44 protein-coding genes, 4 tRNA genes and 1 pseudogene are annotated in these 49,232 nt (G+C 41.9%); 24 read left to right on the top strand and 25 right to left on the bottom strand.

The window, feature by feature from the left end:
• From FTV25_RS12310 to FTV25_RS12320, 3 genes are all read right to left on the bottom strand, one after another.
• Positions 1 to 119: DUF4372 domain-containing protein (locus tag FTV25_RS12310; protein ID WP_180003964.1), on the bottom strand; the 119-nt coding region annotated here is incomplete at its 3' end.
• 117 nt (positions 120 to 236) lie between these two features.
• Complete coding sequence (locus FTV25_RS12315; RefSeq protein ID WP_159123120.1) at positions 237 to 1,619, bottom strand: amino acid permease; 1,383 nt, start codon at positions 1,617 to 1,619, stop codon at positions 237 to 239.
• A 43-nt stretch (positions 1,620 to 1,662) separates the two neighbouring features.
• Positions 1,663 to 3,378 (bottom strand): alpha-keto acid decarboxylase family protein, encoded by a 1,716-nt coding sequence (locus FTV25_RS12320; RefSeq protein ID WP_180003966.1) that lies wholly within the window; start codon positions 3,376 to 3,378, stop codon positions 1,663 to 1,665.
• Between the two features lie 139 nt (positions 3,379 to 3,517).
• Here FTV25_RS12320 and FTV25_RS12325 point away from each other — a divergent pair, with 139 nt between their 5' ends.
• Entirely contained in the window at positions 3,518 to 3,991 is a 474-nt protein-coding gene (locus FTV25_RS12325; protein WP_034703664.1) for an Lrp/AsnC family transcriptional regulator, read from the top strand.
• Between the two features lie 54 nt (positions 3,992 to 4,045).
• Here FTV25_RS12325 and FTV25_RS12330 read toward each other — a convergent pair whose 3' ends face one another.
• Positions 4,046 to 5,476, bottom strand: coding sequence for an aldehyde dehydrogenase family protein (locus FTV25_RS12330; RefSeq protein WP_180003968.1), 1,431 nt, complete (start codon positions 5,474 to 5,476; stop codon positions 4,046 to 4,048).
• A gap of 303 nt (positions 5,477 to 5,779) precedes the next feature.
• Here FTV25_RS12330 and FTV25_RS12335 point away from each other — a divergent pair, with 303 nt between their 5' ends.
• A complete protein-coding gene (locus FTV25_RS12335) occupies positions 5,780 to 6,832 on the top strand; it encodes an aromatic ring-hydroxylating dioxygenase subunit alpha (protein ID WP_180003970.1) in 1,053 nt (350 codons plus the stop codon).
• A gap of 86 nt (positions 6,833 to 6,918) precedes the next feature.
• Here the strand turns inward: FTV25_RS12335 and FTV25_RS12340 are convergent, their stop codons facing one another.
• Positions 6,919 to 8,451, bottom strand: a complete 1,533-nt coding sequence (locus tag FTV25_RS12340) for an aspartate aminotransferase family protein (RefSeq protein WP_034703653.1) — start codon at positions 8,449 to 8,451, stop codon at positions 6,919 to 6,921.
• Positions 8,452 to 8,454: 3 nt separating this feature from the next.
• On the bottom strand, positions 8,455 to 9,828 hold the full coding sequence (locus FTV25_RS12345) for a diaminobutyrate--2-oxoglutarate transaminase (protein WP_159123116.1): 1,374 nt from the start codon (positions 9,826 to 9,828) through the stop codon (positions 8,455 to 8,457).
• Positions 9,829 to 10,304: 476 nt separating this feature from the next.
• On the opposite strand from FTV25_RS12345, the gene FTV25_RS12350 reads away from it, so the two are divergent.
• Both FTV25_RS12350 and FTV25_RS12355 read left to right on the top strand, forming a co-directional pair.
• Entirely contained in the window at positions 10,305 to 11,006 is a 702-nt protein-coding gene (locus FTV25_RS12350) for an SIMPL domain-containing protein (RefSeq protein WP_180003973.1), read from the top strand.
• 167 nt (positions 11,007 to 11,173) lie between these two features.
• Complete coding sequence (locus tag FTV25_RS12355) at positions 11,174 to 11,770, top strand: phosphatase PAP2 family protein (RefSeq protein ID WP_180003975.1); 597 nt, start codon at positions 11,174 to 11,176, stop codon at positions 11,768 to 11,770.
• A gap of 63 nt (positions 11,771 to 11,833) precedes the next feature.
• Here the strand turns inward: FTV25_RS12355 and proB are convergent, their stop codons facing one another.
• Both proB and cgtA read right to left on the bottom strand, forming a co-directional pair.
• Positions 11,834 to 12,967, bottom strand: coding sequence for a glutamate 5-kinase (proB, locus tag FTV25_RS12360; RefSeq protein WP_180003977.1), 1,134 nt, complete (start codon positions 12,965 to 12,967; stop codon positions 11,834 to 11,836).
• 27 nt (positions 12,968 to 12,994) lie between these two features.
• The gene (gene cgtA, locus FTV25_RS12365; protein WP_004782712.1) at positions 12,995 to 14,200 is read right to left on the bottom strand and encodes an Obg family GTPase CgtA; all 1,206 of its coding nucleotides are present in this window, start codon (positions 14,198 to 14,200) and stop codon (positions 12,995 to 12,997) included.
• 267 nt (positions 14,201 to 14,467) lie between these two features.
• Here cgtA and FTV25_RS12370 point away from each other — a divergent pair, with 267 nt between their 5' ends.
• The gene (locus tag FTV25_RS12370) at positions 14,468 to 15,664 is read left to right on the top strand and encodes an MFS transporter (protein WP_180009800.1); all 1,197 of its coding nucleotides are present in this window, start codon (positions 14,468 to 14,470) and stop codon (positions 15,662 to 15,664) included.
• A 50-nt stretch (positions 15,665 to 15,714) separates the two neighbouring features.
• Here FTV25_RS12370 and FTV25_RS16120 read toward each other — a convergent pair whose 3' ends face one another.
• The 6 genes from FTV25_RS16120 to uvrB form a co-directional block, all read right to left on the bottom strand.
• A complete protein-coding gene (locus FTV25_RS16120) occupies positions 15,715 to 16,347 on the bottom strand; it encodes a hypothetical protein (protein ID WP_257218977.1) in 633 nt (210 codons plus the stop codon).
• A gap of 29 nt (positions 16,348 to 16,376) precedes the next feature.
• Positions 16,377 to 16,751, bottom strand: coding sequence for a helix-turn-helix domain-containing protein (locus FTV25_RS12380; protein WP_159123113.1), 375 nt, complete (start codon positions 16,749 to 16,751; stop codon positions 16,377 to 16,379).
• A gap of 211 nt (positions 16,752 to 16,962) precedes the next feature.
• Entirely contained in the window at positions 16,963 to 18,420 is a 1,458-nt protein-coding gene (locus tag FTV25_RS12385; RefSeq protein WP_004782721.1) for a glyceraldehyde-3-phosphate dehydrogenase, read from the bottom strand.
• A gap of 246 nt (positions 18,421 to 18,666) precedes the next feature.
• Positions 18,667 to 19,599 (bottom strand): EamA family transporter RarD, encoded by a 933-nt coding sequence (gene rarD, locus FTV25_RS12390; RefSeq protein WP_180003981.1) that lies wholly within the window; start codon positions 19,597 to 19,599, stop codon positions 18,667 to 18,669.
• Positions 19,600 to 19,774: 175 nt separating this feature from the next.
• Positions 19,775 to 20,374: a lipocalin family protein gene (locus FTV25_RS12395; RefSeq protein ID WP_180003982.1), complete on the bottom strand. Its 600-nt coding sequence runs from the start codon at positions 20,372 to 20,374 to the stop codon at positions 19,775 to 19,777.
• A 142-nt stretch (positions 20,375 to 20,516) separates the two neighbouring features.
• Entirely contained in the window at positions 20,517 to 22,538 is a 2,022-nt protein-coding gene (uvrB, locus tag FTV25_RS12400) for an excinuclease ABC subunit UvrB (protein WP_034170047.1), read from the bottom strand.
• Between the two features lie 577 nt (positions 22,539 to 23,115).
• On the opposite strand from uvrB, the gene FTV25_RS12405 reads away from it, so the two are divergent.
• The gene (locus FTV25_RS12405) at positions 23,116 to 23,904 is read left to right on the top strand and encodes a hypothetical protein (RefSeq protein WP_034580895.1); all 789 of its coding nucleotides are present in this window, start codon (positions 23,116 to 23,118) and stop codon (positions 23,902 to 23,904) included.
• Positions 23,905 to 23,961: 57 nt separating this feature from the next.
• On the opposite strand, the gene FTV25_RS12410 is transcribed toward FTV25_RS12405, so the two are convergent.
• Positions 23,962 to 24,141, bottom strand: coding sequence for a hypothetical protein (locus tag FTV25_RS12410; protein WP_004782731.1), 180 nt, complete (start codon positions 24,139 to 24,141; stop codon positions 23,962 to 23,964).
• A gap of 445 nt (positions 24,142 to 24,586) precedes the next feature.
• Here FTV25_RS12410 and FTV25_RS12415 point away from each other — a divergent pair, with 445 nt between their 5' ends.
• From FTV25_RS12415 to FTV25_RS12430, 5 genes are all read left to right on the top strand, one after another.
• A complete protein-coding gene (locus FTV25_RS12415; RefSeq protein WP_180003984.1) occupies positions 24,587 to 25,681 on the top strand; it encodes an OmpW family protein in 1,095 nt (364 codons plus the stop codon).
• Positions 25,682 to 25,862: 181 nt separating this feature from the next.
• Complete coding sequence (locus tag FTV25_RS12420; RefSeq protein ID WP_180003986.1) at positions 25,863 to 27,077, top strand: MFS transporter; 1,215 nt, start codon at positions 25,863 to 25,865, stop codon at positions 27,075 to 27,077.
• Complete coding sequence (locus FTV25_RS16125) at positions 27,070 to 27,204, top strand: hypothetical protein (protein ID WP_257218399.1); 135 nt, start codon at positions 27,070 to 27,072, stop codon at positions 27,202 to 27,204. Before FTV25_RS12420 ends, FTV25_RS16125 begins: the two co-directional genes overlap by 8 nt.
• 185 nt (positions 27,205 to 27,389) lie before the next feature.
• Positions 27,390 to 28,349, top strand: coding sequence for a TauD/TfdA family dioxygenase (locus FTV25_RS12425; RefSeq protein WP_180003988.1), 960 nt, complete (start codon positions 27,390 to 27,392; stop codon positions 28,347 to 28,349).
• Between the two features lie 300 nt (positions 28,350 to 28,649).
• Complete coding sequence (locus FTV25_RS12430; RefSeq protein ID WP_004782738.1) at positions 28,650 to 28,979, top strand: four-helix bundle copper-binding protein; 330 nt, start codon at positions 28,650 to 28,652, stop codon at positions 28,977 to 28,979.
• Positions 28,980 to 29,078: 99 nt separating this feature from the next.
• Here FTV25_RS12430 and sthA read toward each other — a convergent pair whose 3' ends face one another.
• Positions 29,079 to 30,494, bottom strand: a complete 1,416-nt coding sequence (gene sthA, locus FTV25_RS12435; protein ID WP_004782740.1) for a Si-specific NAD(P)(+) transhydrogenase — start codon at positions 30,492 to 30,494, stop codon at positions 29,079 to 29,081.
• Positions 30,495 to 30,711: 217 nt separating this feature from the next.
• On the opposite strand from sthA, the gene lipA reads away from it, so the two are divergent.
• From lipA to FTV25_RS12450, 3 genes are all read left to right on the top strand, one after another.
• Entirely contained in the window at positions 30,712 to 31,725 is a 1,014-nt protein-coding gene (gene lipA, locus FTV25_RS12440) for a lipoyl synthase (RefSeq protein WP_004782741.1), read from the top strand.
• 351 nt (positions 31,726 to 32,076) lie between these two features.
• The gene (locus tag FTV25_RS12445) at positions 32,077 to 34,581 is read left to right on the top strand and encodes an acyl-CoA dehydrogenase (protein ID WP_180003990.1); all 2,505 of its coding nucleotides are present in this window, start codon (positions 32,077 to 32,079) and stop codon (positions 34,579 to 34,581) included.
• 166 nt (positions 34,582 to 34,747) lie between these two features.
• The gene (locus FTV25_RS12450) at positions 34,748 to 35,140 is read left to right on the top strand and encodes a carboxymuconolactone decarboxylase family protein (protein ID WP_004782744.1); all 393 of its coding nucleotides are present in this window, start codon (positions 34,748 to 34,750) and stop codon (positions 35,138 to 35,140) included.
• Between the two features lie 134 nt (positions 35,141 to 35,274).
• On the opposite strand, the gene FTV25_RS12455 is transcribed toward FTV25_RS12450, so the two are convergent.
• The 9 genes from FTV25_RS12455 to FTV25_RS12495 form a co-directional block, all read right to left on the bottom strand.
• The gene (locus FTV25_RS12455; RefSeq protein WP_373683633.1) at positions 35,275 to 36,114 is read right to left on the bottom strand and encodes an NAD(P)-dependent oxidoreductase; all 840 of its coding nucleotides are present in this window, start codon (positions 36,112 to 36,114) and stop codon (positions 35,275 to 35,277) included.
• A 51-nt stretch (positions 36,115 to 36,165) separates the two neighbouring features.
• Entirely contained in the window at positions 36,166 to 37,527 is a 1,362-nt protein-coding gene (gene rutG / locus FTV25_RS12460) for a pyrimidine utilization transport protein G (RefSeq protein ID WP_180003994.1), read from the bottom strand.
• 33 nt (positions 37,528 to 37,560) lie between these two features.
• Positions 37,561 to 38,076 (bottom strand): NADH-dependent FMN reductase RutF, encoded by a 516-nt coding sequence (gene rutF, locus FTV25_RS12465; RefSeq protein ID WP_373683632.1) that lies wholly within the window; start codon positions 38,074 to 38,076, stop codon positions 37,561 to 37,563.
• A gap of 145 nt (positions 38,077 to 38,221) precedes the next feature.
• A complete protein-coding gene (gene rutC / locus FTV25_RS12470; RefSeq protein WP_004646493.1) occupies positions 38,222 to 38,602 on the bottom strand; it encodes a pyrimidine utilization protein C in 381 nt (126 codons plus the stop codon).
• A 33-nt stretch (positions 38,603 to 38,635) separates the two neighbouring features.
• A complete protein-coding gene (gene rutB / locus FTV25_RS12475) occupies positions 38,636 to 39,397 on the bottom strand; it encodes a pyrimidine utilization protein B (protein WP_004646492.1) in 762 nt (253 codons plus the stop codon).
• Positions 39,394 to 40,500, bottom strand: a complete 1,107-nt coding sequence (rutA, locus tag FTV25_RS12480; RefSeq protein WP_180003996.1) for a pyrimidine utilization protein A — start codon at positions 40,498 to 40,500, stop codon at positions 39,394 to 39,396. The genes rutB and rutA overlap by 4 nt, the downstream gene beginning before the upstream one ends.
• 336 nt (positions 40,501 to 40,836) lie before the next feature.
• On the bottom strand, positions 40,837 to 41,628 hold the full coding sequence (rutD, locus tag FTV25_RS12485; RefSeq protein WP_180003999.1) for a pyrimidine utilization protein D: 792 nt from the start codon (positions 41,626 to 41,628) through the stop codon (positions 40,837 to 40,839).
• An 80-nt stretch (positions 41,629 to 41,708) separates the two neighbouring features.
• Positions 41,709 to 41,966, bottom strand: a complete 258-nt coding sequence (locus FTV25_RS12490; protein ID WP_004782755.1) for a hypothetical protein — start codon at positions 41,964 to 41,966, stop codon at positions 41,709 to 41,711.
• A gap of 136 nt (positions 41,967 to 42,102) precedes the next feature.
• Positions 42,103 to 43,284, bottom strand: a complete 1,182-nt coding sequence (locus FTV25_RS12495; protein ID WP_004782756.1) for a S1C family serine protease — start codon at positions 43,282 to 43,284, stop codon at positions 42,103 to 42,105.
• A 170-nt stretch (positions 43,285 to 43,454) separates the two neighbouring features.
• On the opposite strand from FTV25_RS12495, the gene FTV25_RS12500 reads away from it, so the two are divergent.
• The 10 genes and pseudogenes from FTV25_RS12500 (at position 43,455) to FTV25_RS12540 (ending at position 49,108) form a co-directional block, all read left to right on the top strand.
• A complete protein-coding gene (locus FTV25_RS12500; protein ID WP_180004010.1) occupies positions 43,455 to 44,213 on the top strand; it encodes a Nif3-like dinuclear metal center hexameric protein in 759 nt (252 codons plus the stop codon).
• 153 nt (positions 44,214 to 44,366) lie between these two features.
• Positions 44,367 to 44,993, top strand: a complete 627-nt coding sequence (locus FTV25_RS12505) for a superoxide dismutase (RefSeq protein WP_004782758.1) — start codon at positions 44,367 to 44,369, stop codon at positions 44,991 to 44,993.
• A 147-nt stretch (positions 44,994 to 45,140) separates the two neighbouring features.
• Positions 45,141 to 45,216, top strand: a tRNA-Asn gene (locus FTV25_RS12510).
• Between the two features lie 6 nt (positions 45,217 to 45,222).
• A tRNA-Asn gene (locus tag FTV25_RS12515) sits at positions 45,223 to 45,298 on the top strand.
• A gap of 278 nt (positions 45,299 to 45,576) precedes the next feature.
• Positions 45,577 to 45,652 (top strand) — tRNA-Asn (locus FTV25_RS12520).
• A 6-nt stretch (positions 45,653 to 45,658) separates the two neighbouring features.
• Positions 45,659 to 45,734, top strand: a tRNA-Asn gene (locus tag FTV25_RS12525).
• Between the two features lie 63 nt (positions 45,735 to 45,797).
• A pseudogene (locus FTV25_RS12530) lies at positions 45,798 to 46,121 on the top strand (DUF2726 domain-containing protein); the annotation flags it as partial.
• A 111-nt stretch (positions 46,122 to 46,232) separates the two neighbouring features.
• Positions 46,233 to 48,302, top strand: a complete 2,070-nt coding sequence (locus FTV25_RS12535; RefSeq protein WP_257225171.1) for a hypothetical protein — start codon at positions 46,233 to 46,235, stop codon at positions 48,300 to 48,302.
• A complete protein-coding gene (locus FTV25_RS16130) occupies positions 48,289 to 48,600 on the top strand; it encodes a hypothetical protein (protein WP_180004516.1) in 312 nt (103 codons plus the stop codon). The genes FTV25_RS12535 and FTV25_RS16130 overlap by 14 nt, the downstream gene beginning before the upstream one ends.
• A complete protein-coding gene (locus FTV25_RS12540; RefSeq protein ID WP_257219036.1) occupies positions 48,587 to 49,108 on the top strand; it encodes a hypothetical protein in 522 nt (173 codons plus the stop codon). The genes FTV25_RS16130 and FTV25_RS12540 overlap by 14 nt, the downstream gene beginning before the upstream one ends.
• Positions 49,109 to 49,232: the final 124 nt, after the last annotated feature.

A 49,232-nucleotide genomic window follows, 5' to 3' on the forward strand; every position in this document is an offset into this window, starting at 1 on the left:
TCCCACCGGGAAGCCGCTCTAAATTTCTGTCCAACATGGTGTACTTTAGCAAGTTGTTCAAAATCCTGTCGCACAACAGGTTTAATTAGCTCATGAAATACGGTATTCTGATGTGACAAAACCTGAACCCTGGTCGTTAAAGTGTTTGTTTGCACTCATATTTTAACTGTTAGGACTCAGGTTTTTTTATTTAAAGCAAACTATGGGACAGCAGTGCCTGTTCAGGGCCTTTTTATTTAAGTGGTGGGTTCAGTAGATTCAGGCAAGAGCACAGGTTTCCTGCGATATTTCATCACATACATCACCGTCAAAAACAGCAACCAGACCGGCACCAATGCAACAGCAATCTGCATTTCTTTGGTAAAGCTCATGATCATTAAAATCATGATGATAAATGAAATCGTCAGGTAATTACTCCAGCGGCCAAACAGACTTGGGAATGCGGTCGTCTGCTGCTGTTCCTGCATGGCTTTTCTGAATTTCAGATGGGTCAGTGAAATCATCAGCCAGTTAATCACCAGAGCTGAAACCACCAGTAGCATCAGAATACCAAAAGCTTCACCCGGCATGAGGTAATTCATTAATACACAGATACCGGAGACTGCTGCCGAGAATAGAACAGCATTCACCGGGATACCACGGCGGTTAATTTTCTTTAAGAATGCCGGTGCATTACCCTGCTGAGCCAGACCCAATAACATACGGGTATTACAGTAAATACAACTGTTATAGACTGAAAGTGCAGCGACCAAGACTACAAAATTAAGAACATTGGCCACGCCGTGACTATTCAATGACTGGAAAATCATTACGAACGGACTACCGCCTTGCGCCACCAGATTCCATGGATAGAGACATAGCAACACACCTATGGCGCCAATATAAAAAATGAGTACACGGTAGACAATTTGATTGACTGCTTTTGGAATGGTCTTTTCTGGATTTTTGGTTTCACTAGCAGCAATACCAATCAGCTCCAGCCCACCAAATGCAAACATAATCACGGCAAGTGCCATCATAAAACCCGACCAGCCCTCAGGGAAAAATCCGCCATGCTGCCACAAGTTGGTCACACTGGCCTGACTTCCTGCAGAACCGCTAAACAGCAGATAGATCCCGAATCCGATCATGCTTAAAATGGCAATGATCTTGACCATGGAAAATATAAATTCGCTCTCACCGAAGAATTTGACATTGACCAGATTGATCCCATTCATAAGCAGGAAGAATGCCAGTGCCGTGAGCCAGGTCGGAATCTCCGGCCACCAGAACTGAATAAAAGTACCAATTGCACTCAACTCAGCCATACTCACTAAGACATAGAGCACCCAATAGTTCCAGCCTGAAATAAAGCCTGCTTTTTTGCCCCAGTATTTATTGGCAAAATAACTGAATGAACCACTGACCGGTTCATGCACCACCATTTCACCCAATTGGCGCATGATCAGAAATGCAATGATGCCAGCGATGGCATAGCCCAGAAGCACTGATGGGCCTGCCAGCTGAATTGTATGTGATAAACCTAAAAATAATCCTGTACCGATCGCTCCACCTAAGGCGATTAGCTGGATATGCCGGTTGGAAAGCTGTTTTTTTAATTGATGATCTTCAACATCCATATTGTCACTCCTTGTGAACAATTTTTTTAATTTCTACATTTTGCTAGATTGCCTTTTTGTAGGGAGGTGTATTCTGCTCAACCAGCTGCTTATAACCATATTCACCATAGTCATAGCGTGCCACGACTTCAGCAAACTGTTTTAAACGTTGTGGTGCATCCATACGTGGGAGTTGCAGTTCAATCAGACATAATTCCTCAGCCTGATGAACTTGTGCGAGTGTACGCTTTAATTCTGCCGGGGTTTTCACTATATGAGCCTGATGCGGAGTATCAGCAGAAAAGACTTGAGCAAACTGGCTGTATTGCCAGTTCTGAATATCGTTGTACTTGGCATTTTCACCCATGATCAAACGTTCAATGGTATAGCCGCCATTATTTAAAATAAAAATTACGGGTTTTAAGCCTTCTCTTAATAAGGTAGAAAGCTCCTGAATGGTCAGCTGAATCGAACCATCACCAATAAACAGCAGATGACGGCGCTGTGGTGCAGCAAGCATACTGCCAAGCAAGGCAGGCAAGGTATAGCCGATTGAACCCCAGATCGGTTGTACCAGATACTTGGCGGTCACTGGCAAGGTTAGTCCAGACAACCCCGCATTGGCGGTGCCCACTTCTGCCACAATCACATCATCTTCCTGCAAGAACTCAGAAATCTGCTGCCAGAGTGCAGTTTGGCTCAGCGCAGTATTTTCTTCAATCTGCTGAGTTTGTAAATGTGGTTTCGGTGCAGGATTAAAAGTATGTGGTTGATCATCTAAAGTCTGTTTTGATATGGCTTGAATCAACTGAGCTAAATCCAGTCCACTGATCATCTGTCCATCTAAACAAAGACAGGAATCCGCCAGATACAGCATATTTTGTGCGGATACACGATGTGAGAAAAATGCTGTGGCAACATCGGTAAAACGTGGCCCAATAGCGATCAGGCAATCTGACTGTTCCACCAGCTGACAAGTCGATGCTGCGCTTGCTGCACCTGCATAAACGCCCGCATATAAGGGGTGACTTTCATTCATGATATTTTTGGCAGTAGACAGACAGGTATAGGGAATCTGCATGCGCTCAGCCCAATTTTGCAGCATATCGGTAAGCTGGAAAATTTCTGCTTCATTGTCAATGAGCAGGACTGGCTGACGTGCCTGTTTGATGCGTTTGGCTATCCGTGCCGCAGTTTCTTGCAGAAGTTTTGGATCACTCTGTGGACGGCTCAGATCCAGAGGCTGCTTAGGTACTTTAATCTGAAGATGGGTAATATCTGAAGGGAGCTGGATATGAACCGGTCGACGCATCAATATACATTGCTTTAATACCCGGTCAATTTCACTCACTGCATTGGCTGGAGTCAAACGCGTTTGTGCCACAGTAAATTCGCGCATACAATTCATGATATTGTCATAATCGCCATCAATCAGGGTATGGTGTAACAAAGCACCCTGCTCTACGGCATGCAAAGGCGGGATACCGGAAATATGCACCATGGCAACCTGCTCGGCATATGCACCTGCAATGCCGTTAATCGCGCTCAAATCACCAACCCCATAAGTGGTCAGTAAAGCGCCGACACCATGCAGACGGGCATAACCATCCGCTGCATAAGCTGCATTTAGCTCATTACAGTTACCAATAAATTCCAGTTTCGGATCAATTTCGATCTGTTCTAAATAGGAGAGATTAAAGTCGCCTGGCACACCAAAAATATGCTGAATTCCTAGCTCTTGCAGGCGCTGATTAAGGTACTGACCAATTTCCATAAACATTATTATTTTCCCTATCACTTATTATGCTTCAATTACAGAATATTGCATTTCATTTTCTGATTTCGTGCATAATGCAAGTCACAATGATTCAAAAACACATAAAACGTGTATCGGATAAGGATTCAATGCAATGGATGCAATGGATAAATTTGACTGGAAAATCATCCAGGCTTTGCAAAAAAATGGGCGCCTGACGAATCAGGAAATCGGAGATTTAATCGGTTTGTCAGCCTCTCAATGTTCTAGACGGCGTCAGCTGCTGGAGCAAAAAGGAATTATTTTAGGTTATAGCGCCTGCATTCATCCTGAAGCTTTAGGGATTGCAGTTTTGGCTATGGTACAGGTCAATCTCAAAACACATGACGCAGCAGCGAAGATCGCTTTTCAACAATTGATTGAAGAAGAAGAAGCTATTCAGGAAGCTTTTTCTTTAAGTGGTGATGCAGATTTCATGTTAAAAGTAGGTGCCAAAAATCTGGAAATGCTGGCAAATTTTGTGACTGAAAAATTGCTGAGCTGTAATTTTATTGGTCATATCAAATCTTATATTGTCTTAAATAAATTCAAGCAATTACATTTTGATTTTCAGGCTGCCCGCCCTTTATTACGTTGATATATCTTAAAGTAAAAGAAAAAAGCTCAAGTTTAACTTGAGCTTTTTTTTGATTTAAGTTTTATTAATATGAACAACCTGCTGAATCGTATTTTCGAGCAGCCCACTCAGTCCGAACTGGGCACCGATGCCCGAATGCTTCCATCCACCAAAAGGTACATGCGGGAAAATCTCACCATGCGTATTGATCCATGCCGTACCACAACTCAGTCGTTGAGCAAACTGTTGTGCCTGTTCCAGATCGGAGGACCAGATCGAACCACCTAAACCAAAATCCGTATTGTTGGCTTCAGTCAGTACTTCTTCAATATCGTAATAACGGATCAAAGGTAATACCGGACCAAACTGCTCTTCCTGCACCAGACGGCTATCTGGGCTCACATTGGTCACGATTGTGGGTGCAATAAAATAGCCTGTATCGAGTAGATTCTGACCAGATGTCATGACTATTGCACCTTCATCCTGAGCTTCCTGAATCATGGTCTGAACTTTTTGGTATTGCTTGATGTTTTGCACTGGGCCAAAAGTAGTCGTCTCGGCTAAACCATCTCCCAGAGATTGTTGCTGTGCGACTTTTACTAATTCCTGTGCCAGTGAATCATATTGGCTGTCATGCACATACAGCCGTTTCAACGCTGCACAGGTCTGGCCCATGTTGATAAAAGCTCCATTAAAGATTCGGGTTGCCATTGCCTGGATATCGGTATCTGGCAAAACAATGCCTGCATCATTGCCACCAAGTTCCAGTGTCAGATGTTTGAAAGTCGCGGCTGCATTTTGCATGATTCTTTGCCCAGTCGCAGTTGAACCGGTAAATACCACTTTGGCAATTGCAGGGTGACTGGTCAGATTGGCACCGACCTCACCGCCTCCTGTAAGTATAGAGACCACTCCAGGTGCAACCTCTTGCTGAATCAGCTCACCGAGTCGAAGGGTAGACAATGGGGTAAATTCTGAAGGCTTATTGATCACTACATTGCCAGCGCGGATTGCCGGCATGATATGCCAGACAGCAATCATTAAAGGCCAGTTCCATGGAGTAACCGATGCTACAACTCCTAAAGGCCGATGATAAAGTTCGATCCGCTTATTAGCATCATCCTGTAAGATTTCAGTTTCAATCTTGAGTTCTGCCTGATAGCGGGTCCAGGCAATGGCCCCACCGACTTCAAATTCAGCCAGTGCATAAGGTTTGCCCTGCTCCTGCACCACTAAACGCGCTAACTCTTCCCGATGTTCTTCAATACGATCTGCAATACGATGCAGGATTGACTGTCGCGTTGCATCATCCGTATTTTTCCAGTGTTGAAATGCCTGCTCGGCACTACGGATGGTATCTTCAATTTGTGCTTCCGAGGGAGAGGAACATAGGGCCAATACCTGCTCATCAGCAGGATTGATCACTACAAAACTTTCGGCAGCGCCTTGTACCATTTTTCCTTGAATAATACAGCCAACGGGTTGGGATACATGCAAATTAGTCATCTCTTCATCCTGAATCAGATATTTTTGTTGTTCCCTGACATTAGCTGATTTTGTCTGAATGGAGCTTGCATATCACATTAGGCATAAAGTCCTGAATGCACATTTTGTGCATGGAAAATAGAAGAATCATCTTTCGGGATGCTTTTTTGGAACTTTAAATATTGCTTCCTTTAATTTTTTGCCTATAGCTCATTCTTCCTTACATCCTGTTCGAATTTATGCAACAGGATGTCCTGATCTTTGGAATTTCGTAGAACATCACATTGGCCTATATTGGAAATAAAGAATCACAGTGATAGCGTCATGAATAGCACAACCATTCCAGTTTTCAATCCCGATTTACCGATTCACATGACATTTGAAGAACATGACTGGCATCTCCTGGCTCAATATTGGTATCCAGTAGCCTTAGCCCGTGATATTTCCGAACAGCCGTTAGGGACAATGCTGCTAGATATGCCACTGGTCATTTATAAGATGCAGGATGAACTGATCGTGGCCAAAGATGCCTGTCCGCATCGTGGCGTGCCCTTAAGTCTGGGAAAAAATGATGGTCAAGGCGTCGTTTGTCCTTATCATGGCTTGCGTTTTGGTACACAAGGTAAATGCAACCGTATCCCTGCCCATCCACAGCATAAAATTTCAGATCGGTTTCATTTACGGACCTATGCCGCGGTTGAACGTTATGGTCTGATCTGGTGTTCACTGACAGCTGACAAAGATGCTGAACCGAATATTCCAGTGATGCCTTATTGGAATGATGCAGATTATCAGCAACTGGTTTGCCCACAAGTTGACATCAAATGTTTTGCGGGTAGACAGCTAGAAGGCTTTATTGATGTCGCCCATTTTGCCTGGGTACATCCGGATACCTTCGGTGATCCGAATGATGTTGAAGTCCCGGATTACACCACAACAGAAACAGAATATGGTTTCAGTGCCGACTATATCAGCAGTGTCGGCCGTTATCCGATTGGGTTAGATCAGCGTGGTCAGGAAGATTTTAAATGGCTACGGCATTTTGAAATTAGTCTGCCCTTTACTGCAACCCTGACCATCCATTTCCCTAATGATGCCAAACAGGTGATTATGAATGCTGCTTCACCGATGACCGCCCGTCAGACCCGACTGTTTGCTCCTATCTGTCGTAATTATGATAAAGACTTACCCGTTGAAGAAGCCTACGATTTTAATCTGAAGATTTTTGAAGAAGATCGCCTGATTGTCGAAAACCAGAAGCCTGAGTTTTTACCGCTAGACTTATCTCTGGAAGCACATTTCCCGGCAGATCGCAGCTCCAGTATGTACCGTAAACTGTTAAGGAAAAAAGGCTTTAATCCTTTATTTGCAGCTTAATCACCTTGAAGCTGATGATCTATATATGGATCAAAACCCAATAAAAAAGGAGATCATCTAGATCTCCTTTTTTCACCTGCAACCGCTTATGCGATTGGCGGTGTATAAGTACCATCAGCAATTGAATCTTTGATACGGTCCGCTTCTGCAAGCACAAGTGCCAACAGGTTCTTCACGTTTTCAAGCGTTGCAACCGGGCTTAAAGTCGTCATTTTCAGTGATTGAACTTGACCCACTTTAGTCACACCAATATTTGCTTCACCACGTGCAAACAGTTCATCCGCGACGTTCTGATTCAAGGCATCGACAAACTCAGCTGGATAGCCTGCTGGAACCACACGGAACAATACCGATGCAAATTGTGGCTCAACCAGAAGTTCCAGACCATCAGTTGCCTTGATGTAATCTGCGACTTCACGAGTCAATTTCACGCCATGGTCGATCATCGAACCATAAAGCTCTTCACCCAACGCTTCTACAGTCATCCACAATTTCAACGCGTCGAAACGACGAGTGGTTTGTAGCGACTTCGACACCAGGTTAGGTACACCGTGCTCTTCGTCATAAGCAGAGTTCAGATATTCTGCTTCGTAGTGCATGAAACGATAGTTCGCTTCATCTTTCAGCAAGAATGCACCGCATGAAATGGTCTGGAAGTAATGCTTATGGAAATCCAGTGTCACAGAATCAGACAGCTCGATGCCATCCAGCATAGAACGATAGTCATTAGACAGAATCAGTGCACCACCCCATGCTGCGTCGATGTGCATCCACGCACCATATTTATTGGTGATTTCACGAATCTGTTTGAGGGGATCAATTGCACCAGCATCAGTTGTACCAGCAGTTGCCACCACACATGCCACGATTTTGCCTTCAGACTGAAGATGCGCCATGGTTTTTTCCAGCGCATCAACGTCCATCTGAGCATTTTCATTCACAGGAACAGTCACGACAGACTGGAAGCCCATGCCCATCATCGCCATATTCTTTTGCACAGAGAAGTGTGCATTTTCAGAACAGATGACTTTAACGTTACGCATTGCATCCGCTGGGATACCATCACGCTGAACCGACCACGGATTACCGTTTTCGTCTTTCCAGTTTTTCGCTATGCAGGCATCACGTGCAAGTAACACGCCCATCAGGTTGGATTGCGTACCACCAGAAGTGAAAACACCTGCCTGACCTGAGCCATAGCCGACTTTTTGGCGTAACCAGTCAATCAGTTGCACTTCCATCAAAGAACCTGCTGGGCTTTGATCCCAAGAGTCCATGGACTGGTTAGTGGCGTTAATTAACACTTCCGCGATCTGGCTAGTGACCATTGTCGGGCAATGCAAATGCGCAAGCGAATGCGGGTGATGTACTTTCAAGCTCTTGTTGAGGAATAGCTCAACCATACGCTCTAAAGATTTCTCTACGCCCAGACCCTCTTTAGAAGGATTGAAAGCAATTGCGCTACGCAATTCCTTGATGCTACCGCCAGTATACATCTTGTCATTTTGCAACCATGCTGCAACCGCTTTGGTCGCCTGATCCATCGCCGACTCATAGTCAGCGATAGATGCAGCATCATTGCAGAGTAACGCTTTACGGTGTTCTGCAAAATCTACCATGAATTATGCGCCTCGAACTGCGACTAGAGCTTCAGCAACCGCTTTCTTGAAGCGAACCAGAACTTCTTCACACTCAGCCTGAGTGATGATCAATGGGCAAAGTAAACGGATTACTGTACCGTTACGACCACCTTTTTCCAGCAACAGTTTGTTGTTGAAACAAGCGGTTTGAATTGCTGCAGCCAATTGGCCATCAGCAGGGAAAGAACCCATATGGTCTGCCGGTTTACGCTCGTCGACGATTTCAACACCGATCATCAGACCGCGACCACGTACGTTACCGATACATGGGAATTCAGCAGCCAGTTTTTTCAGTTCAGCTTGCAGGAAATCACCACGTTCTTGTGCATTTTGCGCAAGATTTTGTTCTTTAATGGTTTGTAGCGTCGCAAGACCTGTACCCATTGCCAGCTGGTTACCACGGAAAGTACCGGTATGGCCAGCAGGTTGCCATGCATCGAACTTACGTTTAATACCCAGTACTGCAAGTGGCAAGCTACCGCCAACGGCTTTAGACATTACAACCACATCAGGTTCGATACCAGCATGTTCGAATGCGAACATTTTGCCTGAACGCGCAAAGCCTGCTTGAACTTCGTCAAGAATCAACACAATGTTGTGTTTTTCAGTCACTTCACGGATTTTCTGCAACCATTTTACAGGTGCTGTTACCACCCCACCTTCACCTTGAATCGCTTCAAGAATCACAGCTGCTGGCTTGGTTACACCGCTTTCGACATCTTCAATGAAGTTTTCGAAATAATAAGTCAAAGCATCAACGCCCGCTTCACCGCCTAGACCCAATGGGCAACGGTATTCATGCGGATATGGCATGAATTGAACGCCTGGCATTAAACCATTCACCGAGTTCTTCGCAGACAGGTTACCTGTCATTGCCAAAGAACCGTGAGTCATACCGTGATAGCCACCAGAGAAGCTGATCACTGAACTACGGCCAGTAAAGGTTTTGGCAAGTTTAATCGCTGCTTCAGTCGCATCTGCACCAGATGGACCACAGAACTGTAAGCAATATTCTTCTTTGCCACCTGGCAGGTAAGCCAGAAGTGCTTCAGTAAAAGCATCTTTTAAAGGAGTGGTGAGATCCAGCGTATGCAATGGAAGACCGCTTGCAAGTGTGTCCTGGATACTTTGAATGACCGCAGGGTGATTATGGCCTAATGCCAATGTCCCTGCCCCAGCTAAACAATCAAGGTACTCCGTACCTTCAACATCGGTAACCCAGCAACCTTGTGCTTTCGCTATCGCTAACGGTAATTTACGTGGATAACTACGCACATTCGATTCCATCTGACTTTGGCGAGTCAAGTAGTATTCGTTTGTGGAATTGGTGGCAGGATTTACAGAAGAAACGCTCATATCGAATTACCATCTCTGATATGGGTTGAAAGAAATAAGTCTGGTGACTTGCGGTCGTTTGACTCGGTGCTTTATATAATCTAGTTAGACAATTTTCTATTCAGTAACTAGGAGAGGCGGATGATACAGTTTTTTTCAGGAAAATAAACAACTTTTAGTATCAATTTGCCTCGGCTGTTATTGAAAAAATATATCAAAAAATGTTGCTGTCTAAATTATCAACTTTATGCATGGCAATGACAAGGAACCCTAAACATTTTATGCAATTTTGTTGTCATGAATACAACAGTGTAATTATCAAACAATTATCTCAATAAGTATATAATTTTTATCACATTTAGTTTCTATATACCTATAATAAATAAAATATATTTTTAACAATCCAACGACAATAATTTCGGAATATCAACACATTTCCACCTTAGTATTTTATGATCAGCACAAGGCCAACAATTCCACTAAAACAGGACAACAAAATGCGTCTTTCTTCTTTTTCAGCGCTTGCTTTGCTCGGCGCATTATCTTCTGCCGCTTTCGCAGCTCCTGAAGAAACCTTGAATTATAATGTGGTGAATATCTCGGCAGAAGCCAGCCGCGATATTTCCAATGACCTGATGAATGCCAATTTATTTGTTGAAAAATCCAATAAACAGCCGGCTGAGCTGGCAGCACAAATCAATCAGTTGATGACGCAGGCCATTAATACTGCTAAAAAATACCCTACTGTAAAAATTGAAACCGGTTCACAGCATACCTATCCAGTCTATGACAACGACAACCGCAAGTTAAGAGAATGGCGTGCTCGTGCGCAGGTACGGATTGAATCAACTGACTTTAAAGCCGCCTCACAACTGATTGCTGAGCTACAACAGAACTTCCAGACTGAATCAATTAACTTCACAGTATCTGAAGCAAAACGTAAGAAAGTCGAAAACGAGCTGATGCTTGAAGCTTCGAAAAACTTCCAGCAACGTGCGCAAAGTCTGGCTCAAGCCTGGAACAAACCAGGCTATCAACTGGTGAATCTGAATATCAACACCCATAATTCGGGTTATCCACCTGTGCCACGCATGGCGATGGCCAAATCTGCTTATGCCGAAGCAGTTCCAGAACAGGAAATGGCAGCGGGTGAATCCAAAATGACCGTGAGCGCCAATGGTTCTATTCAGTTTAAATAAGTCTTAATAAAATTATTTAGATGTTTAAAAACCACCCTTTTGGGTGGTTTTTTATCACTTGAATATTCTGCGAAAAATCAATGCTACAAATTCATACAAACTCAGATATGAATTGAGCTTTGATCGGTTTAGAGTAACGGACATTTGTGTCAGCCCTCTCTCTCCTCATGTCACTCGATCAACTGAACCTGTATCTGTTTCATCTTCTCAATGTACCTGACCAAGCCTCGATCTGGATGATCAACTATGCCAGTCTGATAGCACATGATCTGGTGTATGTATTCCTGCTGATTTTTGCTATTGCCTGGCTGCGCGGTGGTCATGAAGTAAAAACTGGGATTATTAAAGCTGCGGTCTTTACAGCGATTACTTTGACTATTAGCGAAGTATTATCTGCCGTTCTAAACACACCCCGCCCTTTTGTCATGGAGGTTGGTCAAACCCTGATTGAGCACGCACCTACAGGTTCATTCCCAAGCAATCACATGAGTATTTTTAGCGGGATTGCCTTTGCCTATTATTTCTCAGCACAACGTGATTTGGGTCGAATCCTGCTCTGGACTGCCTGGCTAGTCGCTTGGTCACGGGTCTATGTAGGTGTGCATTTTCCGATTGATATGGTGGGAGCATTCCTGATTGCTCTGGCAGTCAATCTTGCCGGCTTACCGCTCTGGTGGAAATATGAGAATAAAATCATGAGCTTTATTTTCAGTATTCATCAATTCCTGTTTAAGCCTTTTATTCGAATGGGATGGATTAAATAAACTTAATCCAAATGTCATAAAAAAATCCCGCTCGAAAGCGGGATTTTTTTATAGACCGAAGATTTAGTAAATCGCCATATGATTGCGATGAATCATCTCTAAAGAACGTGCTTCACCCAAGACCTGATGCACTTTATCTGATGCCAGACCTTTGACAATTTCCGCTGAACGCGAACTGAAGTTGACACGTCCTACAGCAATACGGTGACCTTGTCGATCGACACATTCCACTACATCACCACGGTCAAAATGCCCTTCAACCGCTTTGACACCAACAGGCAACAAACTACGATGGTTTTCTTTGATGGCTTTAACAGCACCATCATCAATGACCAAACGCCCTGCCGTTTGTAAGTGTGCAGCCAACCATTGCTGATGTGCAGTCATGCGATCATCATCAGTGATAAATAACGTACCCAGCATTTCACCCGCCATCAGACGCGATAAAACACAGTCACTGTCACCACTAGCGATCAACGTTGGACAACCAGACTTGGCAGCCAGACGTGCAGCACGGACTTTGGTCAGCATACCGCCACGACCAAATTTTCCGCCGCCGCCTGCCATATCAAATAGGCTTTCATCCATGGCACGCACGGTATGGAACAGTTTGGCATCCGGATTAGAACGTGGATCCGAGTCAAACATGCCTTCCTGATCAGTCAGGATAATCAGCAGATCTGCGTGAACTTGTCCCGCCACCATCGCAGCTAAGGTATCGTTATCACCAAAGCGAATTTCGTCAGTAGAAACCGTGTCATTTTCATTAATGACCGGAATCACATGCCAATCAATCAGGTGCTGCAAAGCATCACAAGAGTTGAGATAGCGACGACGGTCTGCCAGGTCATCATGAGTCAATAACACCTGAGCAGTTTGAATGCTGTGTTTTTCCAGCACACTTGACCAGGTCTGGATTAAACCCATCTGACCAATGGCAGCACAAGCCTGAAGACTGGGTAGATCGGTGGGTCGATTCTCAAGTTTCATTCGAACCATACCTTCAGCCACAGCTCCGGAAGAAACGAGAATAATCTCGTGTCCGGCATTGTGTAGATCCGCGATTTGTCCCGCCCAATGCGAGATCGCATCTAAATCTAAACCTTGCCCGTTTGCTGTGAGTAAAGATGATCCGATTTTAACAACGATTCGTTTACAACCCTTGAGCTGACGTTGCCCATCTACCACTTCTATCATCTTGTCCTCAGACTTATCTTTAAAAGATTAACGTACGTAATATACTTCTACGTCGCTGTCGTCATCATCTTCATCATCAAAGTCATCGCCGCCCAGACGTTGAGCGCGACGCATTTCACGATAAGCTTCTTTCGCAGCAATCGTTTGTTCACGTGTTTCAGCTTCAAGCTGATCACGGAATTCTTTCATCTCTGCTGCGTATTCAGGATCTTCAACTTCGCGTTCGCGTTGCTGCTCGATTTGATCCATCAGGTAATACACCACATCCTTAGTTCCTTCAGCCGTTAAGCCTGAAGTTTTAAAGACAGGACCTTCCCACTGCAATTCTTCAAGAATGTGATTACACCATTCATCGCGAGTATCTACAGCAAGCTGATCGACCTTATTCAGAACCAATACCACCGGTAATTTTGAAAGTGTTGGGGAGAATTTTTGCAACTCATTCAAAATCGCTTTGGCATTGTAAGCTGGATCTGAACCGTCAATTGGTTGAACATCTACAATATGAAGCAGAATACGGGTACGTGCCAAATGTTTCAGGAAGCGAATCCCGAGACCTGCACCTTCTGCCGCACCTTCAATCAGACCTGGAATATCCGCCATTACAAATGAACGGTGACGATCCGCATCCACTACACCCAGATTAGGTACCATGGTCGTAAACGGATAATCTGCCACTTTTGGTTTTGCTGCAGAGACTGCACGGATAAAGGTTGATTTACCTGCGTTTGGCATGCCAAGCAAGCCCACATCAGCCAGTACTTTCAGCTCAAGACGGATTTCACGGAATTCGCCTTTGGTACCATGCGTACATTTACGCGGAGAACGGTTGGTTGATGATTTGAAGTGCGTATTACCCAAACCACCTTGGCCGCCATGTGCCACTAATACTTTCTGGCCGTCTTCAACCAGATCGCCAATAATATCGCCAGATTCTGAATCGACGATAGTTGTTCCCACAGGAACTTTTAAAATAACTGATTCGCCACCACGACCAGCACAGTTTGCGCCAGCACCGTTTTTACCACGTTCAGCGCGAAATTTACGGGTATAACGATAATCTACAAGGGTACTCGTGTCGTCGTCAGCCTGAATATAAATGCTGCCGCCACGACCACCATCACCACCATCTGGACCACCAAATGGTACGAACTTTTCACGGCGAAAACTGGCTACGCCATTGCCACCGTCGCCAGCCTCTACGGTAATGACTGCTTCATCAACAAAGCGCATAATGCCAATCCTCTAAAAACTTTAAAAACCGCCTATTCTGCCATATTTTAAAGCATTTCTCGACTATATTTATTCACTATTCCATGAAGATCATGCATTTCAAGCAGATTTTTTTTGAGCTTGTATCAAAATTTTAAAAGTACAATCCAGCTTGAATTGATCGTCTGATGTACATATAGCTCGCAATGCTAAGTTGATTGTTTTTTGTTATTTCTGCTTGGCGTAACATCTTCATATAGTGCAATTCTTTCAATCAGAGTTTTTGTTATGTCAAATCCTAAGGAAAGGAATACTCTCAGCCCATTGTCATCACAATTTGTTTTATTGATGGCACTTGCCTGTGGTTTATGTGCAGGATCAGCATATTTTAATCAACCGCTTATCTATTCGATTGAAAAAGGTTTAGGCATTAGCACCAGTGAAGCTGGTTTGACTGTAGTGATTGCACAAATTGGCTATGTTTTAGGTTTAATGCTCTTGGTCCCACTAGGTGACTTTTTAAATAAGCGCAAACTCATTGTTAGCTTAATGGTCTTTGCTGCTCTTTCTCAGATTTTATTATCGTTAAGTAGCAACTTAAGCACGCTGTATCTATTTACCCTTTGTGCGACGTTCGGCGCAATTTCGGCACAAGTCCTAATTCCTTTTGCATCGAGTATTAGCCCACCCGAATCCAGCGCAGCCACTGTAGGTAAACTCATGAGCGGCTTGGTCATGGGCATCATTTTATCGCGAACATTTGCAGGCTTTGTATCGACCTATTGGTCCTGGAATGCTGTGTATTTCACCAGTGGTATCATCACTTTAGGTTTTGCGATGATCATGTGGAAAAAACTTCCGAACACGACGCCGCAAGCAGGTTTAACAATGATAGGAATTTACCGCTCGTTGTTTATCATTGCTCAAAATAATCCACATCTGATTCGTCGTGCCTGTGCTGGTGCTTTGGGTTTTGGTATTTTGTCGATGATTTTTACCTCTATGACTTTTGTCTTAGGCAGTGCGCCATATTACTTTACTGATTTTGAAATTGGTCTGTTTGGCTTGCTTGGTGTGATCGGGATTTATTCATCAAGTTGGTCGGGTAAAATTGTGGGACAAGGTAGACAAAACTTTGTAGCAAAACTCTGTATTGCTTTGATGTTTTTCTCAACTATCCCTCTATTTTTTGCCCAGCAAAATATCGTGATTTATGCGATTGGCGTACTCATGGCATATTTTGGTTTAACAGCATTTCACGTGCTCAATCAAAATTTGGTCTATCGGATTGATCTTAAATCCCGTTCGCGAATTAATGCGGTGTATATGACGATTTACTTTACTGGTGCAGCTATAGGTTCACTCGGTGCAGTATATGCCTGGCAGCATTTTGGTTGGATGGGTTGTGTGATTCTAGCTTTGGTTTTTTCGATTGGAATTTTACTGATTGATCGGTGGGATTTTAATAAGATGGTTAAAAATTAAGTGTTTTATGAGGAATAAATCGAATGGTTTATTCCTTTTCTCATTACTAATTAAAAATTTAATGTTTTTCGATATAACGCATATTCGTACATCTCCTCAATCAATTCATCAAGTTTTTCAGAAAATGCTATCCTAAAAAACTGATGATAGATTTCCTCATTATTTATTCCATATATATGCGAGTCAATTTTGCTAGCAAGCTCACGATATTCGTCGATCAGTTTTCCTAATTTTTTATTATCTTGATTAAAATTTATAAAACTCAAAGCATCATTTATATTTTGCCTTAGGGGACTTAAAGAACCCCATATCCTTCTGATTTCACATGGCTCGATTTTAGGACCTAAAAATTTTTTTATCATTTCATTATCTAATTCATTTAAATAGTTATTAAGTACAAGCGCCAGAAGCTTATTAGTTTGAGCTTTATATTCCTTTAAATAAATTATTAAATCTTTAGATTGAGCAGCAATTAATTCACTGCCTTTTTGCTCTCGCCAATTCGTGTAAGTCATTAAGACCGCTATTGGAGCAAATATCCCCGCCGACCAAAGCAAAAGATTTGTCGCTAAAGTAATATCAACTTCTAAACTTTTAAAAATTGCATAAATAGCGATGCATAAGGTTAAGATAATTGCGTAGACTGCTAACACTGTCGCAATCAAATTTTCTGATTTTTTCATCTATTGCTTCCCCAAAAGCAATTTAATTTTTATTTAGCAACACGCTCTTTATTTTCTAAAATTTCTGGCAAACTCCGCTCTACCCAGCCAATCAAATAATTTATTTTTTCTGCCGCTTGCGAACCGGTAATGGTCAATTGATATTCCACTTTAGGGGGCACAACCGGATAAACCGTTCTTAAAATAAAACCATCTTGCTCCAGCATTTTTAAGGTTTGTGCCAGCATCTTTTCACTGACCCCTTCAATTCGCTGCTTCAGCTCACTAAAGCGATGTACGCCTTCACTTAAACAGCGTAATACCAGCACTGACCATTTATTGGTGAGATGTTCCAGTATTTCACGGGATGGACATTCATTGGATAGCACCTGCCCCAGTAATGGACTGATTGCATATTTGGTCATTGAAGAGTTCCTTTCTTGATCACAATTTTAGTTATTACTTACTATTTTTAATGTACTTACCATTTGTAAGCTAACAGATTCATATGGACGTATCAAGGTGAATTTTCCATCAATTAAAGGATATGATTTGATAAAGCTGATTTGTCACCTTTATCTTCCACAATAAAAAAAGAGCCTCAAAAGAGGCTCTTTTTTAGATAACTTCTACAAATTATGCATTTGTTTCAGCAGGAACTTTTGGATAGCTTACGCCGCCCATTTGTTCAGCAATGCGAAGTACCTGGCAGCTATAACCCACTTCGTTATCATACCAAACGTAGCAAGTTAAACGGTTGCCTGAAGTGATTGTCGCTTGAGCGTCAAATACACCTGCAGTACGAGAACCGATAAAGTCAGAAGATACAACTTCAGTAGAGTTTGTATAACCGATTTGACCTTGAAGGTTAGAATTGATTGAGATTTGGCGAATGTATTCATTTACTTCATCACGATCAACTTCTTTGTCTAAAGTCAGGTTCAGAATTGCAAGAGATACGTTTGGCGTAGGAACACGTACAGAGTTACCAGTCAACTTGCCTTTCAGTGCAGGAAGTGCTTTCGCAACCGCTTTAGCAGCACCAGTCTCAGTGATAACCATGTTCAATGTTGCAGCACGGCCACGACGGTCAGCTTTGTGGTAGTTGTCGATCAGGTTCTGGTCGTTTGTGAACGAGTGAACTGTTTCAACGTGACCATTGATCACTGTGTATTTGTCGTTTAACACTTTCAGTGTTGGAGTGATCGCATTGGTAGTACAGCTTGCAGCAGAGATGATTTGGTCTTCATCAAGGATGTCAGCCTGGTTCACACCAAATACAACGTTCTTCATGTCACCTTTACCAGGTGCAGTCAGAATTACGCGAGCAGCGCCTGGGCATTTCAGGTGTTGAGCAAGACCTTCAGCATCACGCCATTTACCAGTGTTATCGATCACTAAAGCATTTTCGATACCGTATGCAGTGTAATCCACTTCAGATGGATTAGATGCATAGATCACTTTGATGAACTGACCGTTTGCAATGATTGCTTCGTTTTCTTCATCTACAGAAATCGTACCCGCGAATGGACCATGGATTGAGTCACGACGCAATAAAGACGCACGTTTTTCAAGGTCACCATCAGATGACTTACGAACTACGATTGCTTTCAGGTTCAAGCCACGGCCTAGACCTGACTGGCTGATCATCAAACGGGCAAGGATACGACCGATACGACCGAAACCGTAAAGCACAACGTCTTTACCTTCTACAGAAGTTGCATTGCCTTCAAGTGATTTCACAGCGTCAGCAACGAATGCGTTAACATCACCACCTTTTGCTTTGAATTCAACAGCAAGTTTGCCTAGATCAATTTCAGCAGTACCGATGTTTTCCACTTTTGCCAATGCTTCAAGGATTGGGAAAGTGTCTACAACAGAAAGCTCAACGTCTAATACGCGAGTACGACGATGCGCTTTAAGGATCTGGATTACAGAACGGTTAATTAAAGAGCGACCGTAAACTGTAGCTACGATATTTTTTTCACGATATAACTGACCTACTAGGGCAATCATACGTTCCGCAAGTTCTTCACGGTTTTTCCAACGACCTTGGTGCTCTGCATGGAGGGCAACGATAGTGTCTTTGCTCACAGATACGTCCTCTAATTAATTGTAAATCTAAGCATAAATTTCAAAACCCGATAATTGTAATGGAATTGGCCGCAAGTTTGAATCAAAAGCTGATTAACTCTGGCCGAAAATCCGATATATTCACTATAAATTTTGAAAATAATTGTAATTAGTCAGATGATTTTGCATTTAAAATTTGAAAAATCATCTATTCCCTGTAAAAACCAGATTTTTGTTAAATGTTGTTTATTCAGCCAAATTTATCATTCAAGAATCTAAACGTTTCTGATAACGCTCTAAATTTTGTGCTAGTGTCAGGCGTCTTTTTCGTTGTTCAACAATGTGTAGTATACCTTCAATTACCAACAATACGACGGCCAGCCAGATCGGAAGATAGGTCAGCCATTCGCCGGCTTCAACCCGCTCCCCTAATGCCATAGACGCAAAAGCCAAAAGTACTGGCTCCAGATAGCTCAGCAGACCAAAAATTACGAAAGGCAGATAACGGCTTGCCAGAATATAACTACCTAAGCCTAAAGCACTTAAGAAGCCCAAACCCAACACTGCCAAGATGAGATGAGGGAAACTGACCATAAGCTTGAGAGAATCGCTATGTACAAAGCCCAGATAGAAAGCCACTGGCAGAATCAGACACAAGTCCCACCAGAATCCACCCAAGTGATCCGTACCAAAGCGACGGCGCAGGAAGAAATACAGTGGATAAGCCAAAGCCACATAGACCGTTTCCCAGGCGATCGAACCGATTCGCCAGATTTCATGTCCCACACCTAATATGGCCAGTGCGACTGCTGCCATCTGCCAGCGCGATAGTTTTTCCTTATAAAGCACACATCCGACCAGCACCATGACTAAGGGCAACAGGAAATATCCTAGGGATACCTGTAAACCGCGGCCATTAATTGGTCCCCATAAAAAGAGCCACAACTGTGTCGTACATAACAGGGAACTGATGATCAACCAGAGCAGAAAAGCAGGTTGTTTGAGAATGCGTTTTAAAATTTGAGTGATATGGCTGAGGTCACCTGACCACCACATGAACGCAGTCAAAAATGGAATGGTCGCCAACATCCGCCAGGCAAAGGTCTGTTCACTGTCTAAAGGCTGCAAAAATGGCGTGAATATATAAAGAACACCAAATACTACTGATGCCAATACCGATAATGCAATGCCTTTATACATGCTTCAAACCCAAGATCATTCCAGCGCATTATAACGATTAGTCTAAAATAAAGCTTGAAGATTCATCTGCCCAAAGGCCAAAGGTAATTACAAGGCAAAATACATAATTTAAAAAAGAGAAGGATTAAAAAAACCATGCCGAAGCATGGTTTTTTTAAATAACCCGAGTGGCCTTTTATTTTCTTGCCTGTTGGGTCTGTTTAGTATGAATTACATCACTCAAATCATAACCCACAGATTGCGCATATTGCAGGTATTCATTCACCACATTCTGATCCAGTTGAGGATCACGTGACAATACCCACATATATTTACGTTTAGGCTCGCCGACCAGTACGGTTTGATAATTATCGTCCAGTTTTAATACCCAATAATCGCCACGGCCCACTGGTAACCAGCGAATAAACTCTGGCAAGAAACTTACCTTAAGCTTGGTGTTATAAGGTGCATTCTGAATGTATGCCTCACCTACGGATTGAGTCACCTGACCATTTTTCTGGATACAGCGGTTATCTACATTAACGTTACCATTTTCATTTAATGTATACGTCGCCGTAACGTCACGATCACACTTGTTCTGGAATGTAAGTGGCTTACGAGCCACTTCATACCAAGTGCCCAGATAACGGTCCAATTCAACTTTCTCTACAGTGGGTAAAGAATCGTTCTTGGCATAAGCCATGGTTGCAGCCCCGAGTCCAAGTAGAACTACACCACCCACTGCAATTTTTGCAAGTTTCAATCCCGCATGAGGGAGATTATTTTTAGTTGTCATACGATACCTATTTGATCAGGACAAAATTTTCAACATGAATATTTCGTACTTACAATAGCGGCATCCGCAGACATACTTTGTAGCATTATGTTAGGTTTGTTATTGATTTTACGTAATTTAAATCTGTAATTTACACACAGACCTAACTTAACATCTGCGCTTTTAAACGTAAAATTTCATCCCGTATACGTGCAGCCTGCTCAAACTGCAGCTCTTTTGAAGCCTTGAGCATTTCTTTTTCCAGTTTATTGATATGCTTCGCGAACATCTTCGGATCGGCCATGATATGGCGCTCATCTGCACTAATCGCACGGGCCTGATCGGAAGCTTTCAGCTCAATAGTTTCATCATCCAGCACTTCGCCTGTATCAATTTCCTTAATCACCTGACGTACTGCACTACGTGGTGTAATGCCATGCTCTTCATTAAACTGGATCTGTTTGGCACGACGGCGTTCAGTCTCATCAATAGCTTTTTGCATAGAATCGGTAATGCGATCCGCATACAAAATCGCTTTACCTTTCAAGTTACGCGCTGCACGACCAATGGTCTGGATCAGTGAACGCTCTGAACGCAGGAAACCTTCTTTATCCGCATCCAAAATCGCAACCAGTGAAACTTCTGGCATATCTAGACCTTCACGCAGCAGGTTAATGCCGACCAGAACATCGTGCACACCGGTACGCAGCTCATGAATAATTTTCACACGCTCAACAGTATCAATATCGGAGTGCAAATAGGCCACCTTGATTCCATATTCTTTTAAATAGGACGTCAGGTCTTCTGCCATACGCTTGGTCAATGTCGTTACCAGCACACGTTCATTCATTTCCTTACGGATATTGATTTCAGACAATACATCATCGACCTGCGTCAAGACTGGACGGATTTCAATTTCCGGATCAATCAGACCGGTTGGACGAACCACCTGCTCGACCACCTGTTCAGATTTTTCCAGTTCATATCTTGCAGGTGTGGCACTGACGTACACGGTCGTCGGTACAATACGTTCCCATTCCTCAAATTTCATTGGACGGTTATCCAGCGCACTTGGCAAGCGGAAACCGTAATTCACCAGATTTTCTTTACGGGAACGGTCACCTTTGTACATGGCTCCAATTTGTGGAACAGTCACGTGCGATTCATCGATAATCAGCAAGGCATCATCGGGTACATAATCAAAAAGCGTCGGCGGTGCTTCGCCTGCCGGACGGCCCGATAAATGACGTGAATAGTTTTCGATCCCGTTGGTATAACCAAGCTGCTGCATCATTTCTAGATCATAACGGGTACGCTGCTCGATCCGCTGAGCTTCCAGCAACTTGTCATTTTCACGGAAAAAGACCAGACGTTCTTTTAACTCATCTCGAATCGTTTCAATCGCGCGAGCCAAATTGTCTTTCGGTGTTACATAGTGACTTTTAGGATAGATCGTGACACGCGGCACTTTACGGATCATTTTCCCGGTTAAAGGATCAAACCAGCGAATGGAGTCGACTTCATCATCAAACAGCTCAATCCGGATGGCATCCTGATCCGATTCGGCAGGGAAAATATCAATAATCTCACCACGAATACGATACGTACCGCGCAGGAATTCCAGTTCATTACGGGAATACTGCATTTCAACCAGACGGCGAATAATATCATCACGTCCAATACGGTCGCCTTCGACCACATGCAGCAACATGCTCATATAGGCATTCGGATCACCCAGACCGTAAATCGCAGACACTGAAGCGACAATAATTGCGTCGCGACGTTCTAAAAGTGCACGGGTGGCCGAAAGACGCATCTGGTCAATGTGGTCATTAATTGCCGCATCTTTCTCGATAAAGGTATCTGAAGATGGTACATAGGCTTCTGGCTGATAGTAGTCATAATAACTGACAAAATATTCAACCGCATTATTCGGGAAAAATGCTTTAAATTCGCCGTAGAGCTGTGCAGCCAGCGTTTTGTTATGGGCCATGACAATAGTCGGACGCTGGGTACGGGCAATGACATTGGCCATAGTATAGGTTTTACCTGAACCGGTAACCCCCAGCAAAAGCTGATCGTGATAGCCTTTTTCTATACCCTTGACCAGCTTTTCAATGGCCTGTGGCTGATCGCCAGCAGGTTGATAATTGGTCACCAGTTCAAAGGGTTGTTTATCACTCATAGCTTTAATCATTTCACTGCGGATATCGACTCAATTTATTATGGGGGTAAAACTGAATTACTCAATCCCTATCCAGGTTTCTGTTTAGTAAAATAAAACAGTATCATTGTCATTATTTTATAGTGCTTTACTTTACTTAGATTTAATGAATAAGGTACAGATCAATCCAAATCAATTTTGAATTATGCAACAATCAATATAAAATTGAGATCTTTAAAAATTATAAAAAATTGGCAGGATAATGAAAGATAAAGAGTATCGTGAAATCATGACTAAGAATCAGTTTCGCTATATGGGCACAATCATATTTTGTTTGGGCCTTTTCTATTTAGTTAGCGTTATTTACTTTCTTATTCAAAAACACTTTTTTTAAAACTCACCCATGAGTATCACTTGTGCAAAAGAATAAATTAAGCATTTTCAGACAACAACTTTATTTAGGTTTACTCGGTATGCTGTTTTGGATCATGGGTGGAATATTGTCCTATCTGTTTGGCTAGTCCTGCATAATAATACCTTGACCCTTATTCAATTCAAAGGCAACATGAAGCTAATCAGGACATCGAATAAAAAAGCCATGACTTACCATTATCACGATGAAAGTATTGTTAAATCTCTGCCAGAAAATACGGTATTTGTTTTCGGAAGCAACTTGGCTGGACAACATGCCGGAGGAGCAGCCAGAACAGCTTATGAGCATTTTGGGGCGGTCATGGGGGTTGGTCGTGGCTGGGCAGGTCAAAGTTATGCCATTCCGACTATGAATGAGCATTTGCAACAGATGCCTCTCTCACAAATCCAGCACTATATTGATGACTTCAAGATTTACACCAAGAACCATCCTAAAATTAAATATTTTATTACTTCGGTCGGTTGTGGCATTGCTGGTTATAAAGTCGAAGAGATCGCTCCAATGTTCAAAGGCATTTCTCACAATGTCATTTTTCCGCAATCTTTCCGGCCTTTTGTAGAAAAAGCGCTTCCGAAAATTACGTCGCAATTCCTGCATACCATCTTTCGGGATTCGGTGATTTTTACTCCGGCAACAGATGAGCTGATTGATGTTCTGGCACTGACCGACAATGAAAAGAGTCTGGCCAAGATTCTGCTTAACACTCAGATTTATCCGGTCGACAGCAATGGCCGTGATCGTGTATTTGAGATTGAAGATATTCTGCATAACCTGAATGGCAAGATTTTTGATTTCCAGAATAATTCTGAAGGTTCCATGCTGTTTGGTGCTGTGATTTTGGCACTTCTGGAACTTTATAATATCAATGAAAAAGACTTTATTGATGTCTGGAAAGGTGATCGTGAGATTGCCCCACCAAAACCTGAAAATAAAGCACGTAAAACAGTTCGCTAAGGTAGCTCCCAAATTTTACTCATAAAAAAGCCATGAACTTCATGGCTTTTTTATTTTTTAACGTTTGCCCATTGAACGGCGTGTACCACGAGGTGGCATCCAGGTCCGGTCGGCATAACGCTGCGGTTTAGGTCGTAGATCTTCCAGAACCTCATCTGAAGCAGATTGTTCTGCTTGTTTTAATGGAAACGGTAAATTAACCAAGGGCTTTTTCTTGGGAGAATTTTGGGAGCTCATGCGCAATACTCAATAATTTATGCGGCTATTGTACAAAAAAACTCTATCTGCTGTGTAGCATCGGTTAGCTAAATTTATTCAAGCTTTTTCTAGTAGGTTTTGAGCAGAAAATTTTCTGATTTCTTGTACAAATCACGTCCAGGATAGAAAGCTTAAATCATTATTTAAAACTTAGATTAATGAGAAAAATGTTACCCACTTATTATTCTATTACTTCGATAAAACTGAAAATTTTATAAAAATTAATATCCTATTTATCTTCACTATTCATAATAATTTTTACATAAATATATATTTTATTAATACAATTTATACAAATTTTGGCATTTTTTACTTTCTGTTAACTTTTCACTACTCGTTCTGTAACTGTGTAAATTGGTGAGATTTAACTAAATTGTTCAATAGAAAAACAAATAACTAGCACGGACAAGGAGTCCTCTGAACAATGAAGACAATCATGGTATGCATGGCAGGTCTAGCCACACTACCCCTGCTTGCACATGCAGAATCCCCATATTTCAGCCTACAGGATGGCGATGGCTTTAAGCGATTTTCCGTTTCAGTCGGTGCACTGCATGTCATGCCACAAGGAAAAGCACAACCATTTGCGGTAAATACAGCAGTTCAAGATGGTGAAACGGCTAAAGTTGGTGACATCTCGATCGCTGCAGTCAAGGGCAATCTTGATCCTGCTATGGAGTCGAATCTTTCAACCGGCTTCATTAACCTCATCGATGGCTTAGGCGGAAAAACTTTATCTGGCAATTTAAGTGGCAGTGCAGAGATTTATGGCTTGGAAAGCTGGAATAATGCTGGAACAGGTCTGGAAGCTGATGATGTCACTACACTCGGGATCATGACCAACTATTTCTTTACCGACAATGTCTCACTGGAAATAAAAGCCGGCATTCCTCCCAAAGTCGACTTGCAAGGTAAAGGCAAGATTTATGCACCATTCTCTGCAATGGCAACGCCAAGTATTGATTTAATTCCTCAAATACCGGGTGGCATTGATTTACCGAGTATTGACTTAAAAAATGACATCCCGATTACGGATCTGGAAGCATATGGACCGGCAGCATCTGCACGTGCCTGGACCCCGGCTTTTGAATTTCAGTACCATTTTGGCAAAACAGGTGTCAATAAATTCCGTCCTTATGTCGGGCTTGGACTCATGTATGCCTATTTCAATGAACTGGAAATCAATTCAAGTACTGAACAAGACCTGATTAAAGCCGGTCATATGATTGCCAACATTAAGGAAGGCAAAGCTGGCGCTTCTCTAGATGGGATAGAAAGTAGTGCTAATCCAAAAGTTGATCTGGAAGCGTCTGATACTTTTGCTCCTGTCGCGACTGTCGGCTTCACTTATGACTTTAATGATACCTGGTTCGCGGTAGGTTCTGTATCTTATGCTCATCTGAAAAATGACACCACGATTACGGTAACAGATGCAAATCTAGGTGAACTGATTCGCTCCAAAGCCGATATTGAAGTCAATCCAATTCTGGCCTATGCCGGATTCGGGATGCGTTTCTAATCAATTAATTCTTTCATTAAAAAAACTGAATACTTCAGGACAACGGCTACGGCCGTTGTTCTGTTTTCTGACGTTCTATGCAGCTATAAAAAAAATTTATCGTTTGATTAATTTTTATTTTATCGCCTCTCTAGGTTGAATCGAATACTATACCTATCAACTTTATATGCATGAATGACTTATGGCTGACAGTCAATTTTCCAGAACCCTGATTTTTATGCTGATTGGCGCTGCCATTATTCTGGCTTTATCTTTGGGGATTCGTCATGCATTTGGCCTGTATCTGGTGCCAATGAGTGAAGAATTTGGCTGGGGTCATAATGTCTTTAGTTTAGCCATTGCCATGCAGAACCTGATCTGGGGTGCTGTTCAGCCCATTACTGGTGCCTTCGCTGATAAATATGGCAGCAAGATTGTTGTTGCCATTGGCGGTGCCTTATATGCGCTTGGCCTGTTATTGATGGCTGTCAGTTCAACCGGATTATTGTTGAATCTCAGCGTCGGGCTGATTTTAGGTCTGGCCTTGTCTGCCACCTCTTTCCCGGTTTTATTATCTGCGGTTGGACGAGCTGCACCACCTGAAAAACGCAGTCTGGCAATGGGGATTGCCAGTGCAGCAGGCTCCTTCGGCCAGTTTATTATGCTGCCTTCAACGCTATTACTTTTACAGAATGTCGGCTGGTCAGCAGCACTTGTCGTCAGCGCAATTTTAATCGCTTTGATTGTACCTTTGGCCTGGATGCTAAAAGCCCCGATGTATGTCGATCCAAATGCCATATCTACGCCGAATAAGGTATCACTCAGCTTTAAAGATATTTTAGTCGTAGTCAAAAACCATAAGCCATTCTGGTTTCTGGCGATGGGCTTTTTTGTCTGTGGCTTTCAGGTGGTCTTTATCGGGATTCACCTGCCAGGCTATCTGATTGATCATGGTTTCAATGCTACAACTGGTACCATTTTTCTGGCGCTGGTCGGCCTGTTTAATGTTGTCGGTACCTATACGGCTGGTTGGCTCGGTGGAAAATATTCCAAACCACGTCTGCTAATGGGCTTATACGGTCTACGCGGGCTTGCAATTATCGCCTTTCTGATGCTGCCTTTAAGCACCTGGACGGTCTATGCGTTTGGTGTCATCATGGGATTATTATGGCTTTCTACCGTACCACTGACCAACGGTATTGTTGCCAATATGTTTGGCGTGAAATATCTGACCATGCTCAGCGGGATTGTATTCTTTACCCATCAGGTCGGTTCATTCTTTGGCGGCTGGCTCGGCGGTGTAAACCATGACATGAGTGGCAATTATAATGCGGTATGGATGCTGTCGATTGCCTTAAGTATTTTTGGTGTACTGGTGCACTTATGGGTAAATGAGGAGCAAATCGTACATGACTGATTCCACCTTTCTGCTCAAGCTTTCCATTGCGATAGCAATGGTACTTCTCCTCGCTATTTCTCTATTGCTCTGGAGCCAGACTCCAGAACTGTTTGAGTACTTTAATCAGGCTTTTTGCGCACACTGATTGTCAAATATTTGACATTTTTCAGCAGCTTTAGGACTTTGTTTTGCCATTTTAATTAAAAGATATCAAATCAATCATTTAGATATTTTTATTAATTTTTTCATAAGTTTAGCAATTCTTTTGATTTTATTTTTGCTCTGGTTTTTTTTAGATTTTCTGCAACAAGAAAATTCAGAGACTTTCCAATGACAAGCTTGACCCAACTTTCACAAGCCATTCACGATGCACCACGCTGGCATCAGCAAGATCAGTTCCAGAATACTGATGAAATCAAAATTGTCCCGCAGGCAGATCAAGCCCTAGGCGCAGTGGTTTATGGCCTCGATGCCCGTAAAGCCCAATCTGGCGAAACCATCCTGCGTCTGAAGCAGGCTCTGGCTGAACATTTGATCCTGATCTTTAAGAATCAAAGTCTGGATGATCTACAGTATCTGGCATTTGCCACCTATTTCGGTTCGATTTTCCGTCCAGATGCCGACACGCCAGTGCTGGCTTCTAAAACAGATACGGGCACTCCACCTGATGTCGTACCAGTTTCCAATGCAGTCGGTCAAGGGGATTACACCGGTCATGGTGAACTTGCACCGCATGCCGATCACCAGTGGACACCGTTACCTTCTTTTGGCTCTTTACTCTATGCCATTGAACTGCCAAAAGACGGTGGCCAGACGTCCTGGATCAATACCATCAAGGCTTATGAAGCCTTAGATGAAAAAACCAAAGCAAAAATCGATCAGTTACAGCTCATTACCTATAATCCATTTGTACGCTTCCAGAGCAATAAAGGTGGTAATGCGTATGCGGGAAATATGCCAAAATATCGCTTTAAAGATCAGCCAATTTTAAGTCATGCCTATCCGCACCCACTGGTACGCACCCATCCTGAATCTGGCCGTAAAGCACTTTGGTTAAATACCCATACTGAAGTTGAATTAGTGAATTATGACGATCAGGCAGGTAGTGAACTGATTGCAAAATTACGTGAGCATGTCTTAAAACCTGAATTCGCTTATGAGCACCATTGGGAAGCAGGCGATATCGTGTTCTGGGACAATCAGGTTACTCTACATTCACGCCGTCCTTTCCCTGCTGATCAGCGCCGTTTATTAAAACGTATCAGCCTGGCAGGTAGTCGTCCATTTTAATCACCATAAAAATATAATAAAGAGAAAGGTCATTTAAGCCTTCGACAATAACGACTCATCATGTAGATTTTCCGCCATTGAGGAATGACCGCCTCAATGGTTTTATTTTTAAATTTTTAGTCATCCTATTTTGGGAATATCAGGATAGAGGTTTTAAATTAAATTTTTTAAAAATACAGCTTTTAACAAAATCGGCAATCGGATTACTTTTTCTCACTCAAACTGCCTAGTGTATTTTTCCTTTTCTGCTTAGCGTATTAAAAAACAAGCCATTGCCATAGCTGCAAAAAGGAGAAAAAAATGAACGAGATTCAGTTTTCAGATTGTGTTCGTGCATGTATGACCTGCTCTCTGGCCTGTACCAACTGTGCCAGTGCCTGCCTGAAAGAAGAACATTTAGAAATGATGCGGGAATGTATCCAGCGCTGTCTGGACTGTGCTGATCTGTGTCAGCTCTGCGCCCGCATGCAACAAAAGCAATCTCCATTTATCAAAGAGATTTGCGAGCTATGCGCTAAAGCTTGCGATTATTGTGTAGAAGAATGTGGCCATCATGAGGATGATCATTGCCAGCAATGTGCAGAAGCTTGCCGTCGCTGTGCTGAAGAATGCCGCAAAATGGCAGCTTAATCACTAGACTTACTGACCAGATTGAACTTTTTCAATCTAAAAAATAAAAAACCCGCAAGCCAAACTTACGGGTTTTTGATCCAACCTGAATAAATCAGATTAGAACAAACGGTTCATACCATTCAAGGTTGCCACACGGTAAGCTTCTGCCATCGTTGGATAGTTGAATGTAGTTTCTACAAAATACTTGATCGTATTGTTAGGACTGTTCATCACAGCCTGACCAATATGGATAATCTCCGAAGCGTTATTACCAAAGCAATGCACACCCAGAACTTCCAGCGTATCGCGATGGAACAGGATTTTTAATTCACCAACCGTATCACCGGTAATCTGTGCACGTGCCAGATGACGGAAAGATGCCTGCCCCACTTCATACGGGATTTTTTCTTCAGTCAACTGCTGCTCAGTTTTACCGATTGAAGAGATTTCCGGAATGGTATAAATACCAGTCGGAATATCAGTCACGGGTGCAACATCTTGCTCACCGCTCATGTTAGCACCTGCGCAACGACCTTGGTCATAGGCAGCAGAAGCCAATGATGGCCAGCCAATCACGTCACCTGCAGCATAGATATTTTCGACTTCAGTCTGATACTGCTCATTCACGGTTAATTGACCACGACTGTTTGGTTTCAGACCAATATTTTCAAGGCCTAAACCATCAGTATTCCCTGAACGTCCGTTACACCACAGAATAGCATCAGCTTTAATTTTCTTGCCGCTTTGTGTATGCAGAACCACATAATCATCAGAAGTTTCAAGGAAGTCGATCTGTTCATTATGACGGATCAATACACCCTGTTCACGTAAGTGATAAGACAGTGCATCGGAAATTTCGTCATCCAGATAGCTGAGCAGTTTTGGTTGAGTATTGATCAGGTCAACCTTATGTCCCAGACCAATAAAGATCGATGCATATTCACAGCCAATCACACCTGCACCATAAATAATGATTTTTTGGATTGAGAAATCCAGATCCAGAATTTTATCTGAATCAAATACACGTGGATGATTGAAATCAAGAATTTCTGGGCGGTATGGACGTGAACCGGTCGCAATCACCAGTTGCTGGAACATAATAGTTTCTTTTATACCATCTGGTGTAAATACAAAGATCGTATTTGCGTCTTGAATGTAAGCACGACCATGATAGATATCAATCTTGTTACGGTCATAAAAACGTGAGTGAGTATCCACCTGCTGCTGAATCACTTTATGTGCATTGCGCAGTACCTGTTTCATGGTGAATTGTTTCCATTCACCTACTTTTTGAAACATTGGATCACGTTGATAACGGATAATGCTGGATACCGTTTGACGCAATGCCTTACTTGGAATCGTACCTACGTGAGTACAGTTACCACCCAGCTGTTCACGCATATCCACAATTGCAACACGCTTACCAGATTTGGCAAGTTTCATTGCCGCGCCTTCGCCCGCAGGGCCTGAACCTAGAACTACCGCATCGTACTTAACGAAAGTCCCACTAACGACCTCTTTTTTACGTGGCATTCAACGCTCCTTAAAATTAAAAAATTTTGCTTTAATCTACGCTATATTATGACGTAATTGCTGCCAATTTGGTGTATTTAACTTACATATATTGTGTGATAAGAACATTTTTTAAATGAATAATCCTTTTCGCCCTATTTCACCCGAGTTTCGTTATAATTAAAAAAGTGTTAACTTTGATTTATCTCCCTCCTTCAAAACAGTGGAAAAGTTATATATGTCTGAAAACCGTAAACCTGAACAGGGTATCAAACTTCGCGGCGCAGAAAAGGTCGCCCGTATTCCTGTAAAAGTTGTTCCTACGGTTGAAACGCCACGTAAGCCGGACTGGATCCGCGTGAAAATGGCCGCTCCCGAGGAAGTTCAGCGTATTAAAACTACACTTCGTCAGCAAAAACTGCATACCGTATGTGAAGAAGCTGCCTGTCCGAACCTGCCTGAATGTTTTGGTGGGGGTACAGCAACCTTTATGATTATGGGTGATATTTGTACGCGTCGCTGTCCGTTCTGTGATGTGGCACATGGTCGTCCAAATGCACTTGATCCGGATGAACCGCGTCATATGGCAGAAACGATTGCCAACCTGGGTCTGAAATATGCAGTCATCACTTCAGTTGACCGTGACGACCTGCTAGATGGCGGTGCACAGCATTTTGTCGATTGTATTAAAGAAGCTCGTGCATTAAGTCCAAAGACTTTGCTAGAAATTCTGGTACCTGATTTCCGTGGTCGTATGGACATCGCTTTACGCATCATGACTGAATGTCCACCAGACGTGTTTAACCACAACATTGAAACTGTGCCACGTCTGTATAAAGCCATGCGTCCAGGTTCTGATTATCAGCACTCTTTAAATCTGTTGAAAATGTTTAAAGATTATTGCCCAGAAATTCCAACCAAATGTGGTTTGATGGTCGGTATTGGTGAAACTGAAGAAGAAGTTCTCGCTCTGTTAGATGACCTGAAAGCGCATGACGTGGATTATGTAACAATTGGCCAGTATCTACAGCCATCTAAACAGCATGCACCAATCGACCGTTTTGTAACGCCAGAAGAATTTGAACGTTATGCAGAACATGGCCGTAAGCTTGGCTTTAAGAATATCTGGTCAGCACCGATGGTACGTTCAAGTTACTTTGCGGATCGTCAATACTATGGCGAACCGGTTCCAGAAGTACGCCGTAAAGTTGATCCAGCGAAAAAAATCGCTGTACAGGCAATTGAAGCTTAAAATGCCTTAGATCAAAGCCCTCTCAAGTAGAGGGCTTTTTTATGCCTAACTAAATTTATATTTGTTCACTTTTTAATTATTTTAACTACCCTCTCTTAAAGATTAAGTTATTACTTATCTTCACATTTCTTTGCGTGTTCTCACTTGAAGACTGTGCATTTTTCAAACAATCTCAAAAACAGATAAAACACTTCAATATATCGTTGAAATATTTAATAACGATCGTTCTCACAACAACAATTGTGAATTTGCCAGTTGCTTAAGCGATGTAAAAAAATTGATCAAGTCTTATGAAGACACCTTAGGGAGATCGGCAGCATCACAATTGTATGACCCTGGAGAAATATAACAATGCTATTTATTTTCGCCGTACTTCTTCTCATTGCCAGTTTATGGGCGATTTTCTTTTTTCAACTCTCCCGTACCACTGGTGCAATTACCCTGATTGTCATGTCAGTGGTTTGTGCCTTTATCAGTCCTTGGTCACTGATTCTGGGTATTCCCCTGATCCTGATCAGTCTGGTCGTCATGATCGAACCTTTGCGTATGTCTTTCATTTCCAGGCCAGCCTATAAGGCATTAGCGGATGCCATGCCGAGCATTAGCCCGACAGAACGTGAGGCTCTTGATTCCGGCACCAGCTGGTGGGAAAAAGAACTCTTTATGGGTGCGCCGAACTGGGAAACCTTTAATAGCTATCCCTATCCAAAACTTTCCGTTGAAGAACAGGCATTCTTGGATAACGAAGTCGAAACACTGTGTAGCATGCTCGATGAATGGGAAATTCATGAGAAGAAAATGCTGCCTGAACATATCTGGCAATATATTAAAGATAACGGTTTCTTGGGACTAATCATTCCCAAAGAATACGGCGGTCGTGCCTTTAGTTCCTTTGCTCAAAGCCGGGTGATGAGCAAAATTTCTTCACGCTCTCTCACTGCTGCTGTGAGCTGTATGGTGCCTAACTCACTTGGGCCGGGTGAGTTGTTACTACATTATGGTACCGATGAGCAAAAAGATCGTTATTTACCCGGTCTGGCCAAAGGTGAAGAAATCCCATGTTTTGGTCTGACCAGTCCTGAAGCCGGTTCAGATGCCGGTGCGATTCCAGATACCGGTGTGGTCTGCTATGGACAGTTTGAAGGTCAGGAAGTCTTGGGACTGAGAATGAATTTCTCCAAACGCTGGATTACTCTAGCACCAATTGCCACCGTGGTTGGTCTGGCTTTTAAAATGTATGACCCTGATCATTTACTCGGTGATAAAACAGATTATGGGATTACTTGTGCCTTGCTACCGGCCAATCATGAAGGGGTAAAAGTCGGTCCACGTCATAATCCTGGCTCCCCTTTTATGAATGGTACTGTTGAAGGTAAGGATGTATTTATTCCTTTAGACTGGATCATTGGTGGCGTGAAAAATGCCGGCAAAGGCTGGCGTATGCTGATGGAATGTCTGGCAGTTGGCCGTGGTATTTCCCTACCGGCTTTATCTACCTCCAGTGCCGAAATGACTTACCTGAATGTCAGTGCATTTTCTCGAATCCGTCAGCAATTCAAGATTTCGGTAGGTAAATTTGAAGGCGTACAGGAAGCCAATAGCGAAATTGCCAGTGATGCCTATATGCTGGAAGCTTTCCGTTATTTAGTGACTTGTGGTCTGAACCAAGGTGGTAAACCGGCAGTCATGACCGCGATTGCTAAATACTATGCCACTGAGACCATGCGTAAAATTGTCAATCACGGTATGGATGTTGTGGGTGGCCGCGCCATTCAGATGGGGCCTCGTAACTTCCTGGCTCTCAACTATCAAGCCATTCCAGTATCGATTACAGTTGAAGGCGCCAATATTCTGAGCCGTTCATTAATGATCTTTGGTCAAGGTTCGATGCGTTGCCATCCTTATCTGTATGAAGAATTACAGCTTCTGCAAGCTGAAGATCCAAAAGCCGCTCTGAATCCATTCGATACTATGTTGTTTAAGCATCTGGGTTATACCTTTAACCGGACTGCCCGCTCTTTTGCCTATGCTTTTAGCGGTGGTTCAAGTGCTGCGCCACAAAGTGCAGTTGATTTTACCCGTCCCTATTACAAGATTATCAACCGGCTCAGTGCCAACTTTGCCCTGACTGCAGATATGTGTTTAGGTTTATTAGCAGGTGATATTAAACGCAAGGAAATGCTTTCTGGCCGTCTGGCTGATATCCATGCCCATTTGTTTATTGCGACGGCAATCCTGAAATTCTTTGAACATAGTAAAAAAACTGAAGCTGAACGTCTGCATGCACAGTTGGCAATTGAGAAATCTTTATATACCGCTCAGGAAGCGTTTTATGACCTGTTTGCGAACTTCCCGGTGGGTGTTGCTGCTGGCATGGTCAAACTTATCTGTTTCCCATTTGGCCGACCTGTCGCGAAACCATCTGACCAACTTAAACAGGAAGTCGCAAATGTCATGATGGAAGATAACGCTTTCCGGAAAGTACTGAAAAAGCATGTTTTCTATAGCACAGCGGAAGATGATGTAAATGGTCGTATGGAATCAACCTTCACCATGTTACTGGAAATTGAGCAGCTTTGGGATCGCTTTAAAAAAGCCGAAAACAAAGGTCAATTTAAAGGACTCAGTTTTGCTGATCATGTGGCTGATGCGCATGAACAAGGCTTTATTAATGAAGAAGAAGCCAATAAGTTACTGCACTATAATGCGCGTCGCTATGACAGCATGTTGACTGATGTCTTCGATCTGCATTTACAGGAAGTATTGGAGCTGGAAAATCCTCATATTTCGAAAGCAGATGCAACAGGTACTGATACTTCAGTTCAAAGTGCACCTTCACATTCAACCAGTCCTTAGATAGAACTTTTATCTAAATCAGACCTTGATTACAAAGTGAAGTTATTTATTGACCTCACTTTGGATATCTCAAGTGGCTATTCAGCCACTTTTTTACGACTATTGCACGATGGTATTTAAGAGATAAAACGTTAAGCTAGACTCATAATAAAATTGAGGGTCAATGATGTCACAACAAGATTATGAAAATGGCTTGAAAGTCCGTACTGAAGTGATGGGTGCAAGCTTTGTAAAGCGCGCTCAGGACAATACAGTTCCTTTTACCCAACCTTTACAGGACTGGATTAATGAACATGCCTGGGGTTCGACCTGGCAACGTGAAGGGATTTTACCACGTAAATACCGTTCTTTAATTACCATTGCTTTTCTTACCGCGCAAAAAAGCCCAACTGAATTGAAAGGCCATGTTCGTGGCGCTTTGAATAATGGTGCAACAGTTGAAGAAATTCAGGAAGTGCTACTGCATAGCCTGCCTTACTGCGGTGCCCCTGCTACTCAGGAAGCCTTCCGTGCAGCGCTTGAAGTGATTCAGGAATATCAAGCAAATCAGCAGAATTAAGATTTACTTAGACTATTGAGCTGCCTAATGAATAAATAAAGCCGGGAATTAAAATTCCCGGCTTTTTAAATTTTAAACTGATATATCTATAGCTATAACGTCTTTAACACTGTCTTTAATATTGTTTGAAAAGATTATCCTCTTAATTCAATTTGAGTACGTTGCTCCAAGCCTTGCACCGCAGCGGAGAAATCCAGCTGACTGGCCTGTGGTTTGGCAATCTGCTGAAACTCTTGCTGAACCAAAGACATTACTGATAAATCCAGTTGCTGTTGCTGCACCAGTTCCAAGGCAATGCCAATATCTTTCTGTAATAGATCCAGTGCAAAGGTCTTATTAAATTCACGGCTTAGTACACGCTGTGCCATGATATTTTCCGACATGCTGCTTTTACCACTGGAATGATTAATACAGTTTAGTGCACTGCTTAAATCAACACCTTGCCCTTTCAGCACAGTCAGTCCTTCAGCCAATGCCCATAAGTGAGTCGCCATTAAGGTATTATTCACAGCTTTTACCGCAAAGCCAGAACCGCTTTCTCCCACATATTCAATCAAACCTGCAAAGGCATCAATGATCGGCTTGATTTGTTCAAAGGCTTGTTCATTGCCTCCGACCATCACAGTTAAAGTACCGCGTTCTGCTCCAATGGTTTGGCCAGAAACCGGTGCATCCAGATAAAAACTACCTTGTTGCTCCAAGAGCTTAGCCAGTTTCTGTGCAGATTCCGGCACCCCGCTGGTACAGTCAATCCAGATTGCACCTTGTTTGGGTGGATGAGCTGCAATCAATGCTTCCACATCCTGACTGGTCGGTAAACAGGAAAAGATAAAATCTGCCTGAACCGCCTGCTCAATACTCACTGCCTGCGTTGCAAAAGTTTCAGCATGCGCTACAGCTTTCTGTTCAGTCCGGTTCCAGACCCAAACCTGATGTCCGAGTTTTGGCAAATGGGAGGCCATATGCCAGCCCATTGCCCCGAGTCCTAAAAATGCAATTGTATGACTCAAAAAATGCTCCTCATATTAAGCGACTGGCTTAGCCTCGACCTCAGTTACGGTTTCAGCTGGTTCAGATGCTGGTAATTCTTTATCTTCACCACGGTTCAGGAATAGATTCAATAGAATTGCGGCTAAGGTTGCGGTACCAATACCACCCAGATCAAAACCACCGATCTGCAAGCTATAGTTCCCTGTACCCATGATCAGACACACGGCACCAATAATCAGCGTACTGTTCTTGGTGAAATCAACACGGTTATCTACCCAAATTTTCGCACCAGCCACCGTAATCAGACCAAATACGACAATCGATGCACCACCCAATAAAGCCACTGGAATGGTACTGATCACTGCGCCAAATTTAGGCGAAAGTCCGAGCAAAATGGCGAAGATACCAGCAAAGACAAATACAGTGGTTGCATAAACTCTGGTGACTGCCATGACACCGATATTTTCGGCATAAGTGGTCATGCCTGTACCACCGACAGAAGCTGACAATGAAGTACACACCCCATCAGCAAAGAAACCGCGTCCCATATACGGTGACAGGTTTTTACCGGTCATCGCAGAGACTGCCTTAAAGTGTCCCAGATTTTCTGCAACCAAGATAATTGCCACTGGTGCAATCATTAGCATGGCATTTATTTCAAAGACCGGGCTCTGGAAATTCGGCAAACCAAACCATGCTGCTTCACTGACCTTGGTAAAATCAATCGCAGGTCCGAAGCCCATCACGTTGGTGAAAAGGAAGTAAATCAGGTAGGAAGATAATAAGCCCAATAACAATAATAGACGGCGTACCATTCCTCGGGTAAACACAGCAATCACACTGATACAGATAATCGTGATTAAAGCCATCCACGAATCAAACTGATTCGCTGAAACACTCTTAATCGCCACGGGCGCCAGGTTCAAACCGATGATCATCACGATCACGCCTGTCACTACTGGCGGCATCAGTTTTTCAATCCAGTTGGTGCCAGTTTTCATCACCAGCAGACCAATCAAGGCATAAACAATACCGCAAGCAATCGTACCGCCAAGGGCTAATCCTATATTTGGATTGGCTCCAACCCCTGAATAACCCGTCACTGCGACGACCGCACCAATAAAGGCAAAGCTTGATCCCAGATAACTAGGCAATCGACCGCCCGTGATCAGGAAAAATAAAATGGTCCCAATCCCAGTAATGAAAATCGTGAGATTGGGATCAAACCCCATTAATAAGGGTGCCAGCACGGTTGCGCCAAACATGGCAAACACATGCTGCAACCCGAGAATAATACTTTTTCCAGCAGGCAGATATTCATCTGTTTGCACGGGTGTGGTATCGAGATTGCCTTGGTAAGGCTTAAATTTTGGAAACCACGTTTCTTTTTCTTGCATCGGCTTCCCCTCCTTGATTAGGATTGAATTGAATTAGCACATTTTGTGTGGCTCACAGTAAGAACGGTTGAAGTACATCAGCGCATTGCCTTGACTCTGGCACATCGCTTTCACCTCACAGAACAGCACGTCATGACTGCCTACGGATAAACATTGGACCACCTCGCAGTCAAAACTGACTAAGGCATCCTCAAGTACAGGTGACTGGGTCACCAAAGTTTTCCAGTTCCCCTGACTGAAACGCTCTGCCATTGGTGTTTTTCCACCAAACAGATTGGAAAGATGTTGTTGATGTGATGCCAGGGTATTCACACACAACACCTGATTCTTTTTAAAGGTTTCATAAACTGAAGCAGAACGGTTCAGACACACCAGCAACGTTGGTGGTGTATCCGTCACGCTACATACGGCTGAGGCAGTAAATCCTGCCTGTCCTGCCTCACCTTGCGTGGTAATGACATTGACTGCAGCCCCGAGATTGGACATGCCTTGACGGAAAATCTGCTGATCAACTTGGGTAAAGATGTCATCTGATGCGTTAGTCGCCAAAACCTTATTTAATGCGTTATTTTCTGCAACTGTTTCTGTGATGATTTTAGATAGTTTGGCATTCATGCTGTTCTCCCGCCCCCAAGTCAATATTCAGTTTCAGACCTGGGGCATCTAGTAATGAGATTGAATCAGGTGGATCGGCTTATACATGGGCAATCGAAGCAATTTCGACCAGCGCATCAGGTTTGACCAAACCTGTCTGTACGCAATACCGTGCCGGCTTATCTCCCGGGAAATACTCTGCATAAACTGCATTAATCGCAGCATAATCTGCCCAGTCTTTGACAAAGACATGGTTAAAGGTCACGTCATCCATACTGCCGCCTGCTTCTTCAATCACACGCTTGATAGTTTCCAGAATATGACGGGTCTGTGCTGCGGCATCACCGACATGCACCACATTATTATTTTCATCAAAAGCTAATGTACCGGATACATACACGATATTGTCTGCCTTGGTTGCCGGTACATACGGTGCTAATGGTTTCGATGTTCCTGCTGGAATAATGATTTCTTTAGGCATACTATTTTTTCCTTAATTCTGTTCTTTAATTCTTTATGCGCTTACAGCTAATTTAGTTTCTTTTAGTGACTCACTTTCTTTTTGAAAGGTCTCTACAAAATTTTTGGTATCTGATACCCAGCCAAAGAAAGTCTTGATGTTATACAGACTGGCTTCATGCGCTTCGACTGGACCGGCCTGATGGCAGGCATCAGCAAGTGCGATACCAAAATATTCTAAGAAGAAGCCATCACGTAGTGTCGACTCCACACACACGTTGGTGGCAATCCCGACAAAGACCAGATTGCGAATTCCTCTTACACGCAACATGCTGTCCAGCGCGGTATTAAAGAAACCGCTATAACGTGGCTTTTCGATCACCAGGTCTTGTGGCAGTGGCTTTAACTCATCAATCAGCTCAAAATCCCAGCCACCTTTTGCTAACAATTGCCCCTGTAATTCAGGACGTTTACGCATGGTCTTTAAGGCATTGGATTTATGGAAATTTGGAGAGTCCTTACCACCCGCTTCCTTATATTCTGCATCCCAGCCATTTTTGAAATAAATCACCTGAATACCGGCTGCATGTGCGGCATCAACGGCCTTTTTAATATTTTCAACCACGGGCTTGGTTTTCGAGACATCAAAGCCCGCCAGATCCAGATAGCCACCCTGAGAGGTATAGGCATTTTGCATATCAATCACAATCAAGGCTGTCTGTTCTGGTGCAAGACAAATCGCTTCGGGTTCCGCTTTAAGCGTTTTTCCTGTGCCGAGTTTTTCCGTAAAACCGGCTGTTACGACTGATTCACTCATGCGCTTTTCTCCAAAACTGGCGCTTCATCTTCAATGACAATATGATCACGGCATTTCATTAGCGGCTGGATTTTTTGACCAAAGTCTTCAACCCCTTGAATAAAATCATCAAAAGTTAGTAGTACGCCTTCCGTACCTTTGATCTCACCAATTTCATCCAACATTCGTGCCACATTTTCATAAGAACCCACCAGCGTACCCATATTGATGTTGACTGGAGATACGCTAGAAGCCATTTGACGGATATTGGTATCTGTGCCCGAAATGGTATCTTTACCGCCTTGATTCATCAGCCAGTTAATCGCTTCCATGTCGGCACCATCGTTATAGTGCTGCCATTTGGCTTGAGCTTCTTCATCAGTTTCTGCAGCAATCACCATAAACAGCACATAAGTCTGTACATCACGGCCAGTCACATCTGTTTTTTCTTTGAGGCGGTCATTAATTTCTGCATAAGCTGTTGGAGTATTCAGGCCTTTACCAAACACGAAGTCATAGTCAGCATATTGTGCAGAAAACTCTAAACCTGCATCAGATTGACCTGCACAGATAATCTTCATGTCGGCTTGTGGACGTGGGCTAACACGGCAATCTTCCATCTGGAAATGTTCGCCTTTAAAGTCTGATTTACCAGTCGCCCAAAGTTCACGCAGAATCTGTACATATTCAGACAGATATTCATAGCGTTTACCAAAATAGTCGTTGCCTGGCCACATGCCCATTTGGGTATATTCAGGTGGCTGCCAGCCGGTCACTACATTCAGGCCAAAACGACCATTGGAAATCGAATCAATCGTAGAAGCCATACGCGCGACAATTGCAGGTGGCATCACCAGAGTTGCGGCAGTTGCGAAAATTTTAATTTTGCTGGTGACAGCAGCAAGACCTGCCATCAGGGTGAAAGTTTCCAAATTATGTTCCCAAAATTCAGTCTTGCCACCAAAGCCACGCAGCTTGATCATAGAAAGTGCGAAATCGAAACCATAGTGCTCAGCACGCTGTACGATTTGTTTGTTTAACTCAAAAGTCGGCATGTACTGCGGTGCATTTTCAGAGAGTAACCAGCCATTATTTCCGATTGGACAGAAGACACCTATTTTCATTTTCACACCTCATTATTTTTAACACTTATTCAAATTTCTGATTCCACTTCAGGAATTTTATTTACAAGATAAACATTGCAAAGCGTGTGCCAACTATATTTAATTTATAAATATCATGCACTTAATATTTTATTTTTTGAATTTTTAGTAAAATATCTATTTTTATCTATGAGTCAATTTTGAACATACTGTTTCATTCAAGTGCACTCGTAGCAATTTGTGCATTTGCAGTTCATGCATCAATTCGAAGTAAAAACCATGCTGTTGCTACAAAAATGATTGATTAGAAAAAATAAAAAACCAGACACTAGGTCTGGCTTTTAAAAAATCATCCAATTAAGGGGAAATCAGGAATGAAAGGATCCGTTGATTCACCTGATCTGTCTCGGTCACAGTAGATGCATGTGCACCTGTATCAAGCAAACTGAGGTGACTATGCGGCAGGCATTGTTGTAATTGTTGTGATCGCTGATAAGGCACCAGAAAATCATCTTGGTTAGCAAGCAGATGCACACAAACATCTTTTAGTGCCTGACGATGTTCTGCGTTCAGTTTAAAAGCCTGCACGGCTTGTAGACGCGCCAGAACATTTTGGATCGGTGGAAAGTCTAATAACTGCTTATTTTCTGCTTCGGTTAACTGATCAATATGGGTTGAGATCCACTGCGGCGGATAAAGAAATAAAGCCTGTGCTCTCACATATGCCTCTGCTCCGCTATTCACCAATAACGAAGTCCGTGCCTCGAAACATTTCTGCGTATGGGCATCAAGCTCTCCCCAGGCATTTAACATGGTCAGACTGAGCAGCTTAAACTTTCTTTCAGTTTGATAGGTCGCCAGTTGCATGCCGATATGTCCGCCCAATGCATGCCCGATAAAATGAAACTCTCGAATACCATCATTGATCAATAAATCCAGAATCTGGCAGGCCATATGGTCGATCGAATAAGACATGGGCAAGAGTTCAGAATCTGAATGACAGCCTTCCTGATCATAAGTGACTACATGAAAATGCTGCTGTAAAACTCTAATTTGAGGATTCCAGAAACTGGCATGCCCGCCCAGTCCGGGTGAAAGCACCACATAAGGTGCATCTGCCCGTGCTGCAAGATGAATAGATAAAGACATATCACTCTCATATTTTAACTATGAGTTGAATGCAGCAAGATATATGCCTGAACAGGACTATTTTTGAACAATTGATAAAATTATAGCCAGTAGACATTAAAGCTATAATAAAATTCCTGCACCTCAAAGCGCACGTTATAACCAAGCTCAGTCAACTCCGCCGAAAGACCACGAATTTCTTCCAAGGGCAAATGTTTGGGAAATACCGTTAGCACAGCGGTATTGCCCAGTCGGGCATTATCTTCAATCAGTTGAGCCAAGCGAGGCTTATACATTTCAATATTTAAATTAGCCACGTTCGATAAAATTTTGGCCTGATCTGCAGTCATAAAACTCATTGTTCTTCACTCTTTTTGATTTTTATTCAATGAAGTTAAATGATTTAATTCACATAAAATATTTTTGTTTTGTATCTAAAGTAAATCAATCGTGCATAAAAAAATCCCTCACATGGAGGGATTTTCTTAGAAAAAATTACTGACCTGGTAAAGGAATATATTGTGAAGAACTGCTTTGCGTTTTACGTTCACTAATCACCACATCCAGTGTCATGGTTTTTCCAGCGCGCTCTACTTCAATCTGAACGGTACTGTTTGGGGCCTGTAAAGCGACAAAATTAATCAGATGTGAGGCAGAAGTAATCACTTCATTATTTACTTTGATAATTTTATCACCACGCTGGATGCCAGCTTTTGCTGCTGGTCCATTTTCCAGCACTTCAGCGACCACTACACCTGATTCTTTAGGTTGCAGTACATCATTACGTTCAGTCGGTAACAGACTGATACCCAGCCAGCCACGAACGACACGGCCATCTTTCAGGATTGCATTCATGACCTGTTGACAGATTTTAGCTGGAATCGCAAAACCAATCCCCAGTGAGCCACCTGTTTGCGAGAAAATTGCTGTATTTACCCCGATCAGGTTACCAGCAACATCAATCAATGCACCACCCGAGTTACCCGGGTTAATTGCAGCATCTGTCTGAATAAAGTCTTCATAGGTATTGATGCCCAGATCAGAACGGCCTGTCGCAGAAATAATCCCCTGAGTCACGGTTTGACCGACACCAAACGGGTTACCAATAGCCAGAACAACATCACCGACTTCATTGCCACTCAGCTTGAATGGCAAAACTGGCAATTGTTCAAGTTCGATCTTGATTACAGCCAAATCCGTATCTGGGTCTGTACCCACGACTTTGGCTTCAGCGCGGCGGCCATCATGCAAAGCCACCACAATCTGGTCTGCTTGTGCAATCACGTGGTTATTGGTCAGGATATAACCATCAGGACGTACAATTACACCTGAACCTAAACTGTTTTCATTTGGACTCTGACCAAACTGGTCTGGCAACTGATCACCGAAAAATTCACGGAAGACTGGATCAGTCAGTAAAGGGTGCGCCTGCTGTTTTACTTTTTGTGTGGTAAAGATATTCACCACCGCAGGTGCTGCGACTTTCACGGCGGCACTATAGGAGACAACCCCTCCAGAACGCGAAGTATCAATCAACGGTTCTACTTTTTCAGCAGGCATTTTTACGCCATCCGGCGCAATCGGTGATTTAGGTTTCTGCAGCTGCTGCCACCCCAAAAAACCGATAATGACTAAAATCAGTAACACCCAAGGTAACCATGTAAAGGTGCGGCGCACTTTGCTATCCTCTAAAATATTTTAATTCGTTGATGACTAAGTAATTTGTATCCTATTGTAATGCCAAATACATAACTAAACACAAAAAAATCCACAGAGATTTGTGCTGCTTTAGTTACAATTGGACATATAAATAAGAATTGGCAAGTTCATCAACTGACAGGAATTTTATGGCGAATTTAAACGATATTATCCGCTGGTGCGATCAGACTTTGGCATCTTCCGAATTTAAGGACTATGCACCGAATGGCTTACAAATCGAAGGCCGCGCTGAAGTCAATAAAATTTTATGTGCCGTTACTGCCTCACAAACCGCGATCGAAGCTGCGATTAAACAGGGTGCTGATTTGTTACTGGTTCACCATGGTTATTTCTGGAAAGGCGAAGCCTACCCGATTACCGGGATGCGTGGTAAACGCATTAAAAGCCTAATCCAAAATGATATTTCCCTTGTCGGTTATCACCTGCCTTTAGACAGCCATCCAACTCTGGGAAATAATATTGCGATTGCAGACCTGCTGGAACTGGAAAACCTTGAACAGCTTGATCCGAATGAGCGCCGTCCAATTGGGAATATTGGTTATTTAAAACAGGCCATGACGCCAGAAGGATTCAAAGCCTATGTTTCAGAAAGACTCGGTTATGATGCGTTACATTTACCTGCCGAAAAAAACCTGATTCAAAAAGTCGGTTTCTGTACCGGTGGTGCACAGGATTATATTCATAAAGCGGCAGCACAAGACTGTGATGCTTATATTTCTGGCGAAGTCAGTGAACGTACTTTTTATGATGCTCAGGAACTGGATGTGCATTATTATGCCTGCGGCCACCACGCCACTGAAAAATATGGTGTACAACGTCTGGCTAAAGCTATTTCAGAACAATTTAATATTGAGTATAGTTATTTCGAATTAAACAATCCGATTTAATTTCGATTGGCAAGTACATTGGTGGCTTTATCTTTAAATTTTCAGGCTTTATTATGTATTGTTATTTATACACAGTGCCCATTTTTGCCTAAGAATCTATTACAATAACGCCACTTATTGTCAAAACCCAGCAAAATGCAAGGAATTGAAAACATGACAACCATTACTTTACCACCATTACCATACGACTACGACGCTCTTGCTCCACACATCAGCAAAGAAACTTTAGAATACCACCACGACAAACACCACAATACATATGTGGTTAACCTGAACAACCTGATCGCTGGTACTGAGCTTGAAGGCAAAACTCTAGAAGAAATCATCAAAGCAACTGCTGGTGATTCATCTAAAGCAGGTGTATTTAACAACGCTGCGCAAGTATGGAACCACACATTCTACTGGAACTGCTTGACTAAAAACGGTGGCGGTAAAGCAACTGGCGCTTTGGCTGCAAAAATTGACGAAGCTTTCGGTTCTTACGAAAAATTCGCTGAAGAGTTCGCAACTGCTGCTGCAACTCAGTTCGGTTCAGGTTGGGCTTGGTTAGTTGCTGATGAAGTAAACGGTAACCTGTCTATCCTTAAAACTTCAAATGCTGACACTCCAATGGCGCACGGTAAAATTGCTGTGTTGACAATCGATGTTTGGGAACACGCTTACTACATCGACTACCGTAACGCTCGTCCTAAATACATCTCTACTTTCCTAGAAAGCCTGGTGAACTGGGACTACGCAAATGCGAAATATGCAGGTCAACCTGCTGGTGTTGAGAAATAATTTTTTATTTCCAGCTTAAAAAATCACCCTTTATGGGTGATTTTTTTATTTTTAGGTTTGAGATGCATATTAAAAAAGCAAATGATTCATTTCTTTACAGGAATTGATTGACGGTCTTTATTTTCCTGCCTAAAATGCGCATCAGATTCTCCAATAGCTCAGTCGGTAGAGCGACGGACTGTTAATCCGCAGGTCCCTGGTTCGAGCCCAGGTTGGAGAGCCAATCTATTCTCCCATAGCTCAGTCGGTAGAGCGACGGACTGTTAATCCGCAGGTCCCTGGTTCGAGCCCAGGTGGGAGAGCCAAGATTCTGAAAAAACCCACTCATTGCGAAGTGGGTTTTTTTATGCCGGTATTTTTTGGATTAAATATCTATATGAGTCTTGTTTGTAGTTTTAGCGACTTGCAACCATGGCAGAGAATAATTATGAAACTCCTCTACCTTTAATCTAGGTTACATAAACATAACATTTTGAACTACAATCATTTTTGATTATTTTTAAAACACTTGATTCAGTTTTTTCAGCTTTTTTATAAAAGTGCCTTGACCCCTTTTTAAATCTCTCTATAATCGCTTTCAGATTCTCCAATAGCTCAGTCGGTAGAGCGACGGACTGTTAATCCGCAGGTCCCTGGTTCGAGCCCAGGTTGGAGAGCCAATCTATTCTCCCATAGCTCAGTCGGTAGAGCGACGGACTGTTAATCCGCAGGTCCCTGGTTCGAGCCCAGGTGGGAGAGCCAAGATTCCGAAAGAACCCACTCATTGCGAAGTGGGTTTTTTTATTCTTTTTTCTTTTATGATCCGTGTTTGATTTGAGTCAGTTTATATTCTTTGTGATTGGCTGTCTGGCAAGCTTTGCCTTAATTTGCCTGCTCTTCCCTCATCTGTTTACCCGCCAGAAGAAATTTTATCCCAAGCGTGTTATTACAGCTTTCGAAAGCAAGATGTTTACTCGCCTGAAAGATGCTTTTCCGCACCATCACATTCTGGCACAGGTCGCATTTAGTGCTTTGATTACGCATGACAATATGAAAATGCGCAGCAAGTTCAACCGCAAAGTGACCGATTTTGTGGTGATGGACCGGGAATATAATGTAGTGGCGATTATAGAACTGGATGACCGCAGTCTTTTCCTAATTGACCAAAGTTGTCAAATTGATTCTTTATAGATTTTTCATTGACATAGTACATTTTTTAACCTTTAATTTATTTGACAATCGTCATGGATGGAACATTCTGTGAAAGTTAAATACCTTAAGGATTATGATCACTCAGACACTTTAGATATTGCTAGCCGTTACTGGCTAAAACAAGAAGAACAGAAGCTTAATAAGCTTACTGCACTAGTAGCCCTCTATTGCGCGTATATCGAATGTTTGAAGGGTACATCGAGTCAACACTCAATATTCAATTTAACATCGTCTGCTGCACTGGAGGATCATGTAGAGTGCTTTATAGGATTTATCTATACTGAAATAGATACAAGTAATTACAACAAATACCACTATAGCTATGAAGTTCAGTTAGTATTCAATAATCTAGCTTTATTTCTAAATAAAAGGAAAACTACAATTTTCCTTTCATTAAATACAATAAGTGAAGACGTAGAACATTGTATATTTCTATATAAAAATACTGAAAAAAATATAGAAAAAATTGAATATTATCAAGGTTGGAGCATTTGCAGCAATGATAAGAAAATTATGAATCTAAATATCAGTATTATTTACGATGCATATGGAAAAGAGTTCACACATAAATTACATCAAATAATGATAACTTATGGAAAAAAAATAATATCAACCACATTGTCAAAAAAAATTGGATATCTAGTTAGCTTATTTAGAATTTTAGTTCTAGTTTATCCAAATATTAAAAACTTACAGAGGGCAATGTCTTCAGAGTATGCATTTGAAAGCATGCTTATTATTTATAATTTATGCTTAATTGATGCAAAAATAAAAAACTATAATATTGGTCATTTTCACGGAAGATGGAGTTGTATGGTCGATATGTACAGCTTATTAGTCAACTATGGAATATTTCAAGAACCTCTCACAGAAATACTTAGGCCAATCTATAAAAATTGTACAAATAAAAATACTACAACAAATGTGATAAAAAACAATAAACAACAATTATTACATAATAAATTAGTAACACAAATTCCACTAAGCTATACAGATAGTGAGGCTAAAGAATTAATTTTTATTAAAATAATTAATGAAATTGACCATATAGTCTACTGTTCAGAATTACTCAGACAAAAAGTAAATGAAAAATATGATTATTTTATTGAATGCAGCAACAAAGGAACTATTAAAGTAAACCAAAATAATAATTTAAGAAACCCTGTACCGATAGGAACTCTAAGTAAAAATAACACATTTCGTACTTATTATGAAACTCCCTTTAAACACAAAGACATTAAGAATTATTCAAACTTTCTAGGTATATCAGGTTTTAGCAAGGAAAAAGATATCATTAAGGATGAAATTTTTTATTCAAGTTATAATACATTATATCCTTTACTTATACTATTAATTAATCAACATCCCGCGATTACTGAATCATGGCTACTGAGTTGGAAATTGTATGACAATAAGAGTAATGTAGGTCTTTTTAAAATTGGGGAATCTTGGTATAGCAAGTCTTTCAAAAAAAGAAAAGGAGTGAATCATGCTGAACAATTAATTAAGTTAAATTCTCAATCGGTAAAAATAATTGAAGACATCATAAGAATTACTAGCATAGCAAGAAATTATTTAAAATCAGAGAATAATAAAGATTATGAATACATGCTATTAGCTTCAAGAACTGCATTTACAGAACCAAAAAGAGTAAAAAAGATTGAAAATGGTACATGTACCACACTAATTAATTGCTTAAAAAATTCATATGAAATAACAAGTTATAGAAATAGTGAGATATTACTTAATAATAACGAAAGTAAACATATCTTTCAAAATTTAACCTTAACAAGGTTTAGAGCAAGTTGTGGTGTACGTGTTTACTATGAAACAATGTCTGTCAATAAAATGAGTATCGCACTAGGTCATGAGGAATATAACCCTAGTTTGATAGATTCATATTTACCAGATGCTCTATGGAAATTTTACACAAATAGATGGATACGAATATTTCAAAATGCTCTAATTTATGAATCTATGAAAGAGTCTATTTATTTATTTGAATCAGTAGACTTCACTAAAGATGAACTTGATAAATTCATAAATAATCATGCATTCAAAGACATGCCTCATCATATTGAAAAAGGATTTCATGAAATAAATATTGAAAAAAAATAACAACGATAAAAATAGTTATATAGGTATTTATTTAATAACAGTTCCTCTTCTACAAATTTTTCTGGCAGTTAAATACTTATTTGAGGAGACTTCTCACAATGAAAAAGACATAAAGAAACATTTAAAATGGTGGTACACAAGTGCGAATTATGTAATATCTCAGATTGAAGAATCACAAAATAATTTACAACAATGCTTGTATTTGACTAAAGACATAATAGAAATGTATAAAATAGCGAAAAACAACCCAATAAAGCATCAAATAATTGAAGGAATATTTACAAATGATCGTGAATAATGCATTAAAAGAAATTATATCCGACATTAATAAAAATATTGAAAATATGTCAATAAATGAACTTATGCTATTAAAGAATGAGATGATAAAAAACCCTAATAACTATGAATTAATTGAAAAATCTTTTGAAAAAACATCGACCATACACAATTTAAAACTATCAGATGTAAGAAATCCAGATTGGTTTTATAATAATACTAAATTTGAATCAAATATATGGATGATAAAAATAAATAAAAAAATAACAACGATCAACTTCAATAAAATAAAGATTGATAATAATATTAAACTAACAGAAAGACCAAAAATTCTAAATACCTTCAAATACTGGCTTTGCATTCAAAGCCACCCTATTTACAATAATGGTTTTTTACTCAAAAATCAAACAATAAGCATCAACTTAAGTAATATAACACACTTCATAAACTCTATTTTAATTAACTCAAAATATTTAAAATTAAGCAAGTACAATTTAGAAAAAGTCAATGAAGACTATATTGTTGACTAGATCTCTTTCATAAATCAAAAAACGATCTTCTTTTTGGTTAATATTTGCACTCCGGATTTCTTGGCATTCGTGCATAATCTGCGGATGAAATACATCGATTCAAACAAGCTTTCTGATCCTCAGT

The sequence above is a fragment of the Acinetobacter sp. YH12249 genome (assembly GCF_013417475.1).
Taxonomy (GTDB): Bacteria; Pseudomonadota; Gammaproteobacteria; order Pseudomonadales; family Moraxellaceae; genus Acinetobacter.

Excerpts from the sequence above, each read along its gene's own strand:
- FTV25_RS12315 (WP_159123120.1), bottom strand. The coding sequence starts at position 1,619 with ATGGATGTTGAAGATCATCAATTAAAAAAACAGCTTTCCAACCGGCAT.
- FTV25_RS12320 (WP_180003966.1), bottom strand. The coding sequence starts at position 3,378 with ATGTTTATGGAAATTGGTCAGTACCTTAATCAGCGCCTGCAAGAGCTA.
- FTV25_RS12325 (WP_034703664.1), top strand. The coding sequence starts at position 3,518 with ATGGATAAATTTGACTGGAAAATCATCCAGGCTTTGCAAAAAAATGGG.
- FTV25_RS12330 (WP_180003968.1), bottom strand. The coding sequence starts at position 5,476 with ATGACTAATTTGCATGTATCCCAACCCGTTGGCTGTATTATTCAAGGA.
- FTV25_RS12335 (WP_180003970.1), top strand. The coding sequence starts at position 5,780 with ATGAATAGCACAACCATTCCAGTTTTCAATCCCGATTTACCGATTCAC.
- FTV25_RS12340 (WP_034703653.1), bottom strand. The coding sequence starts at position 8,451 with ATGGTAGATTTTGCAGAACACCGTAAAGCGTTACTCTGCAATGATGCT.
- FTV25_RS12345 (WP_159123116.1), bottom strand. The coding sequence starts at position 9,828 with ATGAGCGTTTCTTCTGTAAATCCTGCCACCAATTCCACAAACGAATAC.
- FTV25_RS12350 (WP_180003973.1), top strand. The coding sequence starts at position 10,305 with ATGCGTCTTTCTTCTTTTTCAGCGCTTGCTTTGCTCGGCGCATTATCT.
- FTV25_RS12355 (WP_180003975.1), top strand. The coding sequence starts at position 11,174 with ATGTCACTCGATCAACTGAACCTGTATCTGTTTCATCTTCTCAATGTA.
- proB (WP_180003977.1), bottom strand. The coding sequence starts at position 12,967 with ATGATAGAAGTGGTAGATGGGCAACGTCAGCTCAAGGGTTGTAAACGA.
- cgtA (WP_004782712.1), bottom strand. The coding sequence starts at position 14,200 with ATGCGCTTTGTTGATGAAGCAGTCATTACCGTAGAGGCTGGCGACGGT.
- FTV25_RS12370 (WP_180009800.1), top strand. The coding sequence starts at position 14,468 with ATGTCAAATCCTAAGGAAAGGAATACTCTCAGCCCATTGTCATCACAA.
- FTV25_RS16120 (WP_257218977.1), bottom strand. The coding sequence starts at position 16,347 with ATGAAAAAATCAGAAAATTTGATTGCGACAGTGTTAGCAGTCTACGCA.
- FTV25_RS12380 (WP_159123113.1), bottom strand. The coding sequence starts at position 16,751 with ATGACCAAATATGCAATCAGTCCATTACTGGGGCAGGTGCTATCCAAT.
- rarD (WP_180003981.1), bottom strand. The coding sequence starts at position 19,599 with ATGTATAAAGGCATTGCATTATCGGTATTGGCATCAGTAGTATTTGGT.
- FTV25_RS12395 (WP_180003982.1), bottom strand. The coding sequence starts at position 20,374 with ATGACAACTAAAAATAATCTCCCTCATGCGGGATTGAAACTTGCAAAA.
- uvrB (WP_034170047.1), bottom strand. The coding sequence starts at position 22,538 with ATGAGTGATAAACAACCCTTTGAACTGGTGACCAATTATCAACCTGCT.
- FTV25_RS12405 (WP_034580895.1), top strand. The coding sequence starts at position 23,116 with ATGACTTACCATTATCACGATGAAAGTATTGTTAAATCTCTGCCAGAA.
- FTV25_RS12410 (WP_004782731.1), bottom strand. The coding sequence starts at position 24,141 with ATGAGCTCCCAAAATTCTCCCAAGAAAAAGCCCTTGGTTAATTTACCG.
- FTV25_RS12415 (WP_180003984.1), top strand. The coding sequence starts at position 24,587 with ATGAAGACAATCATGGTATGCATGGCAGGTCTAGCCACACTACCCCTG.
- FTV25_RS12420 (WP_180003986.1), top strand. The coding sequence starts at position 25,863 with ATGGCTGACAGTCAATTTTCCAGAACCCTGATTTTTATGCTGATTGGC.
- FTV25_RS16125 (WP_257218399.1), top strand. The coding sequence starts at position 27,070 with ATGACTGATTCCACCTTTCTGCTCAAGCTTTCCATTGCGATAGCAATG.
- FTV25_RS12425 (WP_180003988.1), top strand. The coding sequence starts at position 27,390 with ATGACAAGCTTGACCCAACTTTCACAAGCCATTCACGATGCACCACGC.
- FTV25_RS12430 (WP_004782738.1), top strand. The coding sequence starts at position 28,650 with ATGAACGAGATTCAGTTTTCAGATTGTGTTCGTGCATGTATGACCTGC.
- sthA (WP_004782740.1), bottom strand. The coding sequence starts at position 30,494 with ATGCCACGTAAAAAAGAGGTCGTTAGTGGGACTTTCGTTAAGTACGAT.
- lipA (WP_004782741.1), top strand. The coding sequence starts at position 30,712 with ATGTCTGAAAACCGTAAACCTGAACAGGGTATCAAACTTCGCGGCGCA.
- FTV25_RS12445 (WP_180003990.1), top strand. The coding sequence starts at position 32,077 with ATGCTATTTATTTTCGCCGTACTTCTTCTCATTGCCAGTTTATGGGCG.
- FTV25_RS12450 (WP_004782744.1), top strand. The coding sequence starts at position 34,748 with ATGTCACAACAAGATTATGAAAATGGCTTGAAAGTCCGTACTGAAGTG.
- FTV25_RS12455 (WP_373683633.1), bottom strand. The coding sequence starts at position 36,114 with ATGGGCTGGCATATGGCCTCCCATTTGCCAAAACTCGGACATCAGGTT.
- rutG (WP_180003994.1), bottom strand. The coding sequence starts at position 37,527 with ATGCAAGAAAAAGAAACGTGGTTTCCAAAATTTAAGCCTTACCAAGGC.
- rutC (WP_004646493.1), bottom strand. The coding sequence starts at position 38,602 with ATGCCTAAAGAAATCATTATTCCAGCAGGAACATCGAAACCATTAGCA.
- rutB (WP_004646492.1), bottom strand. The coding sequence starts at position 39,397 with ATGAGTGAATCAGTCGTAACAGCCGGTTTTACGGAAAAACTCGGCACA.
- rutA (WP_180003996.1), bottom strand. The coding sequence starts at position 40,500 with ATGAAAATAGGTGTCTTCTGTCCAATCGGAAATAATGGCTGGTTACTC.
- rutD (WP_180003999.1), bottom strand. The coding sequence starts at position 41,628 with ATGTCTTTATCTATTCATCTTGCAGCACGGGCAGATGCACCTTATGTG.
- FTV25_RS12490 (WP_004782755.1), bottom strand. The coding sequence starts at position 41,966 with ATGAGTTTTATGACTGCAGATCAGGCCAAAATTTTATCGAACGTGGCT.
- FTV25_RS12500 (WP_180004010.1), top strand. The coding sequence starts at position 43,455 with ATGGCGAATTTAAACGATATTATCCGCTGGTGCGATCAGACTTTGGCA.
- FTV25_RS12505 (WP_004782758.1), top strand. The coding sequence starts at position 44,367 with ATGACAACCATTACTTTACCACCATTACCATACGACTACGACGCTCTT.
- FTV25_RS12540 (WP_257219036.1), top strand. The coding sequence starts at position 48,587 with ATGATCGTGAATAATGCATTAAAAGAAATTATATCCGACATTAATAAA.